The 57,671-nt window shown below is 70.1% G+C and carries 50 protein-coding genes and 2 pseudogenes (1 of these 52 running past the window's edge); 22 read left to right on the top strand and 30 right to left on the bottom strand.

Annotated elements, in window-relative coordinates; all coding sequences use genetic code 11:
- The 5 genes from ACIP94_RS05130 to ACIP94_RS05110 all read left to right on the top strand — a co-directional run.
- Positions 1-1,033 carry the 3' portion of a thiamine pyrophosphate-binding protein gene (locus ACIP94_RS05130; protein ID WP_402419686.1) on the top strand. It extends 653 nt beyond the left edge of the window, so the window shows 1,033 of its 1,686 coding nt (coding positions 654-1,686); the start codon falls outside the window, past its left edge; its stop codon occupies positions 1,031-1,033.
- Positions 1,034-1,297: 264 nt separating this feature from the next.
- The gene (locus ACIP94_RS05125; protein ID WP_402419683.1) at positions 1,298-2,551 is read left to right on the top strand and encodes an ATP/GTP-binding protein; all 1,254 of its coding nucleotides are present in this window, start codon (positions 1,298-1,300) and stop codon (positions 2,549-2,551) included.
- Positions 2,552-2,622: 71 nt separating this feature from the next.
- Positions 2,623-3,228 carry an RloB family protein gene (locus tag ACIP94_RS05120; RefSeq protein WP_402419680.1) on the top strand — a complete coding sequence of 202 codons (606 nt, stop codon included), beginning with the start codon at positions 2,623-2,625 and terminating at the stop codon, positions 3,226-3,228.
- Between the two features lie 139 nt (positions 3,229-3,367).
- On the top strand, positions 3,368-5,962 hold the full coding sequence (locus ACIP94_RS05115; RefSeq protein ID WP_402419677.1) for an N-6 DNA methylase: 2,595 nt from the start codon (positions 3,368-3,370) through the stop codon (positions 5,960-5,962).
- Complete coding sequence (locus tag ACIP94_RS05110) at positions 5,952-7,160, top strand: hypothetical protein (protein WP_402419675.1); 1,209 nt, start codon at positions 5,952-5,954, stop codon at positions 7,158-7,160. Before ACIP94_RS05115 ends, ACIP94_RS05110 begins: the two co-directional genes overlap by 11 nt.
- 421 nt (positions 7,161-7,581) lie before the next feature.
- Here ACIP94_RS05110 and ACIP94_RS05105 read toward each other — a convergent pair whose 3' ends face one another.
- Positions 7,582-7,803, bottom strand: coding sequence for a DUF397 domain-containing protein (locus tag ACIP94_RS05105; protein WP_402419672.1), 222 nt, complete (start codon positions 7,801-7,803; stop codon positions 7,582-7,584).
- Positions 7,796-8,590, bottom strand: a complete 795-nt coding sequence (locus tag ACIP94_RS05100) for a helix-turn-helix domain-containing protein (protein ID WP_402419669.1) — start codon at positions 8,588-8,590, stop codon at positions 7,796-7,798. The genes ACIP94_RS05105 and ACIP94_RS05100 overlap by 8 nt, the downstream gene beginning before the upstream one ends.
- A gap of 474 nt (positions 8,591-9,064) precedes the next feature.
- On the opposite strand from ACIP94_RS05100, the gene ACIP94_RS05095 reads away from it, so the two are divergent.
- The 4 genes from ACIP94_RS05095 to ACIP94_RS05080 all read left to right on the top strand — a co-directional run bounded on the left by ACIP94_RS05095 (position 9,065) and on the right by ACIP94_RS05080 (position 15,363).
- The gene (locus ACIP94_RS05095) at positions 9,065-9,400 is read left to right on the top strand and encodes a hypothetical protein (protein ID WP_402419666.1); all 336 of its coding nucleotides are present in this window, start codon (positions 9,065-9,067) and stop codon (positions 9,398-9,400) included.
- 156 nt (positions 9,401-9,556) lie between these two features.
- Entirely contained in the window at positions 9,557-13,117 is a 3,561-nt protein-coding gene (locus ACIP94_RS05090; protein WP_402419663.1) for a type I restriction endonuclease subunit R, read from the top strand.
- Positions 13,118-13,122: 5 nt separating this feature from the next.
- On the top strand, positions 13,123-13,905 hold the full coding sequence (locus ACIP94_RS05085) for a M48 family metallopeptidase (protein ID WP_402419660.1): 783 nt from the start codon (positions 13,123-13,125) through the stop codon (positions 13,903-13,905).
- A 537-nt stretch (positions 13,906-14,442) separates the two neighbouring features.
- Positions 14,443-15,363, top strand: a complete 921-nt coding sequence (locus ACIP94_RS05080; RefSeq protein WP_402419657.1) for a serine hydrolase — start codon at positions 14,443-14,445, stop codon at positions 15,361-15,363.
- A gap of 233 nt (positions 15,364-15,596) precedes the next feature.
- On the opposite strand, the gene ACIP94_RS05075 is transcribed toward ACIP94_RS05080, so the two are convergent.
- A complete protein-coding gene (locus ACIP94_RS05075) occupies positions 15,597-15,866 on the bottom strand; it encodes a hypothetical protein (RefSeq protein WP_402419654.1) in 270 nt (89 codons plus the stop codon).
- Positions 15,863-16,753 (bottom strand): oxaloacetate decarboxylase, encoded by an 891-nt coding sequence (locus ACIP94_RS05070; RefSeq protein WP_402419652.1) that lies wholly within the window; start codon positions 16,751-16,753, stop codon positions 15,863-15,865. Before ACIP94_RS05070 ends, ACIP94_RS05075 begins: the two co-directional genes overlap by 4 nt.
- A gap of 261 nt (positions 16,754-17,014) precedes the next feature.
- Here ACIP94_RS05070 and ACIP94_RS05065 point away from each other — a divergent pair, with 261 nt between their 5' ends.
- From ACIP94_RS05065 to ACIP94_RS05055, 3 genes and pseudogenes are all read left to right on the top strand, one after another.
- Positions 17,015-20,797, top strand: a complete 3,783-nt coding sequence (locus tag ACIP94_RS05065) for an ABC transporter ATP-binding protein (protein WP_402419649.1) — start codon at positions 17,015-17,017, stop codon at positions 20,795-20,797.
- 121 nt (positions 20,798-20,918) lie between these two features.
- Complete coding sequence (locus tag ACIP94_RS05060; RefSeq protein WP_402419646.1) at positions 20,919-21,305, top strand: hypothetical protein; 387 nt, start codon at positions 20,919-20,921, stop codon at positions 21,303-21,305.
- Positions 21,306-21,503: 198 nt separating this feature from the next.
- A pseudogene (locus ACIP94_RS05055) lies at positions 21,504-22,022 on the top strand (aminopeptidase); the annotation flags it as partial.
- A gap of 23 nt (positions 22,023-22,045) precedes the next feature.
- On the opposite strand, the gene ACIP94_RS05050 reads toward ACIP94_RS05055, so the two are convergent.
- The 3 genes from ACIP94_RS05050 to ACIP94_RS05040 all read right to left on the bottom strand — a co-directional run bounded on the left by ACIP94_RS05050 (position 22,046) and on the right by ACIP94_RS05040 (position 25,806).
- On the bottom strand, positions 22,046-22,642 hold the full coding sequence (locus ACIP94_RS05050) for a hypothetical protein (RefSeq protein WP_402419643.1): 597 nt from the start codon (positions 22,640-22,642) through the stop codon (positions 22,046-22,048).
- Positions 22,643-22,753: 111 nt separating this feature from the next.
- Positions 22,754-24,580: a glycoside hydrolase family 3 protein gene (locus tag ACIP94_RS05045; protein ID WP_402419640.1), complete on the bottom strand. Its 1,827-nt coding sequence runs from the start codon at positions 24,578-24,580 to the stop codon at positions 22,754-22,756.
- Between the two features lie 308 nt (positions 24,581-24,888).
- Positions 24,889-25,806 (bottom strand): LysR family transcriptional regulator, encoded by a 918-nt coding sequence (locus ACIP94_RS05040; protein WP_402419637.1) that lies wholly within the window; start codon positions 25,804-25,806, stop codon positions 24,889-24,891.
- A 90-nt stretch (positions 25,807-25,896) separates the two neighbouring features.
- Here ACIP94_RS05040 and ACIP94_RS05035 point away from each other — a divergent pair, with 90 nt between their 5' ends.
- Positions 25,897-26,832, top strand: a complete 936-nt coding sequence (locus ACIP94_RS05035) for an EamA family transporter (protein ID WP_402419634.1) — start codon at positions 25,897-25,899, stop codon at positions 26,830-26,832.
- Positions 26,829-27,473 (top strand): GNAT family N-acetyltransferase, encoded by a 645-nt coding sequence (locus tag ACIP94_RS05030; protein WP_402419631.1) that lies wholly within the window; start codon positions 26,829-26,831, stop codon positions 27,471-27,473. The genes ACIP94_RS05035 and ACIP94_RS05030 overlap by 4 nt, the downstream gene beginning before the upstream one ends.
- Before the next feature lie 45 nt (positions 27,474-27,518).
- On the opposite strand, the pseudogene ACIP94_RS05025 reads toward ACIP94_RS05030, so the two are convergent.
- Positions 27,519-27,614, bottom strand: a pseudogene (locus ACIP94_RS05025) (hypothetical protein); the annotation flags it as partial.
- A 9-nt stretch (positions 27,615-27,623) separates the two neighbouring features.
- Between ACIP94_RS05025 and ACIP94_RS05020 the strand changes: the two are divergent.
- Both ACIP94_RS05020 and ACIP94_RS05015 read left to right on the top strand, forming a co-directional pair.
- Positions 27,624-27,977 carry a VOC family protein gene (locus ACIP94_RS05020; protein WP_402419629.1) on the top strand — a complete coding sequence of 118 codons (354 nt, stop codon included), beginning with the start codon at positions 27,624-27,626 and terminating at the stop codon, positions 27,975-27,977.
- A gap of 113 nt (positions 27,978-28,090) precedes the next feature.
- Complete coding sequence (locus ACIP94_RS05015; protein ID WP_402419627.1) at positions 28,091-28,699, top strand: alpha/beta hydrolase; 609 nt, start codon at positions 28,091-28,093, stop codon at positions 28,697-28,699.
- Here the strand turns inward: ACIP94_RS05015 and ACIP94_RS05010 are convergent.
- The 3 genes from ACIP94_RS05010 to ACIP94_RS05000 form a co-directional block, all read right to left on the bottom strand.
- On the bottom strand, positions 28,680-29,957 hold the full coding sequence (locus ACIP94_RS05010) for an MFS transporter (RefSeq protein ID WP_402419624.1): 1,278 nt from the start codon (positions 29,955-29,957) through the stop codon (positions 28,680-28,682). The genes ACIP94_RS05015 and ACIP94_RS05010 overlap by 20 nt on opposite strands.
- A gap of 126 nt (positions 29,958-30,083) precedes the next feature.
- Positions 30,084-30,884, bottom strand: coding sequence for a sugar phosphate isomerase/epimerase family protein (locus ACIP94_RS05005; protein WP_402420391.1), 801 nt, complete (start codon positions 30,882-30,884; stop codon positions 30,084-30,086).
- A gap of 179 nt (positions 30,885-31,063) precedes the next feature.
- Positions 31,064-32,104, bottom strand: coding sequence for a LacI family DNA-binding transcriptional regulator (locus ACIP94_RS05000; protein WP_402419621.1), 1,041 nt, complete (start codon positions 32,102-32,104; stop codon positions 31,064-31,066).
- 323 nt (positions 32,105-32,427) lie between these two features.
- On the opposite strand from ACIP94_RS05000, the gene ACIP94_RS04995 reads away from it, so the two are divergent.
- From ACIP94_RS04995 to ACIP94_RS04985, 3 genes are read left to right on the top strand one after another with little or no spacing between them, the layout of a single operon-like run.
- On the top strand, positions 32,428-33,579 hold the full coding sequence (locus ACIP94_RS04995; RefSeq protein WP_402419618.1) for a Gfo/Idh/MocA family protein: 1,152 nt from the start codon (positions 32,428-32,430) through the stop codon (positions 33,577-33,579).
- Positions 33,576-34,727, top strand: coding sequence for a dihydrodipicolinate synthase family protein (locus tag ACIP94_RS04990; protein ID WP_402419615.1), 1,152 nt, complete (start codon positions 33,576-33,578; stop codon positions 34,725-34,727). Before ACIP94_RS04995 ends, ACIP94_RS04990 begins: the two co-directional genes overlap by 4 nt.
- Positions 34,724-35,563, top strand: a complete 840-nt coding sequence (locus tag ACIP94_RS04985; RefSeq protein WP_402419612.1) for a sugar phosphate isomerase/epimerase family protein — start codon at positions 34,724-34,726, stop codon at positions 35,561-35,563. The genes ACIP94_RS04990 and ACIP94_RS04985 overlap by 4 nt, the downstream gene beginning before the upstream one ends.
- Before the next feature lie 14 nt (positions 35,564-35,577).
- Here ACIP94_RS04985 and ACIP94_RS04980 read toward each other — a convergent pair whose 3' ends face one another.
- The 15 genes from ACIP94_RS04980 to ACIP94_RS04910 all read right to left on the bottom strand — a co-directional run bounded on the left by ACIP94_RS04980 (position 35,578) and on the right by ACIP94_RS04910 (position 47,562).
- A complete protein-coding gene (locus ACIP94_RS04980) occupies positions 35,578-35,982 on the bottom strand; it encodes a gas vesicle protein K (protein ID WP_402419609.1) in 405 nt (134 codons plus the stop codon).
- Positions 35,966-36,181, bottom strand: a complete 216-nt coding sequence (locus ACIP94_RS04975; RefSeq protein WP_402420388.1) for a gas vesicle protein — start codon at positions 36,179-36,181, stop codon at positions 35,966-35,968. The genes ACIP94_RS04980 and ACIP94_RS04975 overlap by 17 nt, the downstream gene beginning before the upstream one ends.
- An 86-nt stretch (positions 36,182-36,267) precedes the next feature.
- Complete coding sequence (locus ACIP94_RS04970; protein ID WP_402419606.1) at positions 36,268-37,089, bottom strand: GvpL/GvpF family gas vesicle protein; 822 nt, start codon at positions 37,087-37,089, stop codon at positions 36,268-36,270.
- A 5-nt stretch (positions 37,090-37,094) separates the two neighbouring features.
- Complete coding sequence (gene gvpJ / locus ACIP94_RS04965; protein WP_402419604.1) at positions 37,095-37,640, bottom strand: gas vesicle protein GvpJ; 546 nt, start codon at positions 37,638-37,640, stop codon at positions 37,095-37,097.
- A gap of 81 nt (positions 37,641-37,721) precedes the next feature.
- Positions 37,722-38,843 (bottom strand): SRPBCC family protein, encoded by a 1,122-nt coding sequence (locus ACIP94_RS04960; protein ID WP_402419602.1) that lies wholly within the window; start codon positions 38,841-38,843, stop codon positions 37,722-37,724.
- Positions 38,836-39,438 carry an ABC transporter substrate-binding protein gene (locus ACIP94_RS04955; RefSeq protein ID WP_402419599.1) on the bottom strand — a complete coding sequence of 201 codons (603 nt, stop codon included), beginning with the start codon at positions 39,436-39,438 and terminating at the stop codon, positions 38,836-38,838. The genes ACIP94_RS04960 and ACIP94_RS04955 overlap by 8 nt, the downstream gene beginning before the upstream one ends.
- A gap of 67 nt (positions 39,439-39,505) precedes the next feature.
- Positions 39,506-39,769 carry a gas vesicle protein GvpG gene (locus ACIP94_RS04950; RefSeq protein ID WP_402419596.1) on the bottom strand — a complete coding sequence of 88 codons (264 nt, stop codon included), beginning with the start codon at positions 39,767-39,769 and terminating at the stop codon, positions 39,506-39,508.
- Between the two features lie 28 nt (positions 39,770-39,797).
- A complete protein-coding gene (locus tag ACIP94_RS04945; protein ID WP_402419593.1) occupies positions 39,798-40,511 on the bottom strand; it encodes a GvpL/GvpF family gas vesicle protein in 714 nt (237 codons plus the stop codon).
- An 8-nt stretch (positions 40,512-40,519) separates the two neighbouring features.
- Positions 40,520-40,954 carry a gas vesicle structural protein GvpA gene (locus tag ACIP94_RS04940; protein ID WP_402420386.1) on the bottom strand — a complete coding sequence of 145 codons (435 nt, stop codon included), beginning with the start codon at positions 40,952-40,954 and terminating at the stop codon, positions 40,520-40,522.
- 46 nt (positions 40,955-41,000) lie between these two features.
- Positions 41,001-41,372, bottom strand: a complete 372-nt coding sequence (locus ACIP94_RS04935) for a gas vesicle protein (protein WP_402419590.1) — start codon at positions 41,370-41,372, stop codon at positions 41,001-41,003.
- Between the two features lie 272 nt (positions 41,373-41,644).
- Positions 41,645-42,034 carry a D-ribose pyranase gene (gene rbsD, locus ACIP94_RS04930; protein WP_402419588.1) on the bottom strand — a complete coding sequence of 130 codons (390 nt, stop codon included), beginning with the start codon at positions 42,032-42,034 and terminating at the stop codon, positions 41,645-41,647.
- Positions 42,031-42,930, bottom strand: a complete 900-nt coding sequence (locus ACIP94_RS04925; protein ID WP_402419585.1) for a ribokinase — start codon at positions 42,928-42,930, stop codon at positions 42,031-42,033. The genes rbsD and ACIP94_RS04925 overlap by 4 nt, the downstream gene beginning before the upstream one ends.
- 120 nt (positions 42,931-43,050) lie before the next feature.
- Positions 43,051-45,000 (bottom strand): substrate-binding domain-containing protein, encoded by a 1,950-nt coding sequence (locus ACIP94_RS04920; RefSeq protein WP_402419583.1) that lies wholly within the window; start codon positions 44,998-45,000, stop codon positions 43,051-43,053.
- Positions 44,990-46,519 carry a sugar ABC transporter ATP-binding protein gene (locus tag ACIP94_RS04915; protein ID WP_402419580.1) on the bottom strand — a complete coding sequence of 510 codons (1,530 nt, stop codon included), beginning with the start codon at positions 46,517-46,519 and terminating at the stop codon, positions 44,990-44,992. The genes ACIP94_RS04920 and ACIP94_RS04915 overlap by 11 nt, the downstream gene beginning before the upstream one ends.
- The gene (locus tag ACIP94_RS04910; RefSeq protein WP_402419577.1) at positions 46,516-47,562 is read right to left on the bottom strand and encodes a LacI family DNA-binding transcriptional regulator; all 1,047 of its coding nucleotides are present in this window, start codon (positions 47,560-47,562) and stop codon (positions 46,516-46,518) included. The genes ACIP94_RS04915 and ACIP94_RS04910 overlap by 4 nt, the downstream gene beginning before the upstream one ends.
- 403 nt (positions 47,563-47,965) lie before the next feature.
- Here ACIP94_RS04910 and ACIP94_RS04905 point away from each other — a divergent pair, with 403 nt between their 5' ends.
- Positions 47,966-50,242 carry an ATP-dependent RecD-like DNA helicase gene (locus ACIP94_RS04905; protein WP_402419574.1) on the top strand — a complete coding sequence of 759 codons (2,277 nt, stop codon included), beginning with the start codon at positions 47,966-47,968 and terminating at the stop codon, positions 50,240-50,242.
- Positions 50,243-50,475: 233 nt separating this feature from the next.
- On the top strand, positions 50,476-51,765 hold the full coding sequence (locus tag ACIP94_RS04900; RefSeq protein ID WP_402419571.1) for a citrate synthase: 1,290 nt from the start codon (positions 50,476-50,478) through the stop codon (positions 51,763-51,765).
- A gap of 588 nt (positions 51,766-52,353) precedes the next feature.
- Here the strand turns inward: ACIP94_RS04900 and ACIP94_RS04895 are convergent.
- Together ACIP94_RS04895 and ACIP94_RS04890 are read right to left on the bottom strand one after the other, a co-directional pair.
- On the bottom strand, positions 52,354-54,630 hold the full coding sequence (locus tag ACIP94_RS04895) for a heavy metal translocating P-type ATPase (RefSeq protein WP_402419568.1): 2,277 nt from the start codon (positions 54,628-54,630) through the stop codon (positions 52,354-52,356).
- Positions 54,631-54,715: 85 nt separating this feature from the next.
- On the bottom strand, positions 54,716-54,955 hold the full coding sequence (locus ACIP94_RS04890) for a heavy-metal-associated domain-containing protein (protein ID WP_402419566.1): 240 nt from the start codon (positions 54,953-54,955) through the stop codon (positions 54,716-54,718).
- A 561-nt stretch (positions 54,956-55,516) separates the two neighbouring features.
- Between ACIP94_RS04890 and ACIP94_RS04885 the strand changes: the two genes are divergently transcribed.
- Positions 55,517-56,560 carry a zinc-dependent alcohol dehydrogenase family protein gene (locus tag ACIP94_RS04885; RefSeq protein ID WP_402419564.1) on the top strand — a complete coding sequence of 348 codons (1,044 nt, stop codon included), beginning with the start codon at positions 55,517-55,519 and terminating at the stop codon, positions 56,558-56,560.
- Between the two features lie 65 nt (positions 56,561-56,625).
- On the opposite strand, the gene ACIP94_RS04880 is transcribed toward ACIP94_RS04885, so the two are convergent.
- On the bottom strand, positions 56,626-56,826 hold the full coding sequence (locus ACIP94_RS04880; RefSeq protein ID WP_402419561.1) for a helix-turn-helix transcriptional regulator: 201 nt from the start codon (positions 56,824-56,826) through the stop codon (positions 56,626-56,628).
- Positions 56,827-57,166: 340 nt separating this feature from the next.
- A partial coding sequence (locus ACIP94_RS04875; protein WP_402419558.1) for an LPXTG cell wall anchor domain-containing protein occupies positions 57,167-57,671 on the bottom strand: 505 nt, incomplete at its 5' end.

Genomic DNA, 57,671 nt, shown 5'->3' with positions numbered 1-57,671 from the left:
GGTCGCGGCCGACCTGCTGTCGAAGGCGTCCCGCCCGGCGATCATCGCGGGCGGGGGAGTGGTCCGGGCGGACGCCGCGGGCAAGCTCCTCCGGCTCGCCGAGAAGCTGAACGCCCCGGTCGTCACCACCTTCGGCGGCAAGGGCGCCTTCCCCTGGGAGCATCCCCTCTCCCTGAGGTCCTGGCTGGAGGACCGCCACACGACGGACTTCCTGGAGGACGCGGACGTCCTGCTGGTCGTCGGCTCGGGCCTCGGCGAACTGTCCTCGAACTACCACACGTTCAAGCCGCGCGGCCGGGTCATCCAGATCGAGGCGGACCTGGGCAAGCTGGAGTCCAACCACCCCGCCCTGGGCATCCACGCGGACGCGCGCCTGGCGTTGCAGGCGCTGCTGGAGACGGTCTCGGCGCGGGAGGACGCGAGCGCCCCCGAGCGCGTGCGGGCGCTGCTCGGGCGGGTCGCCGAGCGGATCGCGTCCCAGGAACTGACCCTGGAACAGCGGCTGCTGGCGTCGGTGCGGCGCGCCCTGCCCGCCGACTCCCCGTCCTTCTGGGACATGACGATCCTGGCGTACTGGGCCTGGTCGGCGTTCGACCCGCGGGGGACGAACACGATGCACTCGGCGCAGGGCGCGGGCGGCCTCGGCTACGGCTTCCCGGCCGCGCTCGGCGCCGCCGTGGCCGACCCCACGCGCCCGGTCCTCGCGGTCTCGGGCGACGGTGGAGCCCTCTACTCCATCGCCGAGCTGGCGACGGCCAGGCAGTACGACCTGAACGTGACCTGGCTGATCGTGGACGACGGCGGCTACGGCATCCTGCGCGAGTACATGACGGACGCCTTCGGCCAGGCCACGGCGACGGAACTGACCCGCCCGGACTATGTGGCCCTGGCGGAGTCGTTCGGCGTCCCGGGCGTGCGTTCGACCCCGGACACCCTGGAGGAGGACCTGGCGAAGGCCCTCGCCGAGCCGGGCCCCTCGGTGGTCGTCCTCCCGGCGGTGCTGCGCATGTTCGCACCGACTCACCTGGACTGACGCCGTCACGTTCACGGACCGCGCCCCGCGGCACCCGACCGGTTCCTTCGGTCGGGTGCCGCGGGGCGCGGTCCGTGTCGGTGCCAGACGAGGTCGGAGGGGCCCAGGCCGTAGATCGTCGATCGTGATCCGGCGCCGCAGGATGATCACCCGTTCGGCTACGCATGACCTTTGGCAGAGGGGTATGTTCCCGGGGGCTGTGGCCGTCCCCGAGCGAGCGGCGTCAGATCCTGGGACTACTCTGAGCCAAGAGAGGAGGACAGCGTGCTGCTGAGGTTCCGTGTGGCGAACGTACGGTCCCTGCGCGATGAGCAGGAGCTGTCCTTCGTCGCGCCCGAGGACGAGAAGGACTCGCCGGCCCGCACGGTGGAGCTTGCGGGTGGGCGTTCCGTCGGGGTGTTTCCGCTCATCGGAATCTTCGGTGCCAACGCGTCGGGCAAGTCGAACGTTCTGCTGGCGATGGTCGACATGCAATCGGCGGTCCTCAACTCCTATGCCCGATGGGCCTCGTACGACGGAACGGATCGCAGGGTCTTCGCGCTGGACCCCGCGATGCAGAGCGAGCCGAGCTTCTTCGAGGCGGATTTCGTCGTTGACGGAGTTCGGTGGACCTATGGCTTCGAGCTCGGCCGCGCTCGTGTCGAGGCCGAATGGCTGCACAGCTACCCACGCGGTCATCGCCAGGTGTGGCTTGACCGCGACGCGTCCCGACCCGAGGTCTATGAGTGGCCGGGAAGCCGCGTCAAGGATCGAGCGCAGCTCATGCGGCGCACTCGCCCCAATGCGTTGCTGCTTTCCACGGCCGGTACGGACAACCACCCACAGCTCTCCCCGCTGTTCCACTGGTTCCGCCGCAACCTGTGGCTGATCAATCCGGAGGAGCAGCGCCCCCAGCGGGAGGCCTTCACCCGGCAGGAGCTCTCGGGCGCCCGGGCGCGGCGCATCGAGGAGCTGCTGCGGGTGGCCGATCTCGGTATCACAGGAGCTGAAGTCGTCGACGACGGTAGAGGCAGGCCGACGGTGAAGCTCGTGCACCGATCCGCCACCGGCGAGGTCGCGTTCGACTGGCAGATGGAGTCCCTCGGCACCCGCTCGTGGTTCGCGCTGCTCGGCCCCATGCTGCTGGCCCTGGACGAGGGCGCCGTACTGCTGGTGGACGAGCTCGATGCGAGCCTTCATCCGCGTTTCGCCGCCGAAGCCGTACGACTCTTCCACGACCCCTACGCCAATCCAAATGGCGCCCAACTGGTGTTCACCTCGCATGACCCGTCGGTGCTCACCACGCCGAGCGGCGGACGTCTGCTGGAGCCCGGTCAGGTGTGGCTAACTGAGAAGGACAAGGAAGGGGCCACAGCGCTCTACCCGGTGACCGACGCGTCTCCGGGCGAGGAAGAGGACCTGATGAAGTCGTATCTGGCCGGGGCCTTCGGTGCCGTCCCGTCGCTCATGGAGGGGCAGATCGCCCGGCGGCTGTTGGCCGCCCGAGACTACGTCGAGCACGAGGTTGGTCAAGACTGATGGCGAGGACCCGGGGGAAGGATTCGCTGGGCCCCTCTCAGCGTGGCGGGCGGCGCAAGAGAGTCGTCCACGTGTTCACCGAGGGGCTGGTCACCGAGCCCTCGTACATCGAGATCATCAGGGACTGCGGGGCCCCCGCAGACCCGGCGACAACGGTCGAAGTCCGCATCGCGAACGCCTCCGCTCCCGGTTCCCAGCGCAAGCCGCTCAAGTTGGTCGAAGCGGCGGTCCGGTTGATGCGGGACGAGACGCGCTCGGCGAAGCGCAGCGGGCTGGAGAAGAAGTACCTGCCGCAGGTGTGGTGCCTGTTCGACCGGGACGAGCACGAAGGCATCGAGACCGCCCTGAAGCAGGCCCGCGAGGGAAATGTCAGGGTCGCTTTCTCGCACCCGTGCTTCGAGGTGTGGCGGCTCTTACACCACAAGCCGGTGACGGGGACGTTCGGCGGAGTGTGCGGGCAGGTGACGTCAAGGCTGCCCTTCGCCAAGGCACCTAAGGATGCGGCGAACATCAAGCTCGTACTGCCGCACCAGGTCACCGGTGCCTTCCTGGACGCAAGGAAGCGGGCCGTCCAGATGAACGCACAGCACGATGATCATGTGTCCCTCGTGCATCGAGACCCGTACACCAACGTGCACGAGTTCGTGGAGCAAGGGCTCGGAATCGCCTCGTACTGAACGTCTCGGTTCGCTGACGTGACCGAGGGATGCGGTTCGGGACCGACATCAGCCAGCGGATTTCGGCAGGGGCGGTGCCAGCCGTAGGGTTCCTACGTCACCACAGGCAGTGGATCATGTGTCGTAGGGAGTCTTGTACGTGGCCAAGCTCACGCTCGCGCAGTTGGAGCGCCATCTGTTCGCCGCCGCGGACATTCTCCGCGGGACGATGGACGCCTCCGAGTACAAGGACTACATCTTTGGTCTGCTGTTCCTGAAGCGGGCCAACGACGAGTTCGAGGCGGCCCGGGAGCGCATCAAGGAACAGGCAGCCAACGAACTGGGCCTGACAGGTGAGCTTCTGGCCGGCTACCTCGAACAGGAGTCGGCGTACAGCGACCGCGACGTGCTGTTCGTGCCGAAGGCCGCCCGCTGGAAGTGGATCTCGTCGGCCACCCACAACATCACCGAAGACCGGCTCCGTCCGGCCCTGCAGACACTCGAGGGCCAGAACAGCAAGCTCAAAGGGCTCTTCGACCACCTCGACTTCAACCGCATCGGTGGCTCCGGCGCGGCGGCGGGCGCCGCCAAGCTCGCGGACCAGCGTTTGAAACTGCTCATCGCCCACTTCAGCCGCATCCGGCTGCGCACGGACGACTTCGAGTTCCCGGATCTGATCGGTGCCGCCTACGAGTACCTGATCAAGGAGTTCGCGGACTCGGCGGGCCGCAAGGGCGGCGAGTTCTACACCCCGCGTGCCGTGGTCCGGATGATGGTCGAGCTCCTCGGCCCCAGGCAGGGCATGCGGATCTACGACCCCTGCGTCGGTTCGGGCGGCATGCTCATCCACGCCAAGGAGTACGTGGAGGAACACGGCGGCGACACCACGGACATGTTCTTCGCGGGCCAGGACGCCAACAGCGGCTCCTGGATCATGTCGACGATGAACATGGTCCTGCACGGCGTACGACGCTTCGACCTGCACACCGGCGACACCCTCGCCGAGCCGGCGCACGTGCCCAGGACGGACGCGGACCGCTTCGACGGGGTGCTCAGCAATCCGCCGTTCTCGATGGACTACGTGCTGACCGACCTCGCGCACCGTACGCAGCGTACGACGTACGGGACGACCAGCGAGCGCGGCAAGGCTGACCTGATGTTCCTCCAGCACATGCTCTGGGAGACCAAGCGGGAGGGGCGCGGCGGCATGGTCATCACCGTCATGCCGCACGGTGTGCTGTTCCGCGGGGGCGGGGAACAGGAGATTCGCACGGCCCTCCTTGAGGAGGACGTGATCGAGGCGGTGATCGGCCTCGCTCCGAACCTCTTCTACGGCACGGGCATTCCCGCCTGCATCCTGGTGCTGCGTCCGCCGGGCAAGAAGGCCCCGGCGCGGGCGGGCAAGGTGCTGTTCATCAACGCGGACCGCGAGTTCCACGCGGAGCGGGCGCAGAACGTCCTCCTGCCGGAGCACGCGGAGAAGATCGTCACCACGTTCCGCGAGTACGCGGAGGTTCCGGGCTTCTCACGGGTGGTGACCCGGGAGAAGCTGTGCGAGAACGAGGACAACCTCAACATCCGCCGGTACGTCGACAACACGCCGCCGCCGGAGCCGCAGGACGTGCGGGCGCATCTGGTGGGGGGTGTGCCGCGTGCGGAGATCGAGGCAAAGAAGGAGCTCCTCGACTCGTACGGGATCGCGCTGACGGATCTGTTCGCTGAGCGGGACCCGGTCGATGAGAAGTATGTCGACTTCCTGCCGGAGGGACAGCGTCCGGACGCCTCTCGCCTGGCGGAGTTGGCACGCCCGCGCGAAGACGCGCTGCGGACTGCGTTCGACAAGTGGTGGGCGGCGGAGGCAAGGCGTCTCGATGCCGTCGCCGCAACCCCGGAGCGCCTCGCGGACACGACGGTGTCCGAGCGCAAGGCCGCGCTGATGGAGGTACGCGGCTCGCTGATCGAGTCGTTCGTGGAGCAGTTGGGAGAGGTGAAGCTGCTCGACCGCTACGCGCTGGCGGGCGCCGTGGCCGGCTGGTGGTACGAGGCCAAATACGACCTGCTCGCGCTATCGGAGAACGGGTTCGCAGGGGTCGTGGACGGCTGGGTTGAAAACGTCGAGACGATGCTCGCACCAGAGCAGGACCCCAAAACCCGCAAGTTGCGGAAGCGGACGGCGGCCGAGCGGCGCCAGGCGTACGACCACAAGATCGTCGCGGCCATCGCACCGGATTTCCTGGAGAAGCTCGCGGAGGCGGATGTGCGTAAGGCTGAGCTGGACGCGCGCTGGAAAGAGCTGAACGCTGCCGCTGAAGGCGAGGAAGACGGTGAGGAGAGCGCCGATGGTGACGCTCCCAGCCGTGAGGAAGTCGCGCTGAGTGTCGAGCAGTTGGCGGAGCTGACGTCGGTGAAGAGGGAGCGCTCGAAGGTGAGCGCGCTGATCAAGCGGCTTGAGGCGGACTTCTGGTTCCCGTGGCCGAGTAACCCGCCAAAGCTGGGTGAGGAGCCGCCGAAGCTGTTCCGGGGTCGTCGGGCGCTGGGGCCGGAGGGGGAGCGACGGGTGGTGCTGGATCTGTTGCGGGATGACCTTCTCGGGAAGCTAGATGGGCATGTGACGCGGCGGCGGAGACGACTGATTGAGGCGTACGAGGTGTGGAAGTCGAAGTACGCGTTTTCGTTGCTGGAGATCCGGGCTTGGCGCGAGAAGTCATCTGCGACGCTTGATGAGTGCCTAATGGAGCTTGGCTATGCAGATTGAGCATGCACGGCTTCATTATCACCGCCTCGACAGGCTGGCCGAGGTAACTGGCGGCGTAACTCTGGGGCCGCGTATCCCTAGTGGTTCAAGTGTCGAACTCCCGTACCTTCGGGTTGCCAATGTGCAAGATGGATATATCTGCACGGATGACATCAAGACTTTGCGTGTAGCCAAGGAGTCGGTTGAGCGCTTCCGGGTGCGGCCGGGAGACGTCTTGCTGACTGAAGGGGGGGACTTTGACAAGCTGGGACGTGGTGCAGTTTGGGATGGGAGAATTGACCCGTGCCTTCATCAAAACCACGTGTTCAGGGTTCGGTGCTCTGAAAAATTGCTCCCGGAATTTCTTGCTTTGTATCTAGCGTCACCGGCCGGCCGTTCCTATTTTTTGCGAATTGCCAAGCAGACGACAAACCTGGCAACCATTAGTTCATCTCAATTGAAGGCCATGCCAGTTCCGCTCGTGCCGCTTCAGCAGCAATGGCACGCCGTAGGTATCGCTACTGCGGTTCGTGAAGTAAAGCGGGGCGTCGAGAGGTCGATTGAAAAACTCCGATCCGTTCGTCTCGGTATGGTCCTGGGGGCCCTTGCTTCCGTGGATTCCGTCGAACCTGCCATTGGGTGGCGACGCATGCCGTTGCGCGAGGTAGTGCCCTTTGTCGAGTATGGGATTTCTGAGGCCCTCAGTGATGACCCGCAAGGGACTCCAGTACTCCGCATGAACAATATTCGCGACGGCAAGCCGGACTTGAAAGAACTTCGATATTGTCCGGTCTCTGTCGCCGAACGGATGATGCTCAGGTCGGGCGACGTGTTGTTTAATCGGACCAATAGTATTGATCATGTGGGGAAGGCTGCGATTTGGAAGGGTGAGCTGTCGAGTGCGACTTTTGCCTCTTATCTCGTCCGATTGAATCCGCATGCAGGCAAGCTGCACCCGGAATACTTGGTTGAATGGTTGATGCATCCCATGGTTCGTCGACGAGTCAAGGCGCTGTCTACCGCCGCTGTGCAGCAGGTCAACGTAAATCCTGCGCGCCTACTTGGCATCAGTATCGACCTTCCGGATGCTCTGACTGAGCAGCGCAAGATTATTGCCGAACTGTCTACCTGTGACCGTCTTATTTCTCGTGAAGAGGCAGAGCTCGAGAAAATCGGCACTCTTGAGCAAGGTATTGTGGCTGATGTCCTCCGGTCGTAGACTAAAGGGTCGAGGTGCCTTTTGCGGCCTCGACCCTTTAGTTTAGAGGTTCACTTCTATTTGAATCAGCGGCCTCGGTGTTGGTGCCTCATTTTTCGTTAGATGCTCGCCGTCAGCGGGTGATCCAGTGAGAGCTCCGATAATCACAGCGCCCGTCATGATTTTCCGGAGCCAGTAATTTTCGGTGTCTGGTTCTGGCAATTGGGCTCCTCTCTTTTCCCAAAGAGAGGTTATTTCCGTACCAGGTGGGGGGCTACAGGGTAACCAGCCAACCTTCCGGTCCTGAGCAGGAAGGATGGCTGGGATGCGACTGGCTGCCTCAACGTGACCCTGCTACGGGACAGGATCTCCAATGTGCGGGCAACTCGGCCTGCCGAGGACGCCACAAGGTGACGCTGGCAGCAACTTGCTGCCGACGACGTCAGGTAGGGAGTCTGTCGTTCTTGATCGCCGTAACGAAGGACGACCAGGCAGATGCTGGCAAGACCACAGCGGGGCCCTGTGGGTTCTTGGAGTCGCGGACGGGGACGCCGGTGGGGTAGCCGTCCAAGACTTCGACGCAGCTCCCCCCTTCATTGCCGCTGTAGGAGGACTTACGCCAACTAGCCAGCGTGGCGGCATCCGAGAGGGTGCGTTCAGTCACGGTATCCGTAGTCCTTCGCTATCGCCCTCATCAGGGCGAGTGACTCCTTGAGCGGCATCGCGTCGCCTAGCGCCAGATCGTAGGTGGCCTCAAGCCGACGGACCAGGGCAGGGCTGTCGTGGATCTTGCCCATGTGAAGGCCCTCGCCGTAAGCCACCGGCGGCTGGTCCTCGAAGTCCATCAGGGTCAGCATGCCTTGCATGAGTGGATGGCACCCGAGAGCGTAGGGCAGTACGTAGACGCGCACTCGTTGTTTCTCGGCCAGGTGCACGAGGTGCATGACCTGCTCGGCCATGACCTCGGGCCCGCCCACGACGCGCCGCAGCACTCCCTCATCAAGCAGCGCCCACACTACGGGAGCCACCGGATCGTCGAGGATCTTCGCGCGCTCTAGCCGTGTGACAACGAGCCTGTCACACTCCTCTTCACTCGCCGGAGGGAACCCCACGCTCAGAACCGCACGTGCGTACGCCTCCGTCTGCAGTATGCCTGGGACGAACGAGAGCGCGAACTCCCGGATCATCACTGCCTGCTGTTCGAGCAGCCGCGCCGCCTCGAAGTAGTCAGCAACCGCGACGTCCTGCTCCGGCAGGAAGCTGCTCAGCACATTCCCCGTGTTCAAGGCTCTGTCCAGCCGTCGCGCGTCCTCCTTCGACGGGATGCGCCGGCCTCCCTCGATGTGCGCGATATACGAACGGGTCATGATCGCCATGTCCGCTAGCTGCTGCTGCGTCAGTCCCGCTGCCTCGCGCTGGGCCTTGAGCCAGTCGCCGTAGATGCTGCCCAATCTGCCAACTCCCTGTGACAAAGGCTCTGTCACCAGCTCCTATCTGGCGAGCCTAGCCCGACCGGTCTCACGCTGTGAGTGGATCGCTACACAAAGCAATACCCCCGCGACCGCGCGAGCGGTCCGGGGGCATGGTCATTAACGAACCCAAGGAGTTGACGACATGGGCCACCGTATCGCCCGCCTTTTCGAGCCGCTGCTACGGCTTCTGCTACCCGGACGCGGACGGCGTCGCCGCGTCACCCTGTCGCCCGCTCACCAGTCGCTCGTCTTCAGCGCTGGAACACCGACGAGCCGACAGCTCGGTTCTCGTCTTCTCCGAGGCGAGGACAACGCCCTGGTCCGCCCCTACCTCGTAGCGCAAGAGCGTCGAGAGGAAGTGCGGCGGCAACAGGCCCGCCGCCGCGCGCTGTGGCTCGCCGTTCACGGGATCGACGTGGGGCCGCGTGTCATTCATGGAGTGGAGGTGACGGCGTGAGGGGCGGCATCGAGGTCTCACGCCTGCTGCCGTGGACGGGTGCGGAAGGCAAGCCCTGTTACCTCATCACGGATGGAACCGGCTACCTCTCCCAGATGGCCGACACCATCGAGAGCGTGCAACTCGGCATGGCCGGCGACCTCCTCGGACACGCGGCCGACATGCTGGCCGACGACCGAGCGACCATTGCCCAGCTCCGATACCTGCTCGCGGGCATGCACCAGGCCCTGACAGATGCACTCCGGATTGTCGAAAGCCGAGGTGCCCGCCTCCTCCCGCCTTCGTACGGCGACCCAGGAGACGTTGGCGACATCGGCGGCACAGCCCCCTGAACCCTGATCGGGTCTCTTGGTCTCAGCCCCACCTCCTCCCATCACTTCATCCCGTCCGGCCAGAACTCTCCCACCGTCCTCACTCAGCGCGCACAATGGATCACCTGAGCGGAAACCGCGAAGGCGCGGCGAACGGTGGGCGAAGGGCGCGGGCACGTGGTCGTACAGGTGGAACGGGACGAGGTGGAGCGGCCGTTTGTCGAGCAGCTCGTGGCGATGAACTGGAGGCACGTCCCCGGCACGGAGATCGGCACGCTTGATGCCGGAACGCCGCTCCTCGTCGACCGGCTCAAGGCCGCCCTCCGCCGCATCAACGTCCGCGCGGCGGACGGCAAGCCCTGGATGGACGACACCGACATCAACCGCTCCATCACGGAGTTGACGTCCGTATCGCTCGGACAAGGCATCACCCGAGCCAACTTCGACACGACCGACCTGCTGCTCAGTGGTGCCGTCCTCACCGGGCCGTCGGCCGCGCACGGCGGAGCATCCGCCACCGTGCAGTACATCGAGTGGCACCCTGACCGCGTCGGCCTCAATGACTTCACCGTCGTCGACCAGCTCCGCGTGAAGAACCGTTCCGGAGACGTGTCAATACTCGACATCGTCCTCTTCGTGAACGGCATCCCCCTGGTCGCCGTCGAGTGCAAGAGCCCAGACCTTGCCGACCCCGTCCGGAGCGCGGTGCTCGACCTCCGGCACTACGCCGGCGACCCGATCGACGACGACGAGCGCACCGGAAGCGAGCTGCCGTTGCCCGACGGCGTGCCGGAGCTGTTCCGAACCGTGCAGTTGCTGGTCGCAGCGACAGGTGAGACCGCTCACCTCGGTACGGTGACCTCCTCGCCGGACCACTTCCAGCCCTGGCGGAGCGTGAGCCCGGAGAAGGAGAGCACCCTCAGGGCGGAACTGCCCGAATGCACGGGAAAGCTCAGCGAGCAGCACAAGCTTGTCGGCGTCGTGCTCCGGCCCGCTTCCCTGCTCAACTTCGTACGCCATTACGTGATCCCACTGCCAGTGGAGACCGATTCCGGAGCTGTGCGGACGGTCAAGGTGGCCGCCCGGCACCAGCAGTACAGGGCTGCTGAGAAGGCCGTACGAAAGCTGCTCACCGGACGTCCCCGTGGCGGGCCGGTGCCCGAGGACGAGCGTGGTGGCGTCATCTGGCACACCCAGGGGTCCGGCAAGAGCCTGACCATGACCTTCCTGGTGCGGCGGGTCCATCTTCACCCGCGGCTCAGCGAGTTCACCGTCGTCATCGTCACCGACCGGAGGCAGCTTCAGGACCAGCTGGCCGAGACACTGAAGCTGAGCGAGTCGGAAGTCGAGACGGCCGAGACCCGCACACAGATGGAAGGACTCCTGCGAGACGGCGGACGGCGGGTCGTCTTCGCGATGATCCAGAAGTACGGCGGCGGATTCACCTTCGCCGGCGAGGCCGAGCGCGATGCCGACGACCGGGATCTCCCCAGGGAGTACCAGGACGCTGAGAACGACAGGAAGAGCCGCCGCGGGAAGCTTCGCAAGGCCGCCCCCGTGCCGAACTTCCCCGAGTGCAACACCTCGTCCGACATCCTGGTCCTCGTAGACGAGGCGCACCGGTCCCACACCAGCGTCCTGCACGCCGCCTTGCGCAAGGCCGTCCCCAACGCAGCGAAGATCGGGTTCACCGGCACGCCGATCATGACGGGCGAGGAGACCGACACCCGGCGGATCTTCAGCGGCGGCACGGAACGGGGCTTCCTGGACGAGTACCGGATGGAGGAGGCCGAACACGACGGTGTCGTCGTCCGGATCCGGTACGAGGGGCGTACCGGCGAAGGGAAGGTCCGGGACGGGGACAGCCTTGACCGTCAGTTCGAGGATCTCATCCGTGAGCGTACGGACGTCGAGCGCAGGGCTCTCCTCAACAAGTGGCCCACCGAGCGGGACGTCGCCGAGTCCTGGCCAATGATACGCAAGAAGGCCGAGGACATGCTGGAACACTGGGTATGCTGGGTCCTTCCCGGTGGGGGATTCAAGGCCCAGGTCGCTGCCGTCAGCCGGAAGGCCGCCGTTGAGTATCACCACGCGCTACGCCGGGCACGGGACGAGCTTCTCGCCGATCTGGCCGAGTTCAGACCGGAGTCGGTGCAGGGAACCCTGCTCAAGGATCTGCCACGCCGGCTTCGCTACCTGTATCAGGCGTATGAGTTCCGGTCGCTGCTACGGCGCATCGACTTCGTGCCGATCATCTCTCCAGGCGCCGAGCGCAAACACCGTAAGTGGTTGCAGTGGACCGATCCGGACCGGCAGAAGGCGTACATTCAACGCTTCCATGAGGCGTTCCCCCACCTGCCACCGGAGCCGGACTGGGTCCTGGCGACCCCCTTCAACGATCCCGAGCCGGACATTCCCGAAAACGGGCTCGGCGCGAATACGCCGTGGTCGGATGTGCCCACGGGCGATCCAGAGCCGGAACCCTCGAAGAACACCGTCCCCGATCCCGTCCACCCGGACAGCCCCATCGCCTTCCTGATCGTGAAGTCGATGCTACTCACGGGCTTCGACGCCCCGCGTGAACAAGTGCTGTACCTCGACCGGCCGATCCGTGACGCCGAACTGTTGCAGGCCGTCGCGCGCGTGAACCGGCCCGCACCAGGCAAGGAAGTCGGCTACGTCGTCGACTACTACGGCGTCTTCGAGCACCTCTCCAGCGCGCTCGCCGACTACCGGAAGTCGGACGTGAACGACACCATGCGCCCCCTGTCCCAGGAGGTCAAGGGCCTCAAGCCGGCTGCCGATCAGGTCCGGGAGTTCCTCAGCGGGCTCGGTGTCACGGACGCCGACCTCGCCGACCTCGCCAGTCTGCGCAAGGCCGTGCTGTCCTTCGAGGATGAGACCGCCCGCCTCGGATTCGACGAGGTGCTGCACGAATTCGTGGCCGTCCTGGAACGGGTACTGCCGCACGAGGCGGCATTGGACTACCTGCCGGATGCCCGCCGCTGGGGAATGCTGCAGAAGCGCATCCGCCGGCTCTACCGGGACGACACAGGTGGGACGTTCACTTTGCGGCGGTACGGACGCAAGGTGCGGGCCCTGATCGCCGACCACTTGGAGGGGCCGGAGATCGAGCAGGTCATTCCGCCGGTCTCGATCACCGCGCTCGACTATGAGGAGAAGGTACGCGCTCTGCCCCCGCGTGAGGCCGCCGCGGAAATGGGACACGCGCTGCGCTTCCATCTGGAGGAACGGGTCAAGCGCGAGGACCCGGAGAAGTACGCGAGACTCTCCGAGCGGCTGGAGGAGATCCTCAGACAGATGCCGGGCCGGTTCGAGGAGCAGGTCGAGGAGTTCGAGAAGCTCATCGAGCAGGCCCTGCAAGAGGAAGAGGAGGATCCGGCACTCGCCGGGCTGAGCCCGCTGGAGCAACGCGTACACCGGCTTCTGGGCCAGCTCCTGGAGGAGAATCCGGAAGTACAGAGCGGTGGAGAGGACCTGCGACCCCTCGTGGTGTCCGTGTGCGACACCGCGTCGAGTGTGATGTCCAAGGCCTCCTACCAGGGACAGCACCAGGACATCAATCAGCTGGCGAACGGCATACAGAACCAGCTGATCCGTGGTGGCCTTCGGCCGACAAGTGCGGACTGGGGGCCGGTCACCGGCATGGCTCAACGACTCGCGGCTTACGCGGAGAACAACCGGCAGCAGTTCCTGAGCCGCGCCAGGGGAGAATAAGGCACGTGACCACCCTTGCCCACAACCGCCAGGACATGTCACCGGTCGACGGTGATTCAGTCAGTGTCGACGGTCTCTCCCTGCGGGTGCGGACGAGTGCCCGCAGGAAGCGGTTCGCGCTCACGGTGGAGGCCGACGCGACTCTGACACTGCACCTCCCCAAAGGGCGCCCACAGGCGGAGGCCGAAGAGTTCGTACGTGCTCATCGAGCCTGGGTGGTCGAGAAACTCGGCCTTCGGGAGCGGAGCCGTCCGCTGAACCCCGCCAAGCGTCTCGCCGAGGGAGAGGTGTTTCGGTATCTGGGGAGGACGTACCGGCTCTCCGTATCGGACGGTGGACCGGGCAGCGCCAGGGTGCGCCTGGTCGCCGGTCGCCTGGTCATGGCTCAAGACCAGGCTGCTGACCCGGTTGCAGGGCGCACGGCGCTCGTGGAGTGGTATTGCCGGGCGGGTAGGGCCTGGGTGGCAAACAGGCTTCAGCCTTGGGCGGCGCGCATGGGTGTGGCTGAGCCCGAACTGGACGTGCGTGACCTTGGACAGCGCTGGGGTGCCTACCAGCCCGGCCGCGACGAGAGTCGACCGGGCCGGATGAGCTTGGGATGGCCCCTTTTCCAGTTGCCCATGCACCTGGTCGACTACGTCATTGCGCACGAGTTGGCTCATGTGAAGGTGGCGGGGCACCAAGCCGACTTTTGGCGGCTCGTACGGCTGGCGCTACCCGAATACGAGCAGCGTCGTGAGGAGCTCGATGAGCTGGGCCGCCGTATGTGGATGGGTGACATCAGCTGAAAACCAAGTGTTTGGGTGAGCCACTCGAGCTACTCGGTCACGTCTCCGGGGCGGGCTTGGTCCCTGTTGGGTGTGCGCGGCTCCAAGCGGCCTTGTCGGCAGTCAGCTCCTTCAACATGTCCGCCACCTGTGAGCATGCCTAGCGGTCGCCATAGCAGGGCGCCGGGAAGCGGATAACGACCCGTCAAACCCTTCGCCGTCCGTACGGCGTCCCGGGCGTGCGTTCGACCCCGGACACCCTGGAGGAGGACCTGGCGAAGGCCCTCGCCGAGCCGGGCCCCTCGGTGGTCGTCCTCCCGGCGGTGCTGCGCATGTTCGCGCCGACGCACTTGGGCTGACGCGCCCGACGCAGTCGGATCACCGGAACCGGAAGAAGATCGTGTCGTTCGACCGGCCGAGCTGTCGGGCGCTGTCCCACTGCGGACGCGTACGCCTGTGATCGCAAGCTCTCGTGCAACCTTTCACCCGTGCCCGTGAGTCATGAGGGCAGGACGTGCCGGGGGCACGCCCGAATCCACGCAAGGGATGGGGACTTCCATGACTCACCACAGATCCCGGCGTGCCCGTGTGCTCGGTGCGGGCATCGCCGCCGGGATTCTCATACCGTCCGTGGCGGCCGCGACGCCCGCCGCCGCCACGACGCCGACGGTGAGCTGCACCTCGGGCAGGACGGGCCTCGCGGCCGAACTCCAGAAGGACATCACCGCGGCCCTCGCGAACCGCAAGGGCACCGTCGCGGTCGGCCTCTACGACCGTTCCACCAACACCACCTGCTCGCTGCGCGCCACCAGCGCCTACGACTCGGCCAGCGTCGTCAAGGTCACGGTGCTCGCCACGCTGCTGTGGGACGCCAAGAAGCACAACCGCTATCTGACCGACCGTGAGGTCACCCTCGCCACGGCGATGATCACCAAGTCGGACAACAGCGCGACCAGCACGCTGTGGAAGCAGCTGGGCCTGACGAAGGTCAAGGGCTTCCTCTCCGCGGCCGGCATGACCCAGACCAAGCCGGGCGCGAACGGCTACTGGGGCCTGACCCAGATCACCGTGCAGGACGAGCAGAAGCTGCTCAAGCTGATCACCGCCAGGAACTCGGTGCTGAGCGACAACTCCCGGGCCTACATCCTGAAGCTGATGGGGAAGGTCATCTCCTCGCAGCGCTGGGGCACCCCGGCGGGCGCGCCCTCGGGTGTCTCGGTGCACGTCAAGAACGGCTGGCTCTCGCGCGCCACGCACGGCTGGCGTGTGCACAGCGTCGGCACCTTCAACGGGGCCGGACACGACTACATGATCACCGTGCTGACGCAGGACAACAGCACCATGGACTACGGCGTCACCACCATCCAGAACGTGGCCAAGGCCATCCACAAGGACCTGGTGCCGACGCTCTCCGCCAAGACCGCGTACGTGCCCACGAGCACGCCGCAGGAGGCCTTCCCGGCGGTCCCGGCGAACTGATCCCGGCGGGCCCGGGGGTCCCGGCGGGCCGGGGGGTCCCGACGGGCCCGCGGTGAGCCGATACGGCCCAACTCCCGAACCGGAACGCGGCCGTTCACCCGCCTGTACTGCCCGCGCGTACGCCTCCCGCACGTCGCCACCCACTGACGGACCGCGGACCGCGGAACGGCCGGGCGCCCACGCGCCCGGCCGTTCCGTTCCCCCGGCGGTTCCCCCGTTCACCCCCGGAGGGCTCAGCCGGCGTCCTCCTCGCCGTCGTCCCGCTCCCCGGCGCCCACCAGGGCCTGCATCGCGTCGACCGCGCTGCCGTCGTGGTCGCTGCCCGCGGTGCCACTGCCGGTCTGGAGGTTGGCCGTGCGGTCGACCTCCAGGATCGAGTCGGCGTGGGAGTTGTCGAGCACGGTGATCAGGCTGCCGTCCGCTGTCGCCGGGCCCGTCGCGGCGCCGAGCAGGGCCACGGACAGCGCCAGGGCGGCCCGCGGCCGCGGGCGGACGCCGGTCATCCGGCCACGCCCGCGGGCTCCGGGTGGAGGCGCACACCCGCGCGTTCCGGATGGAACCGTGCGATGTTCCGTTCCAGCAGCCCGGTCGAGGCGCTCACGCCGACCCCGTCGGCGGGGTCCACCTCCGGAAGCCGCCCATCGGCCCGCTTCAGCTCGGCGAGCGCGGAGTCCATGGCCGCGTGGGCGGCGAACAGACAGGGAGTGCTGTAGATCGCGACGTCCACGCCCAGCTCGGACAGCTCACTCAGGGACAGCCGCGGCGACTTGCCGCCGGCGATCTGGTTGAACAGCAGCGGCTTGTCCCCGACCACGTCCCGGATCCGCCGGATCCACTCCACGCTGCGCACCCCGTCGACCAGCACCACGTCCGCGGCGGTGGCGGCCAGGGCCTTGGCGCGGTCCAGGATGTCCTGTTCCTCGGTGGCGTCCGTGCGGGCCACCACCACCAGGTCCCGGCGGGTCGCCAGCACCGCCTCCAGCTTCTCGACGTACTCGGCCAGCGGCAGGATCCGTTTGCCGTCGGCGTGCCCGCACCGGCGCGGCCGCCTCTGGTCCTCCAGGATCACCCCGGAGGCCCCGGCCCGCTCCAGCGCCTCCACCACATGGCAGGCCACCTCGGGGTCGGCGTACCCGTCGTCGATGTCGACGAGCAGATGGTGGCGGGGGAAGGCGCCCCGCAGGCGCTGTGTGAACGCCACCATGTCGGGCCAGGCGATGAAACCGATGTCGGGCAGACCGTAGTGCGACGCGGCGAATCCGAAGCCGGACACGAACATCCCGTCGTAGTGCGCGGCCGCGATCGAGGCCGAGTACATGTCGTGGACACCGATCAGCGGTGTGGTTCCCTGCGCCGCGATCCGCTCCCGCAGCCTGTTTCCGTAGACCACCGTCCAGCCCTTCCATGGAGGTCCTTTACCTGGACTGGATTATTTCTATACCTGCCCAAGAATGTCTCTATAGAAATCCTTTACCTCACTCGGTGGGGTCATCACCTTCACCGCAGAAACGTCACTCACGCGTCCGACGGCCTAGGACCGAGGTCGCAGAAGTCCCCGACCTTCGGCCGGGAATTGTTGCGGAGGGATGAAATCCGCCCTGGTCCGCGTTGGTGCTTTCCGGACGATCAGGGGCGACAGGAAGGGACCGGCGTGGTGGCGCACGAGGGGGAGACACGCGGCTGGGCACGCAGGCTCGCGGGATACGCATGGCGCTACCCGAAGGACGTGGTCCTCGCGCTCGGGTCCTCGCTGGGCGGCATGGCCGTCATGGCGGTCGTCCCGCTGATCACCAAGGTGATCATCGACGATGTCATCGGGAACCACAGCCGGTCCATGGGCCCCTGGGCCGGCGCCCTCGTCGGCGCGGCCGTCCTCGTCTACGTCCTCACCTACATCCGCCGCTACTACGGCGGCCGGCTCGCCCTCGACGTCCAGCACGACCTGCGCACGGACATGTACGGGACGATCACCCGCCTCGACGGGCGCCGTCAGGACGAGCTGTCCACCGGTCAGGTCGTCGGCCGCGCCACCAGCGACCTTCAGTTGATCCAGGGTCTGCTGTTCATGCTCCCCATGACGATAGGGAACGCCCTTCTCTTCCTGATCTCCCTGGTGATCATGGCGTGGCTGTCGCTGCCGCTGACCCTGGTCGCGCTGGCCGTCGCGCCCGCCCTGTGGTTCATCGCCAAGCGCAGCCGCACCCGCCTGCACCCGGCCACCTGGTACGCCCAGGCCCAGGCCGCCGCCGTGGCGGGCGTGGTGGACGGCGCCGTCAGCGGTGTCCGCGTGGTCAAGGGCTTCGGGCAGGAGGAGCAGGAGACCGGCAAGCTCCGGGAGGTCGGGCGTCGCCTCTACGCGGGCCGACTGCGCACGATCAAGCTGAACGCCCGGTACACCCCCGCCCTCCAGGCCGTGCCCGCCCTCGGCCAGGTCGCCATGCTGGCGCTCGGCGGCTGGCTCGCGGTGCGCGGGCACATCACGCTCGGCACGTTCGTCGCCTTCTCGTCCTACCTTGCCCAGCTCGTCGGCCCGGTGCGCATGCTCGCCGTGGTGCTCACCGTGGGCCAGCAGGCCCGCGCGGGCGCCGAGCGCGTCCTGGAGCTGATCGACACCGAGCCGTCGCTGTCGGACGGCACCAAGGAGCTGCCCGCCGACGCCCCGGCGACCGTCGAGTTCGACAACGTCTCCTTCGCCTACCTGGACGGCCGCCCGGTCCTCGACGGCCTCTCCTTCGAGATACGCCCCGGTGAGACCCTCGCCGTGGTCGGCTCCTCCGGCTCCGGCAAGTCGACGGTCTCCCTGCTGCTGCCCCGCTTCTACGACGTCACCCACGGCGCCGTCCTCGTCGGCGGCCACGATGTGCGCGAGCTGACCCTGTCGTCCCTGCGCGCCGCGATCGGACTGGTCCCCGAGGAGTCCTTCCTCTTCTCGGACACGGTCCGCAACAACATCGCCTACGGCCGCCCGGACGCCACCGACGAGCAGATCGAGCGGGCCGCCCGCGCGGCGCAGGCCGACCGCTTCATCGCCGAGCTGCCCGACGGCTACGCCACCAAGGTCGGCGAGCACGGCCTCACCCTCTCCGGCGGCCAGCGCCAGCGCATCGCGCTCGCTCGGGCGATCCTCACCGACCCCCGGCTGCTGGTCCTCGACGACGCGACCTCGGCGGTGGACGCCCGGGTCGAGCACGAGATCCACGAGGCGCTGAAGCAGGTCATGGAGAGCCGCACGGCCCGCCCGTCGCCCGGCCACCACCCCTCGACGAGCGCCGGCGCGCGCACCACCCTCCTGATCGCCCACCGGCGCTCGACCCTGAATCTCGCCGACCGCATCGCGGTGCTCGACGACGGCCGGCTCGCCGACATCGGCACGCACGAGGAACTCCAGGAACGCTGCGCCCTCTACCGGCGGCTGCTGACCGACCCCGACGAGCTGGGCGGGGTCTCGCCCGGCCACGCGCTGCCGGCCGCGCCCCAGGAGGACACCACCGTCCGCGAGGAGCTGGACGCCGAGTTCGACGCGGAGCGCGGTGTCACCCCGCATCTGTGGGCCGGTGACCGCGAGCCCCGGGACCATGCGCTGAGCGGCACCCCGGCGACCCCCGAACTCCTCGCCCAGGTCGAGCAGCTCCCCCCGGCCACCGACACCCCCGGCGTCGACGAGGCACGCGCGGTACGGGCCGAGGAGTCCTACGGCCTCACCCGGCTGCTCCGCGGCTTCGGTCTGCCGCTCCTCGCCAGCCTCGCCCTGGTCGCCGTCGACGCGGGCATGGGCCTGCTGCTGCCGATCCTGATCCGGCACGGTATCGACCAGGGTGTGTCCCGGATGGCCGTCGGCGCGGTCTGGGCCGCGTCCCTGCTGGCCCTGCTCGCCGTCCTCGTCCAGTGGACGTCCCAGGTCGCGGAGACCCGGATGACCGGGCGGACCGGCGAGCGCGTCCTCTACTCCCTTCGGCTGAAGATCTTCGCGCAGCTCCAGCGGCTCGGTCTCGACTACTACGAGCGGGAGCTGACCGGCCGGATCATGACCCGGATGACGACCGACGTCGACGCGCTGTCGACGTTCCTGCAGACGGGCCTCGTCACGGCCTTCGTCTCCGTGGTCACCTTCTTCGGCATCATGGTCGCGCTGCTGGTGATCGACGTGCGGCTCGCGATCGTGGTGTTCGCCACCCTGCCGCTGCTGGTGGTGGCGACCGTCTTCTTCCGCCGGGCCAGTGTGAAGGCGTACGAACTCGCCCGCGAGCGGGTCTCGGCGGTCAACGCGGATCTCCAGGAGTCGGTGTCCGGTCTGCGGATCCTCCAGGCGTTCCGGCGCGAGCGGGACGGCGGACGGCGGTTCACCGAGGCCAGCGACAGCTACCGTCGGGCCCGTATCCGCGGTCAGAGGCTGATATCGGTGTACTTCCCCTTCGTGCAGCTGCTGTCGTCGGTGGCCACCGCGTCCGTGCTGATCGAGGGCGCGCACCGGGTGGACGCCGGGACGCTGACGACCGGTGCCCTGGTCGCGTATCTGCTGTACATCGACCTGTTCTTCGCCCCGGTGCAGCAGCTCTCCCAGGTCTTCGACGGCTACCAGCAGGCGACGGTGTCCCTCGGCCGGATCCAGGAGCTGCTGCGGGAGCCGACCGCCACCAAGGCCGCCGACGAGCCGATCCGGGTGCGGTCCCTGCGCGGTGACGTCGCCTTCGAGGGCGTGGACTTCGCCTACGGCGACGACGAGGAGGCCCTGAGCGGCATCGATCTGAGCATCCCCGCCGGGCAGACCGTCGCGTTCGTCGGGGAGACGGGCGCGGGCAAGTCGACCCTGGTCAAGCTGGTCGCCCGGTTCTACGATCCCACGCACGGCCGGGTGCTGATCGACGGCACCGATCTGCGCTCCCTCGACCTGACCTCGTACCGGCACCGGCTCGGTGTCGTGCCCCAGGAGGCGTATCTGTTCGCGGGAACCGTCCGGGACGCCATCGCCTACGGGCGTCCGGACGCGACCGACGCCGAGGTGGAGGCCGCGGCGCGGGCGGTCGGCGCGCACGACATGATCGCCACGCTGGACGGCGGCTATCTGCACCAGGTCGCCGAACGCGGCCGCAATCTGTCGGCCGGTCAGCGGCAGCTGATCGCCCTGGCCCGCGCGGAACTGGTCGACCCCGACATCCTGCTGCTCGACGAGGCCACCGCCGCGCTGGACCTGGCCACCGAGGCCCAGGTCAACCAGGCGACGGAGCGTCTCACCGGCCGGCGTACGACGCTCGTGGTCGCCCACCGGCTGACGACGGCCGCCCGCGCCGACCGTGTGGTGGTCATGGACCACGGCCGGGTCGCGGAGGACGGCACCCACGAGGAACTGCTGCGACTCGACGGCCGGTACGCGCGGCTGTGGCGGACGTTCATCGGGACGCCGGAGCCGGAGGAGCGGGTCGGGTCCACGGCCTGACCGGCGGCCGGACGGGCACGCGCGGTTCCCCATGGGGCAGGGGGAACCGTGCGACGCAACCATCGGACCTACGTCCTGCGTCCGTACACCAGTACGTTGATGGTCACGGGAGGGACGAGAAGTGGACAGTGGTGCGATACGCCGGCGCCTGGCGCTCGGCCTGGCCGTGCTGGCGGCGTCCGGACTGCTGGCGGTGGCGAGCCCGGGGCACGCGCAGGCGGACGATCCCTGCTCCGGACAGAAGGTGCGCACGCTCTCGTTCTCCACCGGCTCCGTGCGGGTCTACAAGCGGGACGGCTTCGTGTGCGCGGTGACGGTGGCGAAGAACACCTTCGGCCGGAAGGCGATGTCGGTCAGTGTGCAGGCGCGCGGCAGCCGCCCCGTGGCCGACAGCGGTCGGTACGCCTACCACGCAGGGCCCGTGGTCGTGCACGCCGGCCACCGCTGTGTGTGGATCCGGGGGTCGGTGGGCTCGGGCTCGGTCAGTTCCGGCTGGATCATGTGCTGACGGCCGCCGCCCCCGAGGGGCGCGGGGCCGGGGGGGCTTCTTCGCCAATTCACAGGTTTCCCCAACCTCCTCTGGTGCGACCGGAGTTGCTCCGCTAGGTTCCGGCGGACATCCGCGTTCACAGGGGAGGGCGTATGCGCAAGGCGCTCAGATGGCTGCTGGCGCTCGTGGTGCTGATCGGCACGCTGAGCACGGCGATCGGGCTTCTCGGCGTACACCGACCAGGGGCTGGAGACCTACACGCCGTACTACTACCAGGCGGGCACCCAGCTCGGCGCGCCCACGATCCACTTCCCGTACATCGAGAAGCCGCTGATCCGCTACGGCTACCAGCCGCCCCGGAACTTCGTGCCCCGCTCGATCCCGATGCGCTTCCAGCCGTGGGCGATGCGGGACGTGGACACCTGGGTGCGCCACCACGCACGGCACACGCTGTTCCTCTACGGCCAGAACGACCCGTGGGGCGCGGAGCGCTTCCGGCTCGGCGCGGGCGCGAGGGACTCCTACGTCTTCACGGCTCCGGGCATGAACCACGGCGCGAACGTCGCCGGTCTGGTCGCCGACCAGAAGGCCCTGGCCACGGCCCGCATCCTGGACTGGGCGGGCGTGGCCCCGGCCGCGGTCCGCGCGGACCCGTCGGCGGCGCGGCCGCTGGCGCGCTACGACGCGCGGCTGGACCGCCGGGACGTGGAACGGGAGCCGGCGCTTCGGCCGTGACGCTTCGGCTGTGCCCGGCCGGGTCACACCGTCCGCGCACAGCCCACCGGTCTGTCACCGCCCAGTTGGACATACAGCGCGGTCGACGCGGGGCACAGCGAGCGCCGCGTCACCGCCGACGTGACCTTGTACTCGGGCGCGTGGCCGCCCTTGCCGTCGCAGGCCGTCTCGCGGACCTCGCCCTTGCCCGCGCCGTAGACGCAGTCCCCGACGATCGTGCGCGGTCCGCCTCCGCCGCCGGGGTCCCCCGGGTGCGGCGGCTCCAGATTCCGCATGCAGGCGTATCCGCGGGGCAGCGTTCCGGACGCGCTGATGTGCAGGACGAAGTCCGTGGTCGCCGGGCACGCGGGACCGTCCGCCGGAACGCCGTCGAACCGGGCGGTCACCCGGGCCGCCGCCCGCTCGCTGGTGCAGGGCACCTCGGTGAAGCTGGTCGTCCCGAAGGAGCTGCACTCGCCGAGCCCGAGGAACTGGGCCCCGAAGCCGGGCGCCGCGGGCGACGAGGCGCCCCCACCCGGCCGGTCCCGTGCCGCCCCTGACGGCGACTGGCACCCGCAGAGCCCGCCCGCCGCGAGCGCGGCCGTGAGCAGCGCACCCAGCCACGCTTGTGTCCCTCGCATCGCCAACCCCCCGGTTTTCCCGTCCAGCGTGAACCGTGGCCACGGCCCACGCCAGACATCCGGGGTGCTTTGCGACATTCGGGGGCCGGACGAGCGGCTCCCGGCGTACTCCTAGTACGACAGGCCGTACCCGAGGGGATACAGCACCTGCGTCGGATCGTCCGCCCGCGGCACCGGCACCGGCAGCCTGCCGCGCGGCCTCACCCGGCCCGCGATCACCCGTGCCGCCGCGCGCAGTTCCACATCGGTCCAGGAGTAGGACGCCAGGGCGGCGGTGGCGTCGGGGAGTTGGGCCACGTCGTAGGGATTCCGGACGGCGAGGGCGACCACCGGCTTCCCGGTGGCGGCGAGCCGGGTCACCAGGGTCCGCTGGGAACTGGTGGCCCCCACGTTGTACGTGCCCACGACCACCGCGTCCGCGTCGCCCGCCGCCGTCACGGCCTTCTCGATCACCGCCGCCGTGGGTGTCGTGCCCGTGGGCAGCGCGGTCGCCGTGAAGCCCAGTGCGGTGAGGGCGTTCGCCAGGACGGTGGTGGGCGGTCCGTCGGTGCCGGACGGCGACGCCGGGTCCGCCCCCACGACGAGAAGCCTGCCGTGGGTGCGGCGCGACAGCGGCAGCAGTCCCCGCCGGTTGACGAGCAGGGTGGTCGTACGGTCCGCGATGCGGTCCGCCGTGCGCAGATGCCCGGGGGTGCCGACGGTCCGGTCCACCCCGCCCGCGGTGACATACGGCCGGTCCAGCAGCCCCAGCCTCGCCTTCAGCCGCAGGATGCGCAGCAGCGACTCGTCGAGCCGGGCCTCGGTCAGCTCCCCGCTCCGCACGGCCGTGCGCACCGCGTTCCAGGCGAGGTCCAGGGAGGGCGGGTTGAGGAGCTGGTCGACGCCGGCCTTCAGGGCGAGCACGGGCACCCGTTCGTCGCCGTACTTCTGGCGCACGCCCTCCATGCCCAGCGAGTCGGTCACCACCACCCCGTCGTAGCCCAGCTCCTCGCGCAGGATGCCGGTGAGGATCGGGCGCGAGAGCGTCGCCGGGTCGCCGGAGTCGTCGAGCGCGGGGACCATGATGTGCGCGGTCATGATCGAGTCGATCCCGGCGCGGATCGCGGCGCGGAACGGCACCGCGTCGAGTCTCTCCCACAGTTCGCGGCTGTGGGTGATGACCGGGAAGCCGAAGTGGCTGTCGACGGCCGTGTCGCCGTGGCCGGGGAAGTGCTTGGCGGTGGCCGCGACCCCGGACTCCTGACAGCCCTTCACCTCCGCGGCGACGAGGCCCGCCACCGCGTCCGGGTCCGCGCCGAAGGACCGTACGCCGATGACCGGGTTCGCCGGGTTGACGTTCACATCGGCGTCCGGCGCGTAGGCCTGGCGGATGCCGAGGGCACGCAGCTCGGCGCCGGAGATCCGGCCGAGGGTACGGGCGTCGGCCCGGGAGCCCCCGGCCCCGATCGCCATCGCGCCGGGGAAGAGGGTGGCGGGCTTGCCCACGCGGGCGACTATGCCGTGTTCCTGGTCGGTGGTGATGAGCACGGGCAGGCCGCGCGGCTGGGCGAGGGACGCCTGCTGGATGCCGTTGGAGAGGTCCGCGATCTGGTGCGGGGTACGGGTGTTGTGCGCCCAGGTGAAGTAGATGATCCCGCCGACGCGGTACTTGGCGATCAGTTCGGCGGCCGTCCGTACGCCGATCTCGTTGAGGTTGGCGTCGATGTCGGCCTGGTCGGGGTCGGTGGCCGAGTGGCCGTAGACCCGCATCACGAAGAGTTGGCCGACCTTCTCCTCGAGCGTCATACGGGAGATGAGGGCCTTGAGGCGCTCGTCGTCGTGCGCGGCGGCGCGAGCGGGATCCGGGGTGAGGGCGAGGGCGGCGGTCAGGCCCGCGGTGGCAGTGAGGACCGTGCGTCTGGAGGGGTGTGCGGTGCTTCCCGTGCCGGCGTCGTGCACATGCGCTCCTTCCGAAGGAGAACACTGAAGGAAACTTCCGAGGAGTCACCAATATCCGGGAAGTTTCCGCCAGTCAAGGGAACGCACGATGACCGGGCCGGGGGCCGCCATCGGCGCAGGAGGAGGGGGCGCGCCGATGACGGCGTGCTGCCGGCCGCGTGCGGCGGAGAGGGTGGTCAGCGTTCGCAGCCAGCAGCGAGGCCGACACCGCAGGCGGAGACTCATCCGGCAGCCTGCGCCTTGGACGCGGGCGGGCACGGGCGGGTTCCCCAAGCGCCCCCGGAATCCGGAAGCGGGTACGGCGGTGGTCAGCGGGGCACGTGTGCCGCCGCCCCGGGCCAGAACTCCCGAAGCGCACGCACGGCCTGCGCGATCGCCGGCCGCCGGGCCGCACCCGTGCGCCACAGCGCGTAGAGCCGTCGTACGGGCATCGGGTCGAGGGCGACCTCGATGACCCCCGGCGGGAGCGGGCCACGGCCCAGGCGCGGGATCAGCGCGACCCCCAGTCCGGCGGCGACCAGGGCGACGAGGGTCGGGTTCTCGTCGGCCTGGTGGACGACCTCGGGTTCGTGACCCGCCGCCCGCAGGGTCCGCAGCAGCCAGTCGTGACAGACCCGGCCCGGCGGCTGGCAGATCCACCGCTCGCCGCCCAGCTCCTCGCGCCGCACCGCCTCCCGCCCGGCGAACGGGTGCCCCTCGGGGACGAGCAGATCGCACAGGTCGTCCCCGATGACCGCCTGTTCCACGCCCGCGGGGGCCGGCAGCGGGGCGATGTCCCAGTCGTGCACCACGGCGAGGTCGACGGCGCCTTTGGCGACCAGGTCCACCGACAGATGCGGGTCGATCTCGGTGAGCCGGGCGTCCAGGGCGGGATGTCGCCGCGCGAGGTCCGCGAGCACGGCCGGCATCAGTCCGCGCGCCGCCGAGGGGAACGCGGCCACGGTCAGCCGTCCGGCCGGCACCCCGCGCCGCTCCTCCAGATCCGTCTCGGCGCGCTCCACGATCGCCATCAACTCCTGGGCCGCCGAGGCCAGTTGCCGTGCCTCGTCGGTGAGCCGCACCCCGCGTCCCTCCCGCTCCAGCAGCGTGGTCCTGGTCTCCCGTTCCAGTTTGGCGATCTGCTGGGAGACCGCGGACGGGGTGTATCCGAGCGCGGCGGCCGCGGCACCGACCGTGCCGTGGACGGAGACGGCGTGCAGGGCGCGCAGCCGTTGGAGATCGAGCATGGACCCCCCTCGAGGAATTAGCGGTGCTTCACCCGATCATGCAGCAAACATCGCTGGTGCTTCACGGTCCCGGCGCGTGATCCTCGACGCATGCGACCCGCACACCTTGCTCTCGCCGTTCTCGTCGCCGCCGTCTGGGGCGTGAACTTCACGGTCATCGAGATCGGCCTCGGCCACTTTCCGCCCCTGCTGTTCTCGGCCCTGCGCTTCCTGGCCGCCGCCGTCCCGGCCGTCCTCTTCGTCGGTCGCCCGAAGGTGGCCTGGACATGGACAGTGGCCGTAGGCCTCGTCCTGGGTGTGGCCAAGTTCGGCCTGCTGTTCCTCGGCATGAACGCGGGCATGCCCGCCGGACTGTCCTCCCTGGTGCTCCAGATCCAGTCCGTCTTCACGGCGCTGATCGCCTTCGCGCTCCTCGGCGAACGGCCCACGCGCATACGGGTGCTGGGGATGACGGTGGCCCTCACCGGGGTGGTCCTCGCGGCCGTCGACGAGGGCACCGCCGGTCCGCTCGGCGCGTTCGCCCTGGTCATCGCGGCGGCGGCCTTCTGGGGACTGTCCAACGTCCTGACCCGCAAGGCGTCCCCGCCCGACGCGCTGAACTTCATGGTGTGGGTGAGCACCGTGCCGGTCCTGCCCCTGCTCGGCCTGTCCCTCCTGACCGAGGGCCCCTCCCGCGACCTGGCGGCCCTGCGCGCCCTGGACTGGCAGGGCGCGGGCGTCGTCCTCTACGTCGCCTGGATCACCACCGTGTTCGGCTTCGGTGCCTGGGGCTGGCTGCTGCGGCGCCACCCCGCGTCCACGGTCGCCCCGTTCTCCCTCCTCGTCCCGGTCTTCGGCATGTCGTCCGCCGCCCTGTTCCTGGGCGAACAGGTCACCCCGCTGCGCTGGGGCGCGGCGGCACTGCTGGTGGGCGGGGTGGCGCTGACGTCCCTGGCTCCGAAGGGGGTTCGGCCGGCGGAGGTCCCTGTGGAGGAGTACGAAATCCATTCGACGACGGTGAGCGGATCCGCCACCCTTCAGCGGTGACGTTCATCTTGAGGGGACCGGTCCTGGAGGGTGCGCTCGTGCGGCTGGAGCCGCTGGAGCACGGGCACGCGGCGGACCTGACGGTGGCGGCGGAGGAGGACCGGACCTCCTACGCGTACACCTGGGTGCCCAGGGCCCACGAGGTCGGGGACTACATCGACACACAGCTCGCCCGAGCGGCGGCGGGCCGCCTCGCGCCGTACGCGCAGATCTCCCTCACCACGGGACGGGCGGTCGGAACCACCTCCTACTGGGACCCCCGCTGCTGGCTGTCGGAGGACCGGCTCGACGCCATCGAGATCGGCTTCACCTGGCTCGCCCGGTCCGCCCAGGGCACGGGCATCAACGCCGAGTCCAAGCTCCTGCTGTTCCGCCACGCGTTCGAGGAGTGGGGAGTTGCGCGCGTCGACCTGAAGACCGACGCGCGCAACTCCCGCTCCCGCGCGGCCATCGAGAGCGTCGGTGCCCGCTTCGAGGGCGTCCTGCGCAACTGGTCCCGCTCCTGGACCCCGGGGGAGGAGGACCGCCTCCGGGACTCCGCGATCTACTCCATCACTGCGGAGGAATGGCCCGAACGCCGCTCGCTCTTGGAGGCGAGGGTGAGGAAGTCGGCCCAGGCGGCGGGGGAGACGGTGAGGTAGGGGCGGTCGGGGGGCCTTGGAGTCGCGGATGTGTATGAGGGCGGTGCGGGCGACTTCGACGCATTCGCCGCCGCCGGAGTCGCTGTGGCTGGCAGCGGGCGATGGTGTGGTGCCGCCCTCGCCCGATCGCCGTCCTGGCAGGATAGGGACATGGAACGTGTGCTTGGAATCGGCGGATACTTCCTGCGCGCCGCCGATCCGGCGGCCTTGAGTGCGTGGTATCGCGACTGCCTGGGCCTGGACGCCGATGAGAACGGCCTGTGGCGTCAGGAAGCCGGGGCGACGGTGTTCGCGACGTTCGAGTCCGAGACCGACTACTTCGGGTCCCGCGCCCAGCAGACCATGCTCAACTTCCGAGTCCGCGACCTGGATGCGATGCTCGCGCAATTGCGCGCCCAGGGAGCGGACGTGGCCGAAGAGACTCAGGACATGGAGGGTGTCGGTCGCTTCGGTTGGGTTACCGATCCTGAGGGCAATCGGATCGAGCTGTGGCAGCCTGCCTGACCGTGTCACCCGGTCTCCAGGCCCGCGGAAACAGTAACCATTCAGGGTCCGGACAGCCATAGCCGAAGGAGCGCCGGTGGACCTTCCGCCGGTGATCGGCAACCATGCGGACCATGACCTCGAACGACCGCCCGGAAGCCCCGCGCGCCTACCTCATCCTCCACGGCTGGCAGAACCACCGCCCGAAGGACCACTGGGAGCACTGGCTCGCCGACCGGCTGACCGAATGCGGCCACCATGTGACGTATCCGCAGCTGCCGGACCCCGACGACCCCGACCTGGAGGTGTGGCTCGCGGAGCTGGTCCGCCACCTGGACGGGCTGCCGCGCGGGGCGGAACGGGTCGTCGTCGCCCACAGTCTGTCCGCTGTGCTGTGGCTGCACGCCGTCGCACGCCGGGTGACGGGCCTCGCCATGGACCGGGTGCTGCTGGTGGCCCCGCCGTCGGCCTCCGTCCTGTCGCGGCACCGGGAGGTGGCGGAGTTCGCCCCGCCGCCCCTCGACGGTCTCGCCCTGCCCGCGCCCACCCTCCTGGTCGCGGGCGACGACGACCCGTACTGCCCGGAGGGCGCGCAGACCGTCTTCGGTGAGCCCCTCGGCATCCCCACCGAGATCATTCCCGGCGGCGCCCACCTCGACCTGGACGCCGGTTACGGCTCCTGGCCCGCCGTACTGGGGTGGTGCCTGGACGCCTCCGCACGGCTCACGGCACGTCCGGCGTAGCCTCGGCGACCGCGCGGCCGGGGGGTTCCGGCGCGGTCCCCTCCCGCAGTTCCGGCGTGCTCGCGCCCACGAACGCCACCGCGAGCAGACACATCAGGCCTCCGCTGACCAGCGCCGTGGCGCCGGAGGTCCAGCCGGCGACCAGGCCCCCGCGGAGATTGCCGAGGTTGGGCCCCGCCTGGCCGACGATCTGCTCCGCGGCCGTGACCCGGCCGAGGAGGGCGTCCGGGGTGTGTGTCTGCACGATCGTGCTGCGCGAGATCACCGAGGTGGTGTCGGCGGCCCCGGCCACGAGCAGCAGCGCGAACCCCGCCCAGGGATTGGTGAGCAGCCCGAACAGGGCGAGCGCACCGCCCCAGCTCCCCGCACCGCACAGCATCACCGGCCCCGGGCGCTGGAGCCGGGTGAACGGTCCGGACAGGGCGGAGGCCGTGATCCCGCCGACGGCGACGGCCGACTGGAACAGACCGAGCATGCGCGGGTCTCCACCGAAGCGCTCGGCGTTGACGAGCGGGAACAGGCTCATCGGCATCGACAGCACGGTGGCGGCCAGGTCGGTGATCAGCGCGCCGCGTACCACCCGGTGCCCGGCCAGGAAGCGCAGCCCGTCCGCCACCCCGCGCAGCCCGGTCCGGGACTGCTCGCCCTCCGGCGGCAGCGGGGGCAGTCCGTAGGCGCCGTAGAAGGCGACGCCGAAGCTGAGCGCGTCGAGCAGATAGCAGACGCCGATCCCGGCCCAGCCGAGGACCACACCGCCGAGCGCGGGGCCGAGCAGCATCATGGCCTGGAAGGCGACCTGGTTGAGGGCCAGCCCGGCCGCCACCTGCTCCTTGGGCAGGAGCCGGGGCACGAACACCCCCGTCGCCGGGCCGCCGACCGCGCCGAAACAGGAGTGCACCGCAAGGAGCGCGAGCAGGCCGCCCACCGGTACATGCCCGAGGAAGCCCTGCACCGCGAGCAGCAGGGAGCAGAACGCCTGGCCGACGGTGGCGAAGAGGAAGATGCGCCGCCGGTCGCCCCGGTCGGCCAGCGAACCGGCGAACAGCCCGAACAGCACCATCGGCAGCGCCTGGGCCAGCCCGACCGCCCCGCTCCAGGCCGTGCTGTGCGTCATGTCCCAGACCTGGTACATGACGGTGACCATGGCCATGAAGCCGCCGAGTACGGACACCGTCCGCCCGATCAGCAGCCGCCGGAAGGCCGGGGACGCCCGCAGCGGCCGGACGTCGATCAGCGGACGTCGGAGACCGGGGCTCACGAGGGGAACGCGGGGCGGGCGTGCTGTGTCACGGCGCGGAGACTAACCGAGCACCACCGCCTCCGGCCATCGAGTATCGGCGCCGCGGGGCCCGCCGCCACGCCCTGCGCCCCGGCCGGCCGCCCCCTACGCCGACTCGCTGAGCAGCCGCGCCAGGTGGTCCCTCCCGGAGTCGAGCAGTTCCGGCAGCGGCACCGCCGTCTCGTGCCACCGCTTCTCGTACTCCCAGCACAGCCAGCCGTCCCAGCCGTGGCGGGAGAGGACCTCCACGCACTCGGTGATCGGCAGGATGCCGGCGCCCAGCGGCAGCGGGGTCCTGTCGTCGGCGGAGGCGATGTCCTTGACCTGGACATAGCCGAGGTAGGTGCTCAGCGCGGCGTAGGTCTCCTGGGGCTGCTCGCCGCCCAGCCAGGTGTGCATCACGTCCCACAGCGCGCCCACGTGACGGTGGCCGACCGCGCCCAGGACGCGCAGGACGTCCGCCCCGGTGCGATGCGAGTCGTGTGTCTCCAGCAGGATCCGAACGTCGAGGTCGGCGGCGTACTCGGCGGCGGTGCCCAGGCGCCGGGCGGCCGTGGCGTCGGCCTCCTCGGGACGCTGTTCGGCGCCGCCGCCGGGGAGGACGCGCACGAAGGGGGCGCCCAGGTCGCGCGCGAGCTCCAGGAGCGCGCGGATCTCGGCGAGCACGGGCTCGTCGTCGCCGGGCGCGGCGACCCGCGCGTACCCCGCGAGCCCCAGGATCTCGACGCCTCCGGCCGTGAACTCGGCGGCCACCGCGGCCCGCTCGGCGGGTCCGAGGCCCGGATGCACGGGTTCCTCGGGGTGCGTGCGCAGTTCGACACCGTGATAGCCGTGCGCCGCCGCGAGCCGGACGACGTCCGCTATGGGCAGACCGGGGACACCGAGGGTGGAGAACGCCAGCTTCATGGTCACGGAAACTACCCCGCCACCGGCGGGTAACGCCCGTCCTCGCCACGCGGCCGGTGTGGCGTGGCGCACCGTACGCCCGTCACGGGTGTCCGCGTCGTGCACGGGGTGCTCGGGCGGGGGTGTCCGCGTCGTGCACGGGGTGCTCGGTCGGGGGTGCCCCTGTCACCACGGGGTGCTCAGTCGCGGGGTGCCCCCGTGGACCCCCGTACCATCAGCTCTCCCGGGATCATGGCGATCCCGCCCGGCGGCGGTTCCTCACGGCCCATCGCGATCCGGCCCGCCCGGGCCCCCGCCTCCGCGAGCGGCAGCCGGACCGTCGTCAGGTCCGGCACCGCGTCGATCGCGAAGGGAAGGTCGTCGAAGCCGGCCACCGACACATCCTCGGGGATGCGTAGGCCATGGGCGCGCAGTGCCGCGCACGCGCCCAGCGCCACCGTGTCGTTCGCCGCCACCACCGCCGTCAGCGACGGCTCCCGGCGCAGCAGCTCCAGCGCCGCCTCGTAGCCCGCACGGCGGTCGTAGCGCCCGTGCACCGTCAGCCGCGGGTCGTCCTCGATCCCGGCGGCGGCCAGGGCCGCCCGGTGGCCCTCCAGGCGGTGCCGGGTGGTGGTGCGCTCCTCGGGGCCCGCGACATAGCCGAGCCGCCGGTGGCCGAGCCCGATCAGATGCTCGGTGAGCCGCTGTGCGCCGCCGCGGTTGTCGAAGGTCAGGGCGGTCGCGTCGGGGGCGGGAGGCCGTCCGCACAGCACCACGCGCGTCCCCGCCGCCGCCAGCTTGCCCAGCTTCGCGGCCATGGCCTCCTTGTGCGCGCAGTCCTCCATCGCGCCGCCCGTCAGCACCACGGCGGCGGCCCGCTGCCGCTGAAGCAGCGTCAGATACGTCAGCTCCCGCTCCGGTGAGCCGCCGGTGTTGCAGACCACGGCGAGCCGTTCGCCGCCGGCCCGGCCCCCCGGGCCGCCGATCTCCGACTGGATCGCGCTCGCCATGATCCCGAAGAACGGGTCGGCGATGTCGTTGACCAGGATCCCGACCAGGTCGGAGGTGGCCGCCGCGAGCGCGCTCGCCGGGCCGTTGAGGACGTAGTCCAGCTCGTCGACCGCGCGCAGCACCCGCTCCCGGGTGGAGGCCGCCACCGGGTAGTTCCCGTTCAGCACGCGTGACACGGTGGCGGGCGACACCTGTGCCCGTGCCGCCACGTCCGCCAGGGTCACCGTCATCGTCGTCCTCCGGTCGCGTGTTTTGTCAGGGATCCATCTACAGCTCTCCGGACATCCGTGTACAGGCCCGTGGTTCCCTTTTGTTCGACGGACCGGACAACTCAACCGCTTCGGTGACCGCCGTGTCACGCCGTGTGACGGCTTGACGGCCGGATGACGTCCGGTCGTATGGGGATGCGCCGTCCGGTGACACGTCATCCCGCTGTTCACGCGGTCTTGTCCGCCCCGCCGGACAGGGGCTAGCGTCCCCCTGGATGGAAAGCGCTTGCCGTCACGCTCGTCGGTGAGCGTACGCGGCGCCGGACGCGTACGGAGGGAACGACGTGACACGCAAGACGGTGCGTATCGCCATGAACGGCGTCACGGGCCGCATGGGCCACCGCCAGCACCTGGTCCGCTCCATCCTCGCCATCCGCCGGCAGGGCGGCCTCGACCTGGGCGACGGCACCGAGCTGTGGCCCGAACCGGTCCTTGTCGGCCGCCGCGCCCTCGCCCTCGACGCGCTCGCCCGGCAGCACGGTCTCGAGCACCGGTCGACGGACCTGGACGCGGTCCTCGCCGATCCCGCCGTCGAGATCTACTTCGACGCCCAGGTCACCCCGGCCCGCGAGGAGTCGCTCCGGCAGGCGATCGCGGCGGGCAAGCACGTCTACACCGAGAAGCCCACGGCGACGAGCCTTGCGGGCGCCCTGGAACTGGCCCGTCTCGCCCAGGAGAAGGGCATCCGGCACGGTGTCGTCCAGGACAAGATCTTCCTGCCGGGACTGCTGAAGCTGAAGCGGCTCCTCGACGGGGGCTTCTTCGGCCGGATCCTGTCCGTCCGCGGCGAGTTCGGGTACTGGGTCTTCGAGGGCGACTGGCAGTCCGCCCAGCGGCCCTCCTGGAACTACCGCGCCGAGGACGGCGGAGGCATCGTCGCCGACATGTTCCCCCACTGGGAGTATGTGCTGCACGAGCTGTTCGGCCCGGTGAGGTCCGTGCAGGCGCTCGCCACCACCCATATCCCGCAGCGCTGGGACGAGACGGGAAAGCCCTACGCCGCCACGGCCGACGACGCCGCCTACGGCATCTTCGAGCTGGAGGGCGGGGTGATCGCCCAGATCAACTCCTCCTGGGCCGTGCGCGTGTGCCGCGACGAACTCGTCGAGTTCCAGGTGGACGGCACCGAGGGGTCCGCCGTCGCCGGTCTGCGCGGGTGCCGCGTCCAGCACCGCTCGGCCACCCCCAAACCCGTCTGGAACCCGGATCTGGCCGCCACCGAGGCCTTCCGCGACCAGTGGCAGGAGGTGCCGGACAACGCCGAGTTCGACAACGGCTTCAAGGCACAGTGGGAGCTGTTCCTCAGGCATGTGTACGCCGACGCGCCCTACCGCTGGGACCTGCTCGCGGGGGCCCGCGGTGTGCAGCTCGCCGAACTCGGGTCGAAGTCCTCGGCCGAGGGCCGCCGTATCGACGTACCGGAGATCGCGCTGTGACCCTCCGACTGCCTGATGCCGAGGGACGGCTGCGGACCTACACACCGCGCCGGACGCCCCTCGCCCTGACCCCCGGCACGCCCTTCACCTCCCGTACGGTCTTCTCGGCGGCGCATGTCGTCGCCGACCCGTACGCGGATGTGTCCCCCGACTCACCCGCCGCCGTCGACTGGGACGGGACCCTCGCCTTCCGGCGCCATCTGTGGGCGCACGGCCTGGCCGTCGCCGAGGCCATGGACACCGCCCAGCGCGGGATGGGCCTGGACTGGGCGGGCGCCGCGGAACTGATCCGCAGGTCCGCCGCCGAGGCCAGGGCGGTCGGCGGGCGGATCGCCTGCGGCGTGGGCACCGACCAGCTCGCCGCCGGTTCCCTGGAGGAGATCCGCACGGCGTACGAGGAACAGCTCGCCGTGGTGGAGGAGGCGGGCGCGCAGGCCATCCTCATGGCATCGCGAGCGCTGGCCGCCACCGCCGAGGGTTCCGAGGACTACCTGGAGATCTACGGCCACCTCCTGCGCCAGGCGTCCGGACCGGTCGTCCTGCACTGGCTCGGCCCGATGTTCGACCCCGCTCTCGACGGCTACTGGGGCTCGAGCGAACTCGACGCCGCCACCGACGTCTTCCTGGACGTCATCACCGCCCGCCCCGACAAGGTCGACGGCGTCAAGATCTCCCTGCTCGACGCCCGGCGCGAGATCGAGCTGCGCCGGAGGCTGCCGGACGGAGTGCGCTGCTACACCGGCGACGACTTCCACTACCCCGAGCTGATCGCGGGCGACGACCGCGGCTTCAGCCACGCCCTCCTCGGCATCTTCGACCCGCTGGGCCCGCTCGCGGCCGAGGCGGTGCGGGTCCTGGACACGGGTGACGCGAAGGGATTCCGGGAACTGCTCGACCCGACGGTGGAGCTGTCCCGCCACCTGTTCCGGGCGCCCACCCGCTACTACAAGACGGGCGTGGTCCTGTTGGCCTGGCTGGCGGGCCACCAGGAGCACTTCGCGATGGTGGGCGGACTCCAGTCGGCGCGTTCGCTGCCGCACCTGGCGAAGGCGTACGAACTCGCCGACGGCCTCGGCCTGTTCCCCGACCCGGAGCTGGCCGAGAGCCGGATGAGGACCCTGCTGACCCTGTACGGAGTGACGCCATGAGCGGTGCGGCCCTGGAACGCCTCTCCGTCAACCAGATGACCGTGAAGCAGCTGAGCATTCCGGAACTGATCGACGCCTGCGGGGAGCTGGGCGTGCGGAGCGTGGGCCTGTGGCGGGAACCGGTGCGGTCGTACGGCCTGGAGGCCACGGCGGCATCGGTACGCGACGCCGGGCTGACGGTGACGACGCTGTGCCGGGGCGGCTTCCTCACGGCGATCGACCCGGACGAGCGGGTGCGGGCCGTGGAGGACAACCGGCGCGCGGTCGACGAAGCGGCCACGCTGGGCACGGACACGCTCGTACTGGTGTCGGGCGGCCTGCCGGCCGGATCCAGGGACCTGCGGGGCGCCCGCGAGCGGATCGCGGACGCGCTCGGGGAGCTCGGCCCCTACGCGGCCGAACGGGGGGTGCGGCTGGCCGTCGAACCGCTGCACCCCATGTACGCCTCCGACCGCTGTGTGGTCTCGACCCTCGCGCAGGCGCTGGACCTCGCCGAGCGCCTCCCGGCGGACCAGGTCGGCGTCACCGTGGACACGTACCACATCTGGTGGGACGACACGGCTCCCGGGCAGATCGCCCGCGCGGGCGCAGGCGGCCGTATCCACGCCTTCCAGCTCGCCGACTGGACCACCCCGCTGCCGGAGGGCGTCCTCAACGGACGTGGCCAGCTCGGTGACGGCTCGGTCGACCTGCGGGAGTGGAAGGGGTATGTGGAGGCCGCGGGCTACACCGGGCCCATCGAGGTCGAGCTGTTCAACGAGGGGCTGTGGGCACGGGACGGCCGGGAGGTCCTCGCGGAGACGGTGGGGCGGTTCGTGGAGCATGTGGTGCGGTGACCCTCGGAGCCGGCTCAGGGAGGGAGCAGGGTCCCCAGCGGACCCAGGTCGAGGTTGAGGTCGTCGAGGGTGAGGCCGTACTGGTCGCACAGTTCGGCCATCCGGTCGTGCAGGAGCATCAGGGTCAGTCCGAGCCGCTCCTCCTGCTGTTCCGTCAGATGGCCTTCGTCGACGCGGCGCAGAGCCTGCCGCTCCATCAGCTGACGCAGTAGCTCGACGATGGTCAGCACCAGCTTGACGAGGTCCCGCTCCACCGTTTCCGGGTCGGTGTGCAGGCGGCGCGCGGCTTCCCGGCCGCGGCCGGGCGTCGGCGGGGCCATCTCGTCCGGCCTGGCCGGCAGCACGGAGAACGCCCGGGTGGCGGCCTCGGCAACCTCCCGCAGCCGGTCGGCGCCCGGGCCGTCAGACGGGTTGGTCACCGTGGTCGTCCCCTTCCGTGAGTGCCCGCCCCGACGGAAGGAAGGTCGACCACTGCTCGTCCAGCTCGTCGCGGACGGCGACCAGCACGGCGCGCAGCGAGATCCTCACCAGGTCGACGTCGGCGATGGACAGGAGGAGGTCGCCGGTGATCACCACGCCCCCGCTCAGCAGCCGGTCCAGCAGGTCGATCAGCGCCACCTGCGGCTGGCTGAGCGGGCGGTCGTCGTAGCCGTCGTACGTGCTGTCGTACGGGCCGCGCGTGTCGTCGTAGGTGTCGTACTCGCTCACCGCTGCCCGGCCCCTTCCGGCGCACCCGGTGCCAGGGGCGCGGTGAAGGAGTACGGCGCCCAGGGCCCGGTGACGTCCACGCGCACCCCGGGCAGGTCGTCCGCCGCGTGCAGCATCCGGGTGCGGAACTCCTCGGAGAGCCGACGGGGGACCAGATAGGCGTCGTTGGCGACGTTCTCACCCGGCACCCGGGCCAGACCGCCCTGCTGCGGCCGGTGCCGGGTCCGTTCCACCGCCAGGCCTCGGGCCTGCAACTCCGTCCGCCGTACGGCCTCCTCGGCAGTCCGCCACGCGTCCTCGCGTGCCTGCCGCTGGTGCCGGCGGCTCCGCAGGTACGCGCGTCCGGCGTCGGCATCGGTCGGCTCGGCGGGGGCCGGGGAGGAAGCGGCGGGGGAGGGCGCGGGCGAGGAAGCGGGCGGTACCTCGGCGTAGACCTTCACCCCCCACTCCACGTGGTCGGCGAGCCGGTCCAGCATTGCCGTCAAGTCCGCCTGCCGCTCGCCGAGCATCTGCCGGACCCGCGCCTCGTCGAGATACACGGTGGCCAGCCGCAGCGGAAGGACCGTGGTGCGCGCGGCGAGGTTCTCGATGACGAAGTGGTGCGCGCGGGCCGTGGCCTCCAGCCACTCGAGATCCTCCAGGCCCGCCTTCAAGGCCGCCTCCGAGAACCCTTCCCACGGCACCGGGCTGACCGCGGCTGCCACCGGTCCCGAGCGGACCAGGGTGACGGGTGCGTCCGCCACCCCGCGGACACCGGCGAGTTCCAGCGGAGCGGACGACCCCACCACGGCGTACGCGTAGCACAGTTGCTCGTCCACCGGTCTCAGCTCCGGTCCTCGTCCCCACGCGCCCTGCGGGTGCCCTCGGCCGTACGGGCTCTGCGGTTGCCCTCCGCCGCACGGTCGTCGTCCTCGGCCTTCCGCCGCTTGCGGCGGGGTTCCTCGGACGGCTCACGCTCGGCGTCCGGGGCCTCGCGCGAGGGGCGGCGGGCCTCCGTGCTCTTCCCGGGCAGCTCCGCCGGGGACTCGGCGATCTGCCGGCGCAGCGATTCCACCTCGGCGCGCAGCCGCTCGTTCTGCTCCTCCAGGCTGCGCCGGCCGTCGGTGCGGGAGGCACGGGAGGACAGGGCGGGATCATGCTCCCACCAGTCGATGCCGATCTCCCTGGCCTTGTCGACGGAGGCCACCAGCAGCCTGAGCTTGATGGTGAGCAACTCGATGTCGAGCAGGTTGATCTTGATGTCACCGACGATGACGATGCCCTTGTCGAGCACGCGTTCAAGGATGTCGGCCAGGTTGGTGCTGGAGGACCCCTGACCGTACGGGTACAGGCCCCGGGACGGTGTGGGGACCGGCTCGGATTGGGTCACGGCACACTCGACCTCGTTTCGCTGAGGCCCCGGCGTCGGCGACGCGGAGACCGGCGGGCTCGCGCACCTCAGCGCCCGGAACTAACCGCGGCGCCGGCGCCCTTGGGGGCCTTCTTCCTCCGTCTCGTCGTAGCTGTCCTCGTCCTCGTCCTCCTCCCGGTCGCCTTCGTCGGATTCCTCGGAGGCGTAGTCGTCCTCGTCCCCCTCTTCCTCGTCCTCGTAGCCCTCCTCGGGCTCCTCGCCCTCTTCTTCCTCTTCTTCCTCGTCCTCGGGGTAGCGCTCCTCGTCCTCGTCCTCGTCCCGCCCCCGCTCCTCGCGCTCCTCCTCCGGTTCCTGCTGCTCTTCTTCCTCGACCTCCTCCGGGCTGCGGACCACTTCGCCCTCGCGGATCTCGCCGCGCCAGGCACCGGTGGCCTCCTGGCGCTCCATGATGAACGCCCGGTAGAGCTTCAGATCCAGCCGGGCGCGGCGGCCCTGGGCCCGCCAGAGGCTCCCGACCCTCTCGAAGGGGCCCTTGGGGAAGTACTGCATGCAGAGCAGCACCTTGGTGAGGTGGTCCCCGAGCGGATGGAAGGTGACGACGCCCTTGGTGGTGCCCTTCGCCCCCTCGGAGTTCCAGGCGATCCGCTGGTCGGGCACCTCTTCGGTGACGATGCCCCGATAGCGGCGGCGGACCTTGGCGATCCTGAACTGCCACCGGGACGAGATCTCGTCGTCCTGTTCGACGTTCTCGACGCCCTTCGTGAACCGGTCGAACTCGGTGAACTGCGTCCACTGGTTGTAGGCCTCGCGCACCGGCACGCCCACGTTGAGGTCCTCGATGATCATCAGGCCCTTGGCCACGCCGCTGGAGCGCTTCTCCCGTCGCCCTCCCGCCGCCTCCTGTGCCTTGCCGAGCAGCGTGTCCTTCGCCTTGGACAGGATCCCGCCGCCGCCGCCGCCACCGCCGCCTTCTTCGCCGCCGCCGAGGAGCCCGCCGCCGAGGAGCTTCTTGCCGCCCTTGAGGACCAGGCCGCTCAGCATGCCGGGACCGAGGTGCGTCTCCGACAGCCGACGTGCCCCCTCGCCCAGCCGCTCGCCCAGGTCCTCGGCCATCGTTTCCAGCCGGGCCTGGAGGTAGTCCTCCAGCTCATGCTTCAGCCGGTCCGTGACGGGATTCTTCTTCACCTGCTCACGAACCGTACTGAGGGTGCCCTCAGCCATCGTCCGGCCTCCTCGATCGTGTGGAGCCGCTCTTCGCGCGGCTCTGGGCGGCCGGCGCCTTCTTCCTGCGCGGCTCGCCCCCCTGGTCCGATCCGTGCCTCTGCGTCTTCTCGCGCCCCGCGGTCCGGCTTCCCTGACTCTTGCGCGCCCCGCCCCGGCGCCTTTCGCCCCGGCCCTCGCCTTCCTCGCGTTCTTCGTCCCTGTCCACGTCCTTCTCTTCGTCCTTCTCTTCCTCCTTCTCTTCGTCCTCGCGCTCCCCCTCGTCCCGGCCCTCGCCCTCCCGGTCCGCCGCGCCCCCGCCGCGCGGCCTCTCCCGCAGCCCGACGGTGCGTTCGTGCAGCGCGTCGGCCAGGTTCTCGGCCTTCGCCGACAGCAGGGTGGTCGCCGCGGTCTTGCTCGCGCCCGCCAGCTCGGTGCGGACCTGCTCGCTGACGTTTCCGAGCAGCGGGGAGTCCTCGAGGAGCTTGCCGAGCTGCCCCGGCTTCACCCGCGACCCGGCCACCATCGCACCGAGGCTGAGGGCCAGCTTGGCCTTCTTGGTCCGGCCCAGCAGATAACCCGCGAGGACGGCCGCGCCCAACTTGGCGTTCTTCATGGTTAGTCTCTCTCCTTGCCCGCGTGTCACGGCCCGGGCGGCACACGCCGAGCGTCACGGTCGACGCTCACAGCCCGCCCTGTCCGCCGCGCTGCAGCTGGTAGGCCCTGATCTCCTCCAAGCGGTGCAGCAGTTCCTCCTCACGCCGCGCGAACTCCTCGTCGTCGATGCGGCCTTCGTTCCTCGCCCGCTCCAGCTGCACGAGTCCCTCCTGCACGGGAGCGGGGTCGTAGAACTCGTCCTCGGCGGTGCGCACGACCTTGTCGAGCACCCAGCCGATGCCCCGCACGGGTGCGAACGGCAGCGACAGGATTCCGGTGACCAGTCCCACTCCGCCTCCTCGTGGCCTGGAGAAACGGTCAGGTGAAGCTGTACGGCGGCAGCGGCCCCCGTACCCGCACCTCGATGCCCTCGCCCAGGCGTTCGGCCAGTTCGCTGCCGATCCGGGTGAACTCCTCGCCGCGCTCGTCCTCCACCAGGAAGGACGCGTTCACGAAGTACTGCTGGGAGGGCGGGGCGACTTTCTCCTCCAGCGCGAGCGGCCGCAGCGCGGCGAGCACCTCGCCGGCGAGCGCGCCCTGACGGCTCTGCACCTCCTCGGCCACGAGCTGGCCGAGCGCCAGCCGGTCCTGGTACGTCCCGCCGCCGCCCTGGGTGGCCTCGTTCAGCGCGCGGGCCTGCTCGGACTCCTCCAGCACGGTGCGCAGCGCCGCATCCTCGTCCTGGAGCCCCTTCACATTGAACTCGGCCCGCCCGGTCAGCTCTTCGAGGCGCTGGGCGTACTCCCCGGCCCGCTCCTCCAGCACGGCGCGCACCGATTCCTCGTCCGGGGCGACGAATCCGAAGCTCAGCGGAAGGATGGTCCCGTCCGCCCACAGCCGTTCCTGGGCCTCGTGGTGAGCCTCCAGGTCCCGTCGCGCGACCGAGAGGTCCTCCGGGGCCTCGCTGACGACCGCGCACAGAGTGTCGCTGCGTACCGCGCGCAACTCGGCGGGGGACGCGCCCACGCCCTTGATGCCGTCCAGGTCCAGGGGATGCGTGTCGTCGGTGATCGCGTACACGTACAGCGCCATCGGTGCGTTCACTCCTCCCGGTCTCTGGAAGAACGGCGGCCCGAGCCGCGTTCGACCCGCTCGTGCTCCTTCTCCCGCTTGTCGTCACCGCGGCCCTGCAACGAGTCCGTGAACGCCTCGACCGCGCCGGTCAGCGCCCCTTTGCTCTTGCCGCGTGCGCCGCCCTCGGTGACTCCCTCGACGATGTCGGTCAGTTGCGCGGGTGCCTTGCGGCCCGACTCGAGATCCAGCCGGTTGCAGGCTTCCGCGAAGCGCAGATAGGTGTCGACGCTGGCCACGACCACGCGGGCGTCGACCTTCAGGATCTCGATGCCCACGAGGGACACCCGTGCGAACACATCGATGACCAGACCCCGGTCGAGGACGAGTTCCAGCACGTCGTACAGGGTGCCCGAGCCCCCGCCGCCCCCGGCGACGGCGCCACCGCCACCTTGCGGTACCACAGTCACGATCTTTCCCCTCGTAGGCCTCTCGCGAAGAGGGAGCCGGCTAGCGGCCCTCTCTGTCGACCTGTGCACGGGTGTAGCGGCGTGCGCGCTCGTACGCCATCAGCTGACCCGCGGGATCAAGAACGACCTTGTAGCTGGCCATCACGCTGCTCGTGTCCGGTATGCGCTCCAGTTCGACGACCTCCACCAGGGCCTCCCAGCCGTCCGGTGTCGGCCTCAGCGAGGAGACGGACTGAGGGGCGCGCCCCAGCAACTCGGAGAGCTGCTGCGCGGCGTTCCGCATGGCCTGGGGAGCGGGCACGCGCCCGGGGGCCGGGGCCTCCGGTTCCTTGGCGGACGTCTCCCGCTCCGGACCGGACGACTCCCGCGACGCGGGGCGTGCCTTCCTGGGCTCGCGGTCGTTCGTGATCATTCACCTTCTCACTCTTCAGTCCATGATTAACCCTATTTGCACCGTATGCCAGTCATATGTCCTTCTTTTCCGGAGCTCTTCGACATGAAAAAAATTTCCTCTCCCGACGTGCAACCCTCTCGGCACTCAGCGTGTCGTACTGGGCGTCAGAACTTCTGGAGGGGGATCTGGGGGGATCGCGGGGGTTCTGATGCGGAGGGGGGAAGCCGAGGGGCCCGGCCTGTTGGACCGGGCCCCTCGAAGTCTGTGCGGCGGGGGTGGGGCGGCAGGGGTCAGAAGAAGACCCCGCAGCGCAGCAGCACGTTCGCGTACGGCCGGGCCTCGCCCGTGCGGACGACCAGACGGGCCCCCGCGGTCATCCGCTTGAGCTCCCCGTGCGGCACCAGTGCCAGCGCGGGAAAGCGCGTGTCCAGCAGCGCCGAGGCCTCCGGGTTGGCGTCCCTGACCTCCCGCGCGGCCGTCGCGCCCTCCACCTCCAGCTCGTCCAGCAGGCCGTCCAGGACCTGAGCGAAGGACGGGATCCCGGCGCGGAACGCCAGGTCGACCACCCGCGGGCCGTCCGGTATCGGCATGCCCGCATCGCACACCAGGACGCCGTCCCCATGGCCCAACCGGGCCAGCTCCCCGGAGAGGTGACGGTTCAGAATTCCGGCCTTCTTCACAGCGCGTCGACCTCCTCGGCGGTGGGGTACGACTCCTGGGCGCCGGGGCGGGTGACCGCCGCCGCACCCACCCGTGCCGCGTACGCCGCCGCGTCCGGCAGCGACGCGCCGGTGCCCAGCCGCCAGGCCAGCGCCGCCGTGAACGCGTCGCCCGCGCCGGTGGTGTCCACCGCCTCCACCTTGACCGAGGGGACCCGGGTCATGGACGCGGCGGTCGCCACCAGCGCGCCCCGCGAACCGAGGGTCACCACGACCGACCGCGGACCCAGTGCCAGCAGCGCGGCGGCCCAGTCCTCCGGCGAGCCGTCCAGGTCCGCGCCCGTGATGACCCGTGCCTCGTGCTCGTTCACGATCAGCGGGTCGCAGGCCGCCAGCACCTCGGCGGGCAGTGGCCGGGGCGGCGACGGGTTCAGCACGAACCGGGTGCCGGACGGCAGCTTCCGTACGACCTCCACGACCGTCTCCAGCGGGATCTCCAGCTGCGCGGAGACCACGCGGGAGGCGGACAGCAGCTTCCCGGCGGCCTGCACGTCCTCGGGTGAGAGCCTGCCGTTGGCTCCCGGGGAGACCACGATGCTGTTCTCCCCGGACGGGTCCACCGTGATGAGCGCGACGCCGGTGGGCGCCCCGCCGACCACAACCCCCTCGGTGTGAACGCCGGCCGCGCGCTGCGACTGAAGCAGCAGCCGGCCGTGCGCGTCGTCGCCGACCCGGGCCAGCAGTGCCGTACGGGCGCCGAGACGGGCGGCGGCGACCGCCTGGTTCGCGCCCTTGCCGCCCGGGTGGACGAGCAGATCCGAACCGAGCACGGTCTCCCCGGCCGCGGGCCGCCGCTCCACCCCGATCACCAGGTCGGCGTTGGCCGAACCGACGACCAGGAGGTCGTAGTCGTACATGAACTGTCTCCCAACGGATCGGATCCCCGTGGATCCACTACAGCGGTGAAGCCGGTGCCACGGCCGCGGGCCGCGCGAGGTGCGCCGGCCCGCCGCCGTGGGGACCGGCTGAGGCGGGGGTCAGCCGGTGAACCCCGCCGCGTCGTCCTTCGTGACCACCTTCACCGGAACCTTGACCGTTTCCTCGACCTTCTTGCCCTGCGCGGCCCGCAGCGCGTTGTCGATCGCGATCCGGCCGAGCTGTGAGGGCTGCTGGGCCACCGACGCGTAGAGCGAGCCCGCCTTGACCGCGGCCAGGCCATCGGGTTCGCCGTCGAAGCCGACGACCTGGACGGACGTGCCGGCCTTGGGGCCGAGCGCCTTGATCGCGCCGAGAGCCATCTCGTCGTTCTCGGCGAAGACGCCCTGGATGTCGGGATGAGCCTGGAGCAGGTTCGTCATGACGTCGAGACCCTTGGTGCGGTCGAAGTCGGCGGGCTGCTTGGCGACGACCTGGATCCCGGGGTAGGCCTTCAGCCCCTCCTCGAAGCCCGCGCCGCGCTCACGGCTCGCGGACGTACCGGCCAGACCCTGGAGGATCACGATCTTGCCCTTGCCTCCCAGCTTCTCGGCCAGCGCCTGGGCGCCCAGCTTGCCGCCCTCGATGTTGTCGGAGGCGACCAGCGCGGCCGTCTTCGCCTTGTTGACGCCGCGGTCGACCCCCACCACGGGGACGCCCGCCTTGTTCGCGGCACGCACCGCCGGGCCCGCGGCGTCCGAGTCGACCGGGTTGACGACGATCGCGCCGAGGCCCGAACTGGTGAAGTTCTGCAACTGGTTGGCCTGCTGCGAGGCGTCGTTCTGCGCGTCCGTGACGGTCAGGTCGATGCCCTGCTTCCTCGCCTCCGCCTGCGCGCCCTTCTTGATCTGCACGAAGAAGGGGTTGTTGAGGGTGGACAGCGACAGGCCGACCTTCGGCGTCGTGGAGGACGAGCCGCCGTGCACGAACGACAGGGCGGCCACCACGGCCACCGCGACCACGGCCGCGAGCGCGTAGGTCAGCGTCTGCCGGCCCTTGCCGGCACCGCCCGGGGTGCCGGCGGCCACCGGGGTCGCCCCGGCCTTGCGCCGCACGGTGTCGAGGAGCACCGCCAGGGCGATCACCACACCGATGACGACCTGCTGCCAGAAGGCGGACACCGACAGAAGGTTGAGGCCGTTGCGCAGCACCGCCAGGATCAGCGCGCCGATCAGCGTGCCGGACGCCTTGCCGGTGCCGCCGGTGAGGGAGGCGCCGCCGATGACGACGGCGGCGATCGCGTCCAGCTCGTAGCCGTTGGCGGCCTGCGGCTGCGCGGAGGACAGACGCGCGGCGAGCACGATGCCCGCGGCGGCGGCGAACAGGCCCGACAGCGCGTAGATCGCGATCTTCTGCTTCTTCACCCGCAGACCCGACAGACGGGCCGCCTCCTCGTTGCCGCCGATCGCGTACATGGAGCGGCCGATGTACGTACGGCCGAGCACGAACGCGGTGATCAGACCCATGACGACCATCACAAGCACCGGCACGGGCAGCCAGCCGCCCAGCGTGTCGCCGAGATGCGAGACCGAGTTCGGGAAGGCGATCGGGGAGCCCTGTGAGATGACCAGCGACAGACCGCGGCCCACCGACAGCATGGCGAGCGTCGCGATGAACGGCGGAAGCTTCCCGTACGAGATCAGGATGCCGTTGACGAGACCGGCTGCGAGGCCGGTCGCGATCGCGAGGACGACCGCTATCACGACGGGGACGCCCGCCGAGGTGGCGCTCCAGGCGAGGACGGTGGCCGACAGCGCGGCGACCGAACCGACCGACAGGTCGATGCCCGCCGAGACGATCACGAAGGTGACGCCGAAGGCGAGGATCGCGGTGACGGCCGCCTGGACACCGATGTTGAGGAGGTTGTCGGTCGTCAGGAAGTCGCCGGACAGCGCCGACATCGCGATGAGGAGGCCGATGAGCGCGGTGAGCGCGCCGTTGTCGAGCAGGAGGCGGCGGACTCCGCCGGTGCCACCGGCGCCCGCCCGGCTCTTGAGCGTGTCAGTGGCCACGGGAGGCCTCCCTTTCGTTCACAGACGTGGTGGGGGTGGAGACGGCGAGCGCCATGACGGAGTCCTGCGTCGCCTCCTCGGCGGAGAGTTCGCCCGCGACCCGGCCCTGAGCCATCACCAGGACCCGGTCGCTCATGCCGAGCACCTCGGGCAGATCGCTGGAGATCATCAGGACCGCGGCGCCCGCGGCCGTGAGTTCGTTGATCAGCTGGTAGATCTCGACCTTGGCGCCGACGTCGATGCCGCGCGTCGGCTCGTCGAGGATGAGCACCCTGGTGTCCGCCAGCAGCCACTTGCCGATGACGACCTTCTGCTGGTTGCCGCCGGAGAGCGTGCGCACCTGCTGGCCGAGTCCGGCCATCCGCACCCGGAGCTGGTCGGCGACCTTGGCCGCGGCGGCGTGCTGCCCCTTGCGGTCGACGATTCCGCCGTGGGTCGCCGCCCGCATGGTCACCAGCCCGAGGTTCTCCTCGACGGACGCGTCCAGGACGAGTCCCTGGCCCTTGCGGTCCTCCGGCACGAGCCCGATCCCGGCCGCCATCGCGGCGTTCACGTCGTGGCGGCGCACCTGCGCGCCGGCGACGTGCACGGCTCCCCTGTCATACGTGTCGGCGCCGAACACGGCCCGGACGACCTCCGTACGACCCGCTCCCACGAGCCCCGCGATGCCGACGACCTCACCGGCCCGCACCTCGAAGGACACATCGTGGAAGACCCCGTCCCGGGTGAGCCCCTCGACGGTGAGCAACGCCGCCCCTGCGCCGGGCCGTTCGCGTGGGTACTGCTGCTCGATCGACCGCCCCACCATGAGGCGCACGAGTTCGTCCTCGGGCGTGGATGCGGGCACCTGCCCGACGCTCCTGCCGTCGCGGATCACGGTGACCCGGTCCCCGAGCGCGGCGATCTCCTCGAGATGGTGGGTGATGAAGACGACGCCGACGCCGTCCTCGCGCAGCGTGCGCACGATGGCGAACAGCTTCTCGACCTCTTCGGAGGTGAGCACGGCCGTCGGCTCGTCCATGATGAGCACGCGCGCGTTCAGGCTGAGGGCCTTGGCGATCTCGACCATCTGGAGCCGGGCGATGCCGAGTTCCCGTACGCGCGCCCCGGGCGACACGTGTACGCCGACCCGTTCGAGGAGTTCGGCCGCGTCCGCCTCCATCCGCTTGCGGTCGATCATGCCGAAACGGCGCGGCTGCCGCCCGAGGAAGATGTTCTCGGCGACGGTCAGATCGGGAACGAGGTTGAACTCCTGGTAGATGGTGGCGATCCCGAGACGCTCGGAGTCCTGCGCTCCATGGATGCGCACCTCCTCGCCGCCGACCAGGATCCGCCCGCCGTCGGGGCGGTAGGCGCCGGAGAGCATCTTGATGAGAGTGCTCTTGCCCGCGCCGTTCTCACCGAGCAGCACATGCACCTCGCCGCGGCGCAGATCGAAGTCGACGCCGTCGAGGGCGACCACGCCGGGGAAGGTCTTGCGTATGCCTTCGATGCGCAGCAACTCGTCCGGGTGGCTCACGACGTGCTCCTTCGCGTGGGAGAGGGCTGTGCGGCGGGGGCCTGCGCAGGGGCCGGCTCCCCGCACGAGCGGCGCACGACGAGACGGGCGGGGAGGGTGACGGACTCGGGGGGCCGCCCCTCGATGCGGTCGACCAGCGCCCGCACGGCGGCGCGTCCCAGCTCCCCCGTGGGCTGGGCGATCGCCGTGATGGGCGGATCGGTGTGCAGGAACCACGGGATGTCGTCGAACGCGGCGAGCGCGATGTCGTCGGGAACCCGCAGCCCGCGCGCCCGTACGGCGTCCAGTGCGCCGAGCGCCATCAGGTTGTCGGCGGCGAACACGACCTCAGGCGGCTCGGCCAGGTCGAGGAACCGTTCGGTGGCCCGGCGCCCGCTCTCGGCCTGGAAGTCGCCCTGGCCTGTGTAGGCGTCCGGGAGGGGGAGCCCGTAGGCGCTCAGGGCCTCGCGGAAGGCTTCGACGCGCTCACTGCCGGTCGTGGTGGCCGCGGGCCCCGCGATGATCGCGAGTCGCCGGTGTCCGAGCGCGTGCAGATGGGCCACCAGGTCGTGCACGGCGGCGCGTCCGTCGGCGCGTACGACGGGGACGTCGACGCCCGCTATCCACCGGTCCACGAAGACCATCGGGGTGCCGGCCTTCGCGGCGTCCAGCATGAGCGGGGAGCCGCCGCAGGTCGGGGAGACGAGCAGCCCGTCGATCCGCCGGTCCAGCAGGGTTCGCACATGGTGGTCCTGGAGCTCGGGCCGCTCGTCGGCGTTGCCGATGATCACGCTGTAGCCCAGGGCGCGGGCCTCCTCCTCGACGGACCGCGCCAGATGCGTGAAGTAGGGGTTCAGCACGTCGCTGATGACCAGGCCGAGGGTGCGGGTCTGGTCGGTGCGCAGGGACCGGGCGACGGCGTTGGGCCGGTAACCCAGCGCCTCGACGGCGGCGAGCACACGGGTGCGGGCGTCGGCGCTGACCGACGGGTGGTCGTTCAGGACGCGGGACACCGTGGCGACGGATACACCCGCCGCCGCGGCCACGTCCTTGATGCTCGACATTGCCGGGACCACCTCCTTGTGAGTCCGGTAAGGCGTTTGAGCCTGTTGCGGCCGTTTTGCGAAGCGATGGAATCGTTTACAGCGACCGGCATGGAGGATTGGAATCGATTACATGGGGGTTAATCAAGGGGCGCGGTTGCCGCGAGACCGGATTGTGACCTGAAGAGTGATCCAGGGTGTGACCTGAGCCGGCCGCCCGGTGAGGGGCGGCCGGCGGGTGAACCGGGGTGTGGGCGCGGCTGTCCCCGCGCGGCTCTCAGGGCCTCCGCACCCCGGTCGCAAGGCGGTTGACGTTCCGTCAGCCGACCTCGTGTGCGGGCGCCGAGACCAGGTGGCCCCTTTTCGGTGGCAGGGAGTCCGCCGGCCCTCCCCGGCTGTCACACCCTGGCGGTAGCGTCGGATCATGACCACGGAGGCGAGTCGGGCGGGGCAGGCGGGCGGCGGGGAGCGGCGCCTGGCCACGCTGGAGGGCGTGCTCGAGCGGATCACCTACGCCAACGAGGAGAACGGATACACGGTCGCCCGCGTCGACACCGGCCGCGGCGCCGGTGATCTGCTCACCGTCGTCGGGGCGCTCCTCGGCGCCCAGGTCGGGGAGTCCCTCAGGATGGAGGGCCGCTGGGGATCACATCCCCAGTACGGACGGCAGTTCACGGTGGAGAACTACACGACCGTCCTGCCGGCCACCGTCCAGGGCATCCGCCGCTATCTCGGCTCCGGCCTGGTCAAGGGCATCGGCCCCGTCTTCGCCGACCGCATCACCCAGCACTTCGGCCTCGACACCCTGCGGATCATCGAGGAGGAGCCCAAGCGGCTCATCGAGGTTCCCGGTCTCGGGCCGAAGCGGACGAGGAGGATCGCCGACGCCTGGGAGGAGCAGAAGGCGATCAAGGAGGTCATGCTCTTCCTCCAGACCGTCCAGGTGTCCACGTCCATCGCCGTGCGGATCTACAAGAAGTACGGCGACGCCTCGATCTCCGTCGTCAGGAACCAGCCCTATCGTCTGGCCGCCGACGTCTGGGGCATCGGCTTCCTCACCGCCGATCGCATCGCCCAGTCCGTCGGCATTCCGCACGACAGCCCCGAGCGCGTCAAGGCCGGCCTCCAGTACGCCCTGTCGCAGTCCGCCGACCAGGGCCACTGCTATCTGCCCGAGGAGCGGCTCATCGCGGACGCGGTCAAGCTGCTCCAGGTCGACACGGGGCTCGTCATCGAGTGCCTGGCCGAGCTGGCGGCGCCCGCGGAGGACGGTTCCGACCCCGGGGTCGTACGGGAGAAGGTGCCCGGCCCCGACGGGCAGGGGCCCGTCACCGCGGTCTATCTGGTCCCCTTCCACCGGGCCGAACTCTCCCTCTCCGCCCAGTTGCTGCGCCTCCTGCGGACCGACGAGGACCGGATGCCCGACTTCCGGGACGTGGCGTGGGACAAGGCGCTCGGCTGGCTCAGGCAGCGCACGGGAGCCGATCTGGCCCCCGAGCAGGAGGAGGCCGTACGGCTGGCGCTGACCCGGAAGGTCGCCGTCCTCACCGGCGGCCCCGGCTGCGGCAAGTCCTTCACCGTGCGGTCCATCGTGGAACTCGCCCGGGCCAAGCGGGCCAAGGTCCTGCTCGCTGCGCCCACCGGACGGGCGGCCAAGCGCCTGTCCGAGCTGACCGGTGCCGAGGCCTCCACGGTCCACCGGCTGCTGGAGCTCAAGCCGGGCGGGGACGCGGCGTACGACAGGGACCGCCCGCTCGACGCCGATCTGGTCGTCGTCGACGAGGCGTCCATGCTCGACCTGCTGCTCGCCAACAAGCTGGTCAAGGCCGTGCCGCCGGGCGCCCATCTGCTCTTCGTCGGCGATGTCGACCAGTTGCCGAGCGTCGGCGCCGGTGAGGTCCTCAGGGACCTCCTCGCAGACGGGGGCCCCCTGCCCGCCGTCCGGCTCACCCGGGTCTTCCGCCAGGCCCAGGAGTCCGGTGTCGTCACCAACGCGCACCGCATCAACGCCGGGCAGCACCCGCTCACCGACGGCCTGAAGGACTTCTTCCTGTTCGTCGAGGACGACACCGAGGAGGCCGGCCGACTCACCGTGGACGTGGCGGCACGGCGGATCCCGGCCCGGTTCGGCCTCGATCCGCGGCGGGATGTGCAGGTGCTCGCCCCGATGCACCGGGGCCCCGCGGGCGCGGGCACCCTCAACGGCCTGCTCCAGCAGGTCATCACCCCGGGCCGCCCCGATCTGCCCGAGAAGCGGTTCGGCGGCCGTGTCTTCCGCGTCGGGGACAAGGTCACCCAAATCCGCAACAATTACGAAAAAGGCAAGAACGGGGTCTTCAACGGCACGGTGGGCGTGGTCACCTCGCTCGATCCCGTCGACCAACGCCTCACGGTGCTGACGGACGAGGACGAGGAGGTCCCGTACGAATTCGACGAACTGGACGAGCTGGCACACGCGTACGCGGTGACCATCCACCGCTCACAGGGCAGCGAGTATCCGGCGGTGGTGGTTCCGGTCACCACCGGAGCCTGGATGATGCTCCAGCGGAACCTGCTCTACACGGCGGTCACCCGCGCCAAGAAGCTGGTCGTCCTCGTCGGTTCACGCAAGGCGATCGGGCAGGCGGTGCGCACGGTGTCGGCGGGCCGGCGGTGCACGGCGCTGGACTTCCGGCTGTCCCCGGGGCCTCTCGACGGCTGATCTCCCAACCCCCTGGCCCGCCCTCGCCAAAAATGATCGATCAAATGAGTCGCGAAGGTCACAGAGCACTTCCGGAACCGGGCGAAGGCGGGCAGGATGAGCAGGTTGACGGCACTCAGTGCCGCCGATGAGCCCAATGGTCGACCCCGAGTGCACTCTCCTGCGCCAAATGGGGGATGGTAGAGACAGTCAGGGCACCTCGAAGATGAGGCACTACGTCGGTGAGGGAAGACGTGAGCGACAACTCTGTAGTACTGCGGTACGACGGCGGCGAGTACACCTACCCGGTGGTCGACAGCACCGTCGGCGACAAGGGCTTCGACATCGGGAAGCTCCGCGCCCAGACCGGTCTGGTCACTCTGGACAGCGGTTACGGCAACACCGCCGCCTATAAATCCGCCATCACCTACCTGGACGGCGAGCAGGGCATCCTGCGGTACCGCGGCTACCCGATCGAGCAGCTGGCAGAGCGCTCCACCTTCCTGGAGGTCGCCTACCTGCTGATCAACGGCGAGCTGCCGACCGTCGACGAGCTCTCCACCTTCAAGAACGACATCACGCAGCACACCCTGCTGCACGAGGATGTCAAGAACTTCTACACGGGCTTCCCGCGCGACGCGCACCCGATGGCGATGCTGTCCTCGGTGGTCTCCGCGCTGTCCACCTTCTACCAGGACAGCCACAACCCCTTCGACGAGAAGCAGCGCAACCTCTCCACCATCCGTCTGCTCGCCAAGCTGCCGACGATCGCCGCCTACGCCTACAAGAAGTCGATCGGCCACCCCTTCGTCTACCCGCGCAACGACCTCGGCTACGTCGAGAACTTCCTCCGTATGACGTTCTCCGTGCCGGCGCAGGAGTACGACCTGGACCCGGTCGTCGTCTCCGCCCTGGACAAGCTGCTGATTCTGCACGCGGACCACGAGCAGAACTGCTCGACCTCGACCGTGCGCCTGGTGGGCTCGTCGCAGGCCAATATGTTCGCCTCGATCTCGGCCGGCATCAACGCGCTGTGGGGCCCGCTGCACGGCGGCGCCAACCAGTCCGTCCTGGAGATGCTCGAGGGCATCCGCGACTCCGGCAACGATGTCGACACCTTCATCCGCAAGGTGAAGAACAAGGAGGACGGCGTCCGCCTGATGGGCTTCGGCCACCGGGTCTACAAGAACTTCGACCCGCGCGCCCGGATCATCAAGGCCGCCGCGCACGATGTGCTCTCCGCCCTCGGCAAGGACGACGAGCTCCTCGACATCGCCCTCAAGCTGGAGGAGCACGCGCTGTCCGACGACTACTTCGTCGAGCGCAAGCTCTACCCGAACGTCGACTTCTACACCGGCCTGATCTACCGCGCGATGGGCTTCCCGACCGAGATGTTCACGGTCCTGTTCGCCCTCGGCCGGCTGCCGGGCTGGATCGCCCAGTGGACCGAAATGATCAAGGAGCCGGGCTCCCGCATCGGCCGCCCGCGCCAGATCTACACGGGTGTGGTGGAGCGCGACTTCACTCCGGTCGAGGAGCGCTGAGCACCGCTCACAGCGGCTTGGCCCGGTGAGTGAGCCGAAGGGGCGCCCAGGCGCCCCGGAGGGGAACGAACCACAGTTGAAAGCGCACCCCACAAAGCAGAAGGCGCCCCGACGACGGTCCCCCCACGGGCCGACGCACGGGGCGCCTTCCCATGTCCCGGTGCGGATTCCCCCCACGGGATCCGGCCGGGCGCCTGCGGGACAGCGCCTGAATCGCTGCGAGCAAAACGAGCAGAGTTCGGCATACCACTGCGATGCGGTCTGCCGGGACCCGTACCGACGGGAGGGCCGCTCAAAGCTCCCCGGTGTACGTGCCCCGGCAACGCAGTTTCCCGGGAACGTCCCCCAAGACTTCCCCGGATGTCAGTCGCGCCCCCCAAGACGCTTCCGACATCGCCAACTTAGACCCACGAACCCTTCCGATGGTTACGTTCACATCACTGTGATCTGTGTCTCTTGCATATGTCCTGAAAATACGCAAGAGGCCCGATACAGCGATCGCGGCACCAGCGTAAGGATGATGCGCGAGCCTTGTGAAGAGCTTATGTGAGGCATGCGTCGGACTCTAGAGGGACTCCCACCCCTGCGTCATGAAAATGCGCGGAGCCGCAGGCTGTTCGTGACCACGAAGACCGACGAGAAGGCCATCGCCGCGCCCGCGATCATGGGGTTGAGCAGCCCCGCGGCGGCCAGCGGCAGCGCCGCCACGTTGTAGCCGAAGGCCCACACCAGGTTCCCCTTGATCGTGCCGAGCGTCCGCCGGGACAGCCGGATCGCGTCCGCGGCCACCCGCAGATCCCCGCGCACCAGCGTCAGGTCGCTCGCCTCGATCGCCGCGTCCGTCCCCGTGCCCATGGCGAGCCCCAGATCGGCGGTGGCGAGCGCGGCCGCGTCGTTGACGCCGTCGCCGACCATGGCGACGGTCCGCCCCTCGTCCTGGAGCCGCCTGACGACATCGACCTTGTCCTGCGGCAGCACTTCGGCGATCACGTCGCCGGCGTCGATGCCGACAGCGCGCGCCACGGCCTCGGCCACCGCCCGGTTGTCCCCGGTCAGCAGGACGGGCCTCAGCCCCAGGGCGCGCAGCTCCCGCACCGCCACGGCGCTGGTCTCCTTGACGGTGTCGGCGACAGTGAGGACACCCAGCGCCACGCCGTCCCGGGCGACCACGACGGCGGTACGTCCTTCCGTCTCGGCCTCGCCCTTCGCGCGGGCCATCGCGTCCGGGAGCGCGTCCCGGAACCGGCCCACCGTGACCTCGTGCCCCTCGATCCGTCCTCGCACCCCGAGCCCGGGCACGTTCTCGAAGTGCTCGGGCACCGGGAGGGCGCCGACGCGCTCCTGGGCGCCCGCCGCGATGGCCTGGGCGATCGGGTGCTCGGAGGCGTGTTCCAGGGCTCCTGCGAGCCGCAGAACCTCCTTCTCGTCGGTGTGCTCGGCGACGTAGACCTCCTGGAGGGTCATCCGGCCGGTGGTGACCGTTCCGGTCTTGTCCAGGACCACGGTGTCGACGCGGCGCGTGGACTCCAGCACCTCGGGGCCCTTGATGAGGATGCCGAGCTGGGCGCCGCGGCCCGTGCCCACCATCAGTGCCGTCGGGGTGGCGAGGCCCAGGGCGCAGGGGCAGGCGATGATCAGCACCGCGACGGCCGCGGTGAAGGCGGCGACCGTGTCGCCGGTGACGAAGAGCCACACCCCGAAGGTGCCGAGCGCGATCAGCAGCACGAGGGGCACGAAGATCCCGGAGACGCGGTCGGCGAGGCGCTGCACCTCGGCCTTGCCGTTCTGCGCCTCCTCGACGAGGCGCGCCATCCGTGCGAGCTGGGTGTCGGCGCCCACCCGGGTCGCCTCCACCACCAGCCGGCCCCCCGCGTTGACGCTCGCGCCGGTCACGGCGTCCCCCACGCTCACGTCGACCGGCACCGACTCTCCGGTCAGCATCGACGCGTCGATCGCGGAGGAGCCCTCCACGACGCTCCCGTCCGTGGCGATCTTCTCCCCGGGCCGTACGACGAACCGGTCGCCGACGGCCAGCCGCGCGACCGGGACGCGTGCCTCCCGCCCGTCCCGCAGCACCGCGACGTCCTTCGCGCCCAGTTCCAGCAGTGTCTTCAGGGCCGCACCCGCGCGCCGCTTGGAACGGGCCTCCAGATAGCGGCCGAGCAGCAGGAACGCGACGACTCCCGCGGCCACTTCCAGATAAATGGTCCCCGCCCCGTCGCCGCGGGAGACGGTGAGATCGAAGCCGTGACGCATGCCCGGCATTCCGGCGTCACCCCAGAACAGCGCCCACAGCGACCAGCCGAAGGCGGCCAGCGTGCCGACCGAGACGAGCGTGTCCATGGTGGCCGCGCCGTGCCGGGCGTTGGTGAACGCCGCCCGGTGGAAGGGCAGTCCGCCCCAGACCACGACAGGCGCGGCGAGGGTGAGCGCGAGCCACTGCCAGTTGTCGAACTGCAGGGCCGGAACCATCGACAGCAGGACCACGGGCAGGGCGAGCACGGCGGAGACGGTCAGCCGCTCGCGCAGCGCCGCCGTGTCGGGGTCCTCCTCGGGGGCCCCGGATCCTTGCGGCTCGGGTTCCTCGGGTTCCTCGGGTTCCTCGGGCCGTGGCGGCGGGGGCGCCTCGGCCGTGTAGCCGGTCTTCACGACGGTGGCGATCAGATCGGCGACCTCGATGCCGTCGGCGTAGGAGATCTTCGCCTTCTCCGTGGCGAAGTTCACCGTGGCGGTGACGCCGTCCAGGCGATTGAGCTTCTTCTCCACCCTGGCCGCGCATGAGGCGCAGGTCATGCCGCCGATGGTCAGCTCGACCTCGGCGTGCGTGGCCCGGTCTATCGGGGCGGGTGCTGCGGTAGCGGTCATGTCCGGACTCCAGAGGGGGAGCCGGGGCGTACGGAGCCGGTATCAGCCGGTCGGCACGCCCCGGTGCGGAGATCGGGGAGGGGGTTCAGGCCTTGCCGACGAGTTCGAAGCCCGCCTCGTCGACCGCGGCGCGCACGGCCTCGTCGTCGAGGGGCGCGGCGGAGACCACCGTGACCTGGCCGGTGGACGCGACGGCCGTGACCGAGCTGACACCGGCGATGCCGGAGATCTCGCCGGAGACGGAACCCTCGCAGTGTCCGCAGCTCATCCCGCTCACCTCGTAGACGGTTGTCACCGAGCCGGCGGTATCGGTCTGGGCGGTCATGTCGTTACTCCTTGGGGAGACGTGTGAGGCCTACGTGCCGCAGATTATACCCCTAGGGGGTATGCCCCCAAGGGGGTTCCTCGCACGGGCGGGGCGGCGGGATGCCGTGGGGGTCATGATCGGACCGCGATCCGCCGCCGGGACGGCAGGCGGCACGGTGGCGGCGCCGGGTGCGCCCGTCCGGCGGAACGCCGGGCTGACGGCCCCGCGACCCGCCTCCCCGGCCCGCGTTCCGTTTCCCGGGCTCGCTCTGCCGTGTCCGCGTCTTGCGCTCCGCTCTCCGGGGCTCGTCTTCCGTCTCCTTGGCTCCCGCTTCGTTCTGACAGGCCGGCCCACTTTCCGCTCTAGGCTTCCGTTCCGTTTTCCCGGCGCTTCCGTTCGCCCAGCCGGCTTGCGTTCCGTCCTCCGGGCCCTCCGTTCGCTTGCCCGGCTTCCGTTCCGTTTTCCCGGGGCTTGTCCCTCATCCCCGTGGGGCGTTCCGCATCCTCGGCTAGCGTTCCGCCGCAGAGGCGCTCCCCGGACCGCCGGGGACCGCGGGACGCGGGCGGAGGGTGCGGTCGTATGCGTGCGGTGGTGTTCGAGCGGTACGGGGAGCCGGCCGAGGTGCGCGAGGTGCCGGATCCGGAGCCTTCGGAGCACGGCGTGGTGGTACGGGTCGAGGCCACGGGCCTGTGCCGCAGCGACTGGCACGGCTGGATGGGGCACGACCCGGACATCGCCCTCCCGCATGTGCCCGGGCACGAACTCGCCGGCGTCGTCGAGGCGGCGGGCCCCCGGGTGACCGGCTGGCGCCCCGGCGACCGGGTCACCGTCCCGTTCATCTGTGCCTGCGGCAGCTGTCCGTCCTGTGCGGCGGGCGACCAGCAGGTGTGCGAGCGCCAGACCCAGCCGGGGTTCACCCACTGGGGATCCTTCGCCCAGTACGTGGCCCTGGAGCATGCGGACGTGAATCTGGTGGCGGTGCCGGAGGAACTGTCGTTCCGGACGGCCGCGGCGCTGGGGTGCCGGTTCGCCACGGCGTTCCGCGCGGTCGTCGGGCAGGGCAGGACGGCGGCGGGGGAGTGGGTCGCCGTGCACGGTTGCGGGGGCGTCGGCCTGTCCGCGGTGATGATCGCGGCGGCCGCGGGGGCGAGGGTCGTGGCCGTCGATGTGTCGCCCCGCGCCCTGGAGCTGGCACGGAGGTTCGGGGCGGCGGAGTGTGTGGACGCGACCGGCACCGAGGACACGGCGGAAGCGGTCCGTGAACTGACGGGCGGCGGCGCCCATGTCTCCCTCGACGCGCTCGGCTCCCCGGCCACCTGCGTGGCATCGGTGAACGGCCTGCGCCGTCGCGGCCGCCACGTCCAGGTCGGCCTGCTGCCGTCGGCCGACGGGACGACGCCGGTCCCCCTGGCCCGGGCCATCGCCCTCGAACTGGAGTTGCTCGGCAGCCACGGCATGGCGGCCCACGCCTATCCGCCCCTGCTGGAGCTGGTCGGTTCGGGCGCCCTGCGCCCCGACCTCCTGGTCACCTCGGCGATCGGGCTGGAGGCGGCCCCGGCGGCCCTCGCCGCCATGGGGACGGCACCGGGCAGCGGAGTGACCGTCATCGAACCATGGGGCTGATCGGGCCCTCCCCAGGGGAGCGGCCCGCCCCCGGCCGGGGACGGGCCGCTCCCGGCACACAGGGGTCAGGGTTCCGCGCGGCCGCGGTTGCCGGGCCGGGCGGCGACCCAGGCCCGGACCGTGTCGGCGTACCAGTAGGGCTTTCCGCTCTCCACATGGTCGGGCGGGGGAAGCAGCCCGTGTTTGCGGTACGACCTCACGGTGTCCGGCTGTACCCGGATGTGCGCGGCGATCTCCTTGTACGACCAGAGACGGCGGTCGGTCATCAGTAGCACCTCCCCGCGCGCGCCGCGGTGGCGACCGGGGGAGGCCGACGGGGGATCCGGGCGCTGCGCTGGCGATCACGAACCTGTGCTCCGTCAACGACGGCAGGTCCGAGGCGGGCAGGGCCTGTGAACGGGGTGTGACAGAACGGCGGTGCGCGCGGGACATGTGTGACACGCCGGAGTCCTTTGTGACACGAACGACGAACTGAGCGCGTGCGGGTCCGTGTTCCGGGACGACGACGGCCCAGGGGCGGCACCCCCTGTGCGGGTGCCGCCCCTGGGCCGTGAACTTCCTCAGGACCGCGCGGGTGCCGGACGCGGGCGCCCGGCATCCGGCGCACTAGTAGCGGGACGCGACGCGGCCCCGCCGGTACAGGACGAGCCCGCCGGCCAGCATCGCGACACTGACGGCCGAGGCCGCGATCACGCCTTCGCTGCCGGTCTTGGCCAGGGCGGGGGCCGGGTGCGCGGCGGTGACGGGCGTGCCGGCCGGGGTGAGGCCCTGCGGCGTGTTCGGCTCGTGGCGCGGCGTCGTCTGCGGCGGCACGTTCACAGGCGTCTGCGGAGTCGTCTGCGAGGGCCCCTGCGGGTTCTGCGGAACGGTCTGCGGTGGCGTCTGCGGGTTCTGCGGGACCGTCTGCGGTGGCGTCTGCGGGTTCTGCGGAACGGTCTGCGGCGGCGTCGGCGGCGTCGGCGGCGTCGGCGGGGTCTGCGGCGGGTTCGGCACACCGGGGCCGCCCGTGTTGCCCGGGCCGCCGTTGTCCGAGGTCTGGCCCGGACCGGGGTGGGCCACGGGGCCGCAGGAGTTGCCGGTCACCTCGTTCAACAGGCCGCCCACGTTGACG

Origin of the sequence: Streptomyces sp. NPDC093261, from assembly GCF_044753645.1 — a bacterium.
GTDB lineage: Bacteria > Actinomycetota > Actinomycetes > Streptomycetales > Streptomycetaceae > Streptomyces.
Note: the sequence above shows the minus strand (reverse complement) of the source record. Positions and strands in the feature narration are given on the sequence as shown.

Coding starts and splice junctions, on each gene's coding strand:
- ACIP94_RS05110 (WP_402419675.1), top strand. CDS start 5,952: ATGCAGATTGAGCATGCACGGCTTCATTATCACCGCCTCGACAGGCTG.
- ACIP94_RS05080 (WP_402419657.1), top strand. CDS start 14,443: ATGACTCACCACAGATCCCGGCGTGCCCGTGTGCTCGGTGCGGGCATC.
- ACIP94_RS05075 (WP_402419654.1), bottom strand. CDS start 15,866: ATGACCGGCGTCCGCCCGCGGCCGCGGGCCGCCCTGGCGCTGTCCGTG.
- ACIP94_RS05050 (WP_402419643.1), bottom strand. CDS start 22,642: ATGCGAGGGACACAAGCGTGGCTGGGTGCGCTGCTCACGGCCGCGCTC.
- ACIP94_RS05040 (WP_402419637.1), bottom strand. CDS start 25,806: ATGCTCGATCTCCAACGGCTGCGCGCCCTGCACGCCGTCTCCGTCCAC.
- ACIP94_RS05035 (WP_402419634.1), top strand. CDS start 25,897: ATGCGACCCGCACACCTTGCTCTCGCCGTTCTCGTCGCCGCCGTCTGG.
- ACIP94_RS05020 (WP_402419629.1), top strand. CDS start 27,624: ATGGAACGTGTGCTTGGAATCGGCGGATACTTCCTGCGCGCCGCCGAT.
- ACIP94_RS05015 (WP_402419627.1), top strand. CDS start 28,091: ATGACCTCGAACGACCGCCCGGAAGCCCCGCGCGCCTACCTCATCCTC.
- ACIP94_RS05005 (WP_402420391.1), bottom strand. CDS start 30,884: ATGAAGCTGGCGTTCTCCACCCTCGGTGTCCCCGGTCTGCCCATAGCG.
- ACIP94_RS05000 (WP_402419621.1), bottom strand. CDS start 32,104: ATGACGGTGACCCTGGCGGACGTGGCGGCACGGGCACAGGTGTCGCCC.
- ACIP94_RS04985 (WP_402419612.1), top strand. CDS start 34,724: ATGAGCGGTGCGGCCCTGGAACGCCTCTCCGTCAACCAGATGACCGTG.
- ACIP94_RS04960 (WP_402419602.1), bottom strand. CDS start 38,843: ATGGCTGAGGGCACCCTCAGTACGGTTCGTGAGCAGGTGAAGAAGAAT.
- ACIP94_RS04955 (WP_402419599.1), bottom strand. CDS start 39,438: ATGAAGAACGCCAAGTTGGGCGCGGCCGTCCTCGCGGGTTATCTGCTG.
- ACIP94_RS04945 (WP_402419593.1), bottom strand. CDS start 40,511: ATGGCGCTGTACGTGTACGCGATCACCGACGACACGCATCCCCTGGAC.
- ACIP94_RS04935 (WP_402419590.1), bottom strand. CDS start 41,372: ATGATCACGAACGACCGCGAGCCCAGGAAGGCACGCCCCGCGTCGCGG.
- ACIP94_RS04925 (WP_402419585.1), bottom strand. CDS start 42,930: ATGTACGACTACGACCTCCTGGTCGTCGGTTCGGCCAACGCCGACCTG.
- ACIP94_RS04910 (WP_402419577.1), bottom strand. CDS start 47,562: ATGTCGAGCATCAAGGACGTGGCCGCGGCGGCGGGTGTATCCGTCGCC.
- ACIP94_RS04905 (WP_402419574.1), top strand. CDS start 47,966: ATGACCACGGAGGCGAGTCGGGCGGGGCAGGCGGGCGGCGGGGAGCGG.
- ACIP94_RS04895 (WP_402419568.1), bottom strand. CDS start 54,630: ATGACCGCTACCGCAGCACCCGCCCCGATAGACCGGGCCACGCACGCC.
- ACIP94_RS04890 (WP_402419566.1), bottom strand. CDS start 54,955: ATGACCGCCCAGACCGATACCGCCGGCTCGGTGACAACCGTCTACGAG.
- ACIP94_RS04885 (WP_402419564.1), top strand. CDS start 55,517: ATGCGTGCGGTGGTGTTCGAGCGGTACGGGGAGCCGGCCGAGGTGCGC.
- ACIP94_RS04880 (WP_402419561.1), bottom strand. CDS start 56,826: ATGACCGACCGCCGTCTCTGGTCGTACAAGGAGATCGCCGCGCACATC.